Below are 57,671 nucleotides of genomic sequence, written 5' to 3'. Positions count from 1 at the left end.
GTTGCAATGGGCGGACCCAAAAACACCATGACCATCGGTGCTGACGGTGAAGTGATGCACAGCCTGCACGCGGATAAAAGCGGCACGGTAACCGTCAACCTTCTTAAGACCTCGCCGACAAACAAAAAGCTGTCGCTGGCGTACAACGCACAGAGTCAGTCCTCAGGTACCTGGGGAAACAACGTCATTGTGATCCGAAATAAGGTGAGCGGTGACATCATCACGGCGCGCAGCGTGGCATTCCAGAAACAGCCGGATAACGCCAACGCTAAGGCCGGCAATACGATGCCCTGGGTGTTTGACTGCGGCAAAATCGACCAGGTACTCGGAGAGTTTTAACAGATGGAATGCTCAATCAAAGGCCACGATTATCGCGTGGCAAAACTCAGTGTGTTTGATCAGTTGAAAGTGACGCGAAAACTGCTGCCGGTACTGGCGGGCATGATGGCAGATTTCGGGAGCATTCGCTCCCTTTTGCCTGCTGATGGCAAAATCGACAGCGCTAAGTTTGATGCGCTTAAGCCGGTGTTTGAAACCCTGCTACCGCGCATCGCTGATGTACTGTCTTCCCTGAGCGAAGAAGATACCAACGCGATTATCCATCCGTGTCTGTCTGTGGTTTCACGTAAGCACATGGACGGATGGACGCCGGTATTTAACAGCGGTCAGTTGATGTTCGATGACATCGACCTGCCGAACATGCTGCAGCTGGTGGCGCGGGTGGTCGCCGATTCACTGGGAAATTTTTTGCCCGTGAGCCCTACCAGCGCGACGCCGGACCAGCCTCAGGGCTAACCCTCAACAGCCTGCCTGACGGGCTGTCTTATCTCCTTGACCCGGTTGATGCCGGGTTAATCCCTTATTACGCGCTGAAGGATGGATCAGTCGATCTGTGCGATATCGCGCTGATGAATGACCATCTGGCCGTTAAGGCTGACAACCAGCGCCGTATTGAGAAATGGAGAGAAGATAATGAACGCTGAGACTATTAAAGATTTCCTCGTCTCGCTCGGCTTCGATATCGACGAGGCAGGTGCGGCTAAATTTGATTCAGTCCTTGCAGGTACGACCGCAAACGCCATCAAAACGGGACTGGCCGTCGAGGGGGCAGCGCTTTCTGTGGTGGCCTACACGGCGAAAATTGCCTCCGGTCTGGATAACCTCTACTGGGCGTCACAACGTACTGGTGCGACCGTTCAGGGTATTCAGTCGATTGGTTACGCTGTTTCTCAGATGGGCGGCAGCGTGGACGCAGCACGCGGCTCACTGGAAAGCCTCTCTCGGTTTGTACGTAACAATCCCGGTGCGGAAGGTTTTCTGAACCGTCTTGGCGTACAGACGAGAGACGCCAGCGGGAACATGCGCGATATGGCCGCCATTTTTACGGGTGTCGGCCAGAAGCTCAGCAGCATGCCGTATTACCGGGCTAACCAGTATGCGCAGATGCTGGGTATTGATGAAAATACTCTCATGGCGATGCGCCGTGGTGTGGGCGGTTTCTCCGGACAATACAGCGCGATGGCGAAGGCTATCGGTTTCAATGCTGATGAGGCGGCCAGAAGCTCCAACAAATTCATGACCTCCCTGCGCGAGTTCGGCGCGATGGCTGGCATGGCCCGCGACAAAATCGGCTCTAACCTTGCTGGTGGTCTGGCGGGTTCGCTGGATACCCTGCGCCGTCACATCCTGGATAACTTCCCGCGTATTGAGCAAACGCTGACGAAAGCCATAAAAGGCATTCTGGCGCTCGGGGATATTATCGGGCGGCTGTTCTTCCGGCTTATCGAAGGAACATCAGACCTTATCACCTGGTGGCAATCGCTGGACAAGCAGACGCGGGAGCTGATCTCGTTGTTTGGCGCGCTGACGATAGCGCTGCGCATTCTGAACAGTACGTTCTGGATGTCACCGATTGGCCTGATTACCGCGCTGGCGGCGGGTATTGCTCTGTTGTGGGAGGATTACAAGACCTGGAAGGAAGGCGGCCAGAGCCTGATTGACTGGGGGAAATGGAAACCGGAAGTCGACGCCGCGCTGAAGATGGTTCGTGACCTTAAAGCGACTGTTAACGACCTGGCGAAAGCGCTGGCGAAGCTGCTCAATATTGACCCCAAATCATGGTCCCTGAAGTGGGATTTCAGCAACTTCATCGACCAGATGGGCGAGTTCAGCAATATGTTGAACATGATCGCCGACTTGCTTAACGCCATCAAAGATGGTCGCTGGGCTGATGCCGCCAGCATCGGCAAACAGTTGCTTAATCAGGGGAGCGATAAGCCGTCAGCAATGCCGATGGTGACCGACAGCGCCAACGGTACCGCCGACTGGATTAAAGAGCACTGGGGCTTCGATCCTCGTAGCGTGGGCCGAACGGTGCGCGGCTGGTTTGGAGATGATGAACCAGAACAGCATGCACAGGCCGTTAAACGTGGTGAACGGAATAATAATCCCGGAAATCTGAATTTTGCAGGTCAGGCGGGAGCTTCACTGGAAAGCCCTGGCGGACGGTTTGCCAGATTCGAAACCTCCTTTGACGGTTTACGGGCGCTTTCGCGACAGTTGATGTTATATGCCGGACGAGGAATTAACAGTGTAGAGAAAATTATCTCTACATGGGCTCCCGCATCAGATAACAACAATACCGCTGCCTATATTCAGGCTGTTTCTCAGCGGCTGGGGGTAGATCCTCGCGTTGCCCTGAATATGAAAGATCCACAAACCATGTCTGCACTAATGAGCAGCATTATTCATCATGAAAATGGGCGAAACATCTATTCGAGGGAATTAATCGGGAAGGCTGCCGTCGCAGGAATTGGCGGTACTCAGGTTAGCCAGAAGAACACTTATCACATCTATGGTGGAGGTGATCCGCGTTCTGTCGGTACTGAGGTCGAGCGCCGGCAGCAGTCGGCAAACGCCCAGGTTATGCGCGGCAATCAAACGAAGGTGGGCTAATGGATATTCTCTCTACGCTCTTTCAGCAGCAGAGCCGGAAAATAGGAATGATTGTCCCCAGCGTGGTTGTTTCTGAGAAGCATACCGACACGCTGGAGATAACAGAGCACCCTGTCGAGGTCGGGGCCGCCATCGCTGACCATGCCTACAAAAAACCTTCTGAAGTTGTAATGGAGGTCGGTTTCGCAGGTGGCGGAGCGTTGCTGGATTTTGCCAGTAATCTGACGGCTACCAGCCTGCTCGGGCTGAGTCCCCAGCAGACGTATCAGGAGATACTCGACCTGCAGGCTAGCCGTATTCCTTTCGATGTGGTGACCGGCAAACGGCTGTACAGCAACATGCTGATCCGCGCGCTGGAAGTGACGACAGACAAGACAACCGAAAACGTCCTGTCTGCTGTCCTCACCCTGAGGGAGGTTCTTATCTCGCAGACGCAGCAAATCACCGTTGCGGATAAAACCAACATGAAGGACGGCGCCAGCACGTCGGCGGTACTCAATACTGGCACCAAAACTACTAAGCCGCCAAATACCTCGCTGCTGCAAAGCATATCGGGTAACGCGGCGTCATTACTGGGGCTCGGCTAATGGCAATTCAGGAAATCCCGCTGACAGCGGATAACCAGCAATTCAGCATCATCCTGGCGGGGACGACGTGGCGGATTAACATTATCTGGCGCGATCTGTACTGGATTATGGACCTGCAGAACGACAGAGGGGAGCCGGTAATCTCCGGTATTCCTCTCGTCACGGGTGCTGACCTGCTGGCGCAGTACGGCTATATGGGGCTCGGCTTTAAGCTGGTGGTGGTCTGTGACGACAGCACACAAGATTATCCGACGAAAACCGACCTGGGCGGCAGCAGTCATTTACTGGTATCAACGGAGTAAGCATGTCACAGAATTGGATGAGACATTTCGAGCTGCAGCTTGTGGACGAGAACGGGCAGGGTATTGAGCTCAGTGATTTTAAAGTGACCTTTACGATCGACTGGTTCAACATCAGCAGCGCGTCACGCGTGGGAACGTTCAAAATCTACAACCTGTCAGCTGATACGGTGAACCGCATCACCGGGCAGGAGTTTTCGAAAGTGCGGCTGATTGCCGGTTACGACGGTATCGCGCCAGAGGTATCGGCCAGCGACGTCGGGACCGTGCGGGAAGTCGATGCGGCGGATGTGGGCCAGATTGACGGTCGCAACTACGGGTTGATTTTCAGCGGCGAAATTCGCTACTCGGTCACAGGAAAAGACAGCCCCATTGATACCTACGTCCTGATTCAGGCAGCCGATACGGATCTGGCTTTTGCCACCAGCATAACCTCGCAGACTCTGGCAGCCGGTTACACGGTCGCAGATGTGAACCGTGCGCTGATGAAAGACTTTGAGGTCAAAGGCGCAACCGAAGGCCTGACGCCTGAAATGCCTCCGACTGTATTCCCTCGAGGCAGGGTGCTGTTCGGCATGACCCGGCATCTTATGGATTACGTGGCCGGACAATGTGGCGCCACATGGCAGTTCGTGGACGGTCAGCGCCAGATGGTGGCGAATAACGAATATATTCACGACGCGATTGTGCTCAACAGCGCCACCGGACTTATCGGCATGCCGCAGCAGACCATTGGCAACGGCGTAAACGTCCGCGCGCTGATTAATCCGAACATCCGGGTTAACGGGCTTATTCAACTGAATCAGGCTTCCGTGTACCGCACCGCGCTGTCGAACAACGATATCGCTATGGCTGGTGGGCAGATCACCGACCAGAACACGGACGGAAATATCACGCTCAGCGGCACCACGGCGCAGCCTGCCAGCATTGCAACGGATGGCGTTTATATTGTGCGCGGGATTATGTACACTGGCGATACAAGGGGCCAGGCGTGGTACATGGATATGATGTGCGAAGCGCGTGGCGCGCAGGATATGCCATCGAGCACCGCATTGCAGAGGGGACTATAGAAATGAAACGATGGATTTTTTCATTGCTGGCGTTAGCGTCTGTTGGCGTAAGTGCAAACACCATAACGATGCAATGTGGTAACTTTCGTATGGACGCGATCCCTGACTCATTATTTAAAATCAATGGCGAAACAGTAACGTCCCAAAAAGTTAAAATGTTGGGTAAAGACGGTACTGGCATGCAGATCCAAATGGGACTGATGCCTGCCAAAGATGGAAATAATTATGGATTCGAATATATCCATCGTCCGGGCAGCGAAACGCGTTTCCTGAATGTCCAACTGCTCCAGAACAGCATGGACGCGCCGAAAGTTATCGGATCTTTCCCGTGCAAGAAAGTTTCAGATTGAAAAATTGTGCGGATGAGTGATGAAAGTCAGGCTAGGTTGATGCAGTTGAAGAGGTAAGTTAGCATTAAGGAAAGGGAGATTTAATATATGGCGGCAACTTCACCTCAACTAATAACAGATCAGCTTTTTGAAAAATTATCGCCTTCGATTGAAAAAGGTGAAAACCTCATCGGCGAATTTGAACTATTTAGTATCATCCGTGATGCTAAGAAAATTCCAGTTGAGGATGAGTCATTGGCAATACAAGGGCTTGCTTGGATTGTTTTCGGTGATATGCCCAAAGGTTGTGACTTGTGCGAGGCAGCGATCTCTATAAACCCTTCTGAAGGTGCTTTATGGGGTAACTATGCAGTTGCAGTCGGACAAAAAGGTAATCATGCTTTGCAGCGAGATATACTAAAGCGTAGCGTCGTGATACGTAATCCATCATTACTGGTTTTTGATTTTATAGTCTCATCCTTTTGGGCCGATTATAGCGAGATGTCTCGTGTGAGAAATCTGTTCAAAAGCCTCGATTCTGTAGAATTAACAGAAAAGCAAGAAGGTGATTATATGAATGCGGAAACTATCTATAATACATTGGATAGATTTCCCGATGACGAGCGAAATAGTTTGTCCAGAATGGCTAATATTGCGATGGAAATAATGATAAGTCATAACCTAAAAGCCAAAAATTCTGGTCAGTATGTAGCGCCTGACGGTATGCTGTCTTTTAACTATGATGTATTTAATACCTCCGCTGATTTTATAGTTAAGTTGAATGACGAGCTTGCTACAAAAATAGTAGAGCATGGGCTTTACAACGCAAAATCAATAGTTCTTTTTACTCCAGGGGATTGAAATGTCTATAGATTCCATTGAGTTTATAAATGTCGCCCAGAAAAATCTTGAGCAAAATAAAAGCGAAATAGGATGTAGAACTGCTGTTAGTCGAGCTTACTATGGTATGTATCATTCATGTATAGAATTGACTGGCCCAGTACCAAAGCACCATCCTTTAAATGGAGTGTTGAAAGGTGGCTCTCATTCTCGACTTGCTCAGTATATGACCGAATGTGCAGAGTTGATTTCTCCAGAGAAACAGATGGAAGTGCGTAAGTTAGGTGTAAAACTTAAGATGTATCATAAATATCGTTGCGATGCAGATTATGAATTAAATAAATCCGTAACACAAAAATCTGCCGAAATAGTAATATCTGAATCCAGAAATTTAGTCAGTTGTGTAAATTCAGTAAAGTCCTCTGTCGTTTAATATCATTTCCAATAATTAGCAACCCGCCATCCGGCGGGTTTTTTGCTTTCTGGAGCCTACAAAATGGCAGTATCTGACCAGACCCGCAGCGGCGACCTTGCCGAAACATTCAAATCTGAGCGGGAAGCCACTAAAAACCAGATCCGCGTCGCTTTGCCTGGCATTATTCAGTCATTCGATCCTGATGCGGTGACGGCGACTGTGCAGCCTGCTATCCGTTACATTGAAATTGATAACGACGGGAACCGGGTTACCAGACCTTATCCGCTGCTGGTGGATGTGCCTGTGGTGTTCCCTACCGCTGGTGGCGTCACTTTAACGCTGCCAGTAAAAGCCGGCGATGAGTGCGAACTTAAGTTTCAGGACCGCTGTATTGATTTCTTCTGGCAAAACGGCGGAGTGCAGGAACCTGTCGACGACCGCATACATGACCTGTCCGACGCCACCTGCTCAGTGGGCCAAATATCTCAGCCCAACAAAATTAAGAATGTCAGCACCACGTCGGCGCAGCTTCGAAGTGTTGATGGAAGTACGTACATTGACCTTAATCCGGATACGCAGAAAATTAAAATTGTGGCGCCGGGGGGCGTGGAGGTGGTTACCCCTCTGGCCGACTTCTCGGAGAAAGTCACTATTCACGGGCTCCTGTCCTGGTTGGGCGGCATGGTGGGTTCTGTTGTCTCAGGCGTCGCATCCAAAATTACTGGCGCAGTCGAGTTTATCGGCACCGTCAAAGCTAACGGTAAATCCATCGATAATACGCACACCCACGGAGGGGTACAGCGTGGCAACGATGATACGGATGAGGTGAATTAATGCGATACAGACGTGAAGGTGCCGATGGTGATTACACCTTTGGCAGCGGCGATGACACCTGGCTGATTAACTCGCCTGAAGCCGTGGCGCAGGCTGTGAAAACGCGGTTCGCATTATGGTATGGGCAATGGTTTCTCGATACCACAGAGGGAACACCGTGGATTCAGTCTGTGCTCGGTAAACAGAAACCCGAAACCTACAACCTGGCGATCCGTAAGCGCATCCTCGAAACACGGGGCGTTAAATCCATTCTCTCTTTCAATACGACAGTGAACACAACGACGCGCCGCGTCCAGTTCTTCGCTGAAATCGACACTTTCTACGGAACAACGACAGTAACCAGCGAGGCATAAATGGCCCTCAATTTGGACACACTCGGCTTATCGGCAACGGTAACCGCTGAGGGGATCAGTGCGCCTGATTACCAGACGATACTCGATACCCTGACGAGCTATTTCCAGCAGATTTATGGTAGTGACGCTTATCTGGAGCCGGACAGCAAAGACGGCCAGATGGTGGCGCTGGTGGCGCTGGCTATTCACGATGCCAATAACACAGCTATTTCTGTCTATAACTGCTTTTCACCTGCTACCGGGTACGGTGCAGCGCTGACCAGTAACGTGAAAATTAACGGCATCGCGCGCAAAGGGGCGACGAACTCTACCGTGGATCTGGTTTTAACCGGTACCGCAGGGACAACCATCACTAACGGCACCGTGAAGGACACTAATAATGTGATCTGGCGTCTTCCTGTCTCGGTGACGATCGGTGTTGGTGGCACTGTGACGGTAACTGCAACCTGTTCAAACAGTGGAGCGGTAGCCGCGCTGACCGGGACCATCACCACCATTAATTCGCCGACTCGTGGCTGGACATCGGTAACAAACCCAGCAGCGGCCACAGTAGGTGCACCGGCAGAAACCGACGCAGAGCTGCGCATCAGGCAGGGGCAGAGCGTCGCGCTGCCGTCCATCACACCGTTTGAGGGTGTTGACGGTGCGATCGCCAACGTAGCTGGCGTGACACGTCACAAACTCTACGAGAACGACACTGGTGCAACTGATAGTAACGGGCTGCCCCCGCACTCTATTTCCGCGATTGTTGACGGTGGCGATGTGACAGAAATTGCCCAGACAATCCGGGGGAATAAGGGGCAGGGAACTGCGACTTACGGGACGACCTCTGTCACGGTACCGGACATTTACGGCAATCCTCACGTAATCAGCTTTTCGCGTTCTACTGATGTCCCAATTTACGGACATATCACGTTGAAAGCTTTTGCCGGTTACACGTCGCAAGTCGGTGTGCAGATTCAACAGGCCGTCGCGGATTACATCAACGGGCTGACGATCGGTGATTCTGTTCTGCTGAGCCGCATTTACTCCCCGGCTAACCTGGGCGTGGTCAGTGGTGGCAGTGCTCGTTATTACGACATTCAGGAACTGCTAATTGGCAAATCAGCCGGAACTGTAGCGGCGGCAAATATCAACATTGCATATAACGAGTCAGCATCCTGTAAGCCTGAAAACATTGTTCTAACGGTGACGTCATGAGCAAGTACACGGACTTAATCACCAACTATCACGCTACTAAGCCCAGGTTCTTTGATCACGTAGACCTGAGCACACGTCCATTGATTGATATCACTGCGGCCACCAGGGGACTGGTGAGCGCTTTTGATGTCGATACAGCCGTCGGTGTACAGCTCGATATTCTCGGTCTGTGGATCGGACGCAGTCGCATAGTCAGCCAGCCAATTAGCGGCGTTTATTTCAGCTGGGACACTGACGGGCTTGGATATGACCAGGGCATCTGGCAGGGGCCATATGATCCTGATTCTGGCTATACGACGCTGAGTGATGAGACGTACCGCATCATTCTGAAAGCGAAAATCGCTATCAACAACTGGGACGGCCGGAACGATTCTCTGCCTCCCATCCTTGACGCTGCGACTGCAGGCTCAGGCCTGAGGATGCAAATTGTAGACAACCAGGACATGACGATATCGGTCTGGGTATTCCCCGAGACTGATATTTCTAATGTGTCTCTTGAACTGATTGCCGCTATCAAACAGGGCTATCTCACCGTTAAAGCCGCCGGCGTATGGGCCGGTGATGTTGAAACGCCTTCGGTAGAAGCACCATCCGAGGGCTCTAAATTCTTTGGGTTTGATATGGATAACGAATACATCGGTGGGTTCGATGTTGGAGCATGGGGGACAATACTCTAATGGCAACAAACAACTTTAAACCGTTTGCGACAGCGGCAAATGCTAACGTGACGGCCCAGGCTGACTGGGAAGCGCTTCCGGCTCTACTCTCTGGTTTCATGGCAGGAAAAGCATCCAGTGCGCAGGTAAACAAAGCCATTCGACAGGCCAGCTTTATTGCGGCAGCACTGGCACAGTATACAGCCAACAAAAGTGGGCAGGACGTGCTTGATGATGGTGACCTGAACGGCTTTATCTCCAAAATGGGGACCGCTTTTGGGAAGGATTTCCAGGCGCTTGATGCCACGCTGACGGCATTGGCTGGGCTCGCAACCGGTGCAAATAAACTCCCGTATTTCACTGGAAATGATACAGCAGCACAGACTGATTTAACTTCTGTAGGCCGTGACATTATCGGGAAAAATACTATTGCAGACATTCTCACATACCTTGGTTTAGTAGATGCCACAACATCGCAGAAAGGACTGGTGCGCCTTAATGGAGGCGTAACGAATGATGACGATACATTAGCTGCCACTTCAGGGGCGGTAAAAATAGCTTATGACGCTGCAATGAACGCCTTCAATCTGGCTAAAACAAAGTACACCGCAGAAGGAGCAACAACAGCAATAGCCGGTCTTGTTCAGCTTGTTAATTCTATGGGGGGATCAAATTCTTTGGTCATGCCACAGGCCGCTGTAACCACTGCAATACAAACTTATCCCTCCCTCGGTAAAGGGCAGACACTACAGGATTTAAGAGGCTCGCGTGGGGTAGGTGTCACTTATACCAATTCAACAGGCTTTCCGATTGCGGTTTATGTCCGAATTACTGGCGGTACTTCAGCAAATTTATATGCCTATGTTGATGGTAAAGAGTTTGGTGGGGGTGGGGCAACCGCTTCCCAGACATCTATAGCAACAGCATTTTTCATTGTTCCCCATGGCGCCACTTACCGTGTGGACGCTGCCGGTGTTTCAACTGTTTTGCAGGCCTGGACGGAGTTGAGATAAAAATGAGAATGATGATGAAGTATTACAAAGACAAAGACAAAGATAATATTATATACGCTTATGATGCTTATGGTACACAGGACTCTTTCATCAAAGATGAGCTTGTTTTAATAACAAGAAATGAAGCTCTGATAATTGTAAAAATGAGATTAACTAAAGGAAAAATAATCGAGGAAGCTGAATCTGAAAAGTTATATTTAAGGCAGCGTGCAGAATCTGAAATAAACTGGAGACAGGATGCTGTTGATTTAGGTATCGCCACCAAAAAAGAAACAATAGAATTAGAACAATGGAGAAGTTATAGAGTGCAGTTGATGCGTATGGATTTATTAACTCCCGAATGGCCAGAAATACCATCGATATAGAGGGGCATTACTGCCAGTTTCGTTTTTTAATAAATAGCGCCGATGTGGCGCTATTTATATTTTTATTTTACTATGAGTGGGTTGTTTAATTTAGTAGAGATATAATTTTGTTAACTATTAATTTATCTATAATGTAAACTATAATTAGTGATGAAAAGAAAATTGCTGGCATGAAAATTAGTGTCTTAACAGCAACAAGATCAACAACAGTATCAATAGAAAAATACTTGGATATAATAACTAGGAGTATCATATGCATTAGATAAATGCCATAGGTGAATGGCGCAATCCAAGTAATTACTTTCGCTGATAACGAGTTATTACTGAATTCAATCCCTGTTATTACTATTGTAAGCATGCACGAAACAAAAAACATACTTAAACCCGTATCAAATGGTCTTGGATCAAGTCCGTATTTGTTTACACTAAGCCATGTGGCCAGAATTTGTATTATGAGGGATAATCCAAAAAGCTTTAATGCTATTTCTTTTCGGATTTTAACGCGTGCTAATAGCCCACCGATAATAAAATAACCTACCCAGACATCAATTCTTGGGAGTGGAATGATAGATTTATACCCGCTGAATATTTTAGGTATTTGATATTCATATAGTGGCCATGAGCAAATAAAAGCAATGAAAATAATTGCATGTATTGATTTGTTTTTAGGTATCGCGTCAGTTACTATTCTTAATGCTGGCAATACTAGGTATATGCCAAGAAGAACATAAACAAACCAAAGATGTGTTGCAATTGCTATTTGAGATTCAAATAGCAATTTAAAAAAACCTCTAACCCCTTCTTTATCAAAGCTTTCCGTATGGAAGTAGTAATAATTTATAAAGGCATAAATTAAAAAAGGTACAAGTAAAGTAACAAATCTTTTTCTATATTCACTGGTTAAATTATTGTTTTTTTTGTTCAATAAAAACCAACCGCTTAATATGAAAAATACAGGCAATCCGATAGCAACAATTGCTTTGAGTATCATCGATTGCAAGATTATATATGTGGGCTGGTTTGTTTCAACCATTAACGCATAATTGGGGGTTGAGTGTATACCGATAACAAACATGCAGCATATTATTCTTAGCAGGTCAGCAGAAATATTTCTCATTACAAGTTCCGTTTTATATGATTATAAAAAGCAATTAAATCATATCATTACTTAAATAATAATTAAAGCAAGGAGTACGCTTGAGTGTGAAAAATACGGCCAATGTTATTGAAGTATGAAGTAACAATGGGATTTATCGGAAGGAAGAACTCCGCCAACGCGGTATTAATTTCCGTAGTCTGACTGACAGCATAGATACCAGCATGCCTATGGGGCGGTTCTTCTTTCATGTAATGGGCGCACTGGCTGAAATGGAAAGGGAGCTTATTGTCGAACGCACCCGTGCAGGTTTAGAAGCTGCGCGCGCGGAAGGTCGCATTGGTGGCCGTAGACCAAAACTAACGGATGAGCAGTGGGCGCAGGCAGGGAGATTAATTGCTGCAGGGGAAACGCGTCAGCGCGTGGCAATAATTTACGATGTAGGAGTGTCAACACTATACCGAAAATTCCCTGTAGGCAGGGCTTAGACATGATGCAGGCCGCCGGTAAAGATTAATGCTGGCAGCCAGCACAACTTTAGAGCCCAACCTGGCGAACTGTCGGGAACTCAGACACCAGCCACATATCGGCCTCTTCAAACATATCCTCCAGCATGCGGTTCAGCTTTTCCCTATCGCTTTTGCTGGCATCGCTATTCAAGGCGTTCGCCTGCATCGGTTTCACCTTCACTTCGGCATCAGGGAAAATCTGGTGCACTCGCTTCGTCAACTCAGCCAGGATGATCTCTCTGGCCCCCGCCAACCCTTCAACATTACGCTTGTCATAAACCAGTTCAACGAACATAAAAGCCTCCGGAAAAACACTGTGATTGTATACAGTATTTTTACTGTAAAAATAAACAGTGTCAAGGCGAGCTGAGCGCGAAGAGGTGATGTATTTTTGTTACCCTTAGTTACAAATAGAAAAACCCCAGACCGTGAAATCTGGGGTTCTTTTAAAGTGCACGTGCATTTCACGTGCATATTTTTGTCTTTTCTCGGTCTGCCTGCTGTCTGGTCAGTGTCCGTAAGTGGCTGTTTTTATTGCCGCTGTCCGGTTGCAGTCCTATCAAAAGTGGTGGAGCTGGCGGGAGTTGAACCCGCGTCCGAAATTCCTACATCCTCGGCACTACATGCTTAGTCAGTCTTTACATTCGCCTGGCACCTGCGGACAGACACGCCACTACCAGACTAGCCTGATTAGTTTTAACGCTTCAACCCCAGGCAGGGCCTCCACGCGATCTCTTTTGGGTTTGACCTCTCTTTGATCCCCGTCTTAAGAGCGGAAGCTAGGGAGAGAGGGCTCAGAGCAGGTTATTAAGCTGCTAAAGCGTAGTTTTCGTCGTTTGCGACTATTTTTTTGCGGCTTTTTACGAGGCCAACCGCCCCTCGGCATGCACCTTGGGTTTCGCGAATCCCGTCGAATCCAGAATCAGCCCCAATGTGTTAGAGCAAGTATAACAGACTTGTGACACGCGTGACCAGCCCCCGCAACCCCTAATCCTCAAGGATTTAGCGCTCGCGCAGCGCTTCTTTTGCGCGATTAAACGGTTTGATTAAATAGTCGACGATGGTTTTTTCACCTGTTTTTATATCCACTGTGGCAATCATGCCCGGTACTATGGAGAAATGGCGTCCCAGTTTGTTCTGTAAGAAGTCCTGATGTGTGCGGATAAACACGCGGTAATAGAAGATTTCCGGTTTCACTTTGTCCTGAATGGTGTCCGGAGAGATGGTTTCGACTACGCCTTCCAGTCCGCCGTAAATGGCGTAGTCATAGGCGGTTATCTTTACCAGCGCCCGCTGGCCGGGATGGATGAAAGCGATATCACGCGGCGACAGGCGGGTTTCTATCAGCAGATGATCGTCCAGCGGCACAATCTCCATCATCTCGCCGTTGGGCGGGATTACGCCGCCGATGGTGGTGACCTGGATGTTTTTCACAATACCGCGCATCGGCGCGCGTACGGTCAGGCGGGTGACGGAATCCTCACGTCCTTTTAAAATCGCCGCCAGCATATCCACTTCGGCGTTGGCCTTTGACAGTGCTTCCCGCGCCTGCACGAAATATTGCGAGCGCAGATCGGTGATTTTTAATCCCAGATCGCTTTTTTGTCGTTGCAGGCGCAGCACTTCTACGTGGCTGGCAGCACCGCTTTTCTCCAGCCGTTGGGTGATGGCCAGTTCTTTATTTACTGAGATCAGTGCATCCTGAAGTTCTGCCATTGAATCCGCAAGCTGCGCGCGGCGGCTTTTATACAGGCGAGTTTCGGAGGCGATGAGATCCGGCCAGGCGCGCAGTGAATCGGGAAAGACCAGCGGCAGATCGTTAACTTCGGCATTAAGCCTTGCGCTGGAAGCCAGTGAGGCGCGATAACGGGCTGCACTCTCCCCAACGTTGGACTCAGAACGGGTGGGGTCGAGGCGGGCGACTATTTGATTGGCCTGCACTTTATCTCCCTCGCGTACCGTAAGCTCGGCGAGAATGCCGCCATCCAGCGACTGCAAGACTTGCTCTCGCGAGCTGGGGATCACTTTTCCGCTGCCGGTTGAGACTTCATCCAGCTTGCCGAAATATGCCCAGATACCCAGGACGGCAAACAGCAGCGTGCTGAGCAGAATAATACGGCTGGCCCCGGAAAAACGGTGCTCGCGGCGGATATCGAGGTCGTCCATGGCGGCATCATGCGGATTGGTTTTCATTTTTCCACTCCCGACCGTGAGTTGGGGCGGGTGCCCGGCTCGCATTTAATGCCTGCGCTTTCGGGGCATCCATAACCAGTTGGCCTTCTTTTAATACCACCACGCGTTCGACCAGCTCCAGAACCGGTACGCGATGAGTGGCGACAATCAATGTGCGGTTGCCCAGCCACTGGTTCAGGCGCTGAATAAACTCCCGCTCGGTATGTTCATCCAGCGAGGCGCTGGGTTCGTCGAGCAGCACGATATTGGGCGATCGCAGCAGCATTCTTGCCAGCAGGATCGACTGCCGTTGTCCACCGGACAAACCGTTGCCGCCCTCCATAATGGGATGCGCCAGCCCTTTGGCGAGCTGTTTAACGAAAGCTGCCGCGCCGCTGACCTCCAGCGCTTCGAAGATCTGCGAGTCGTTGGCATGCGGTGCGCCAAGGGTCAGGTTCTCGCGCAGGGTGCCGAAAAACAGCCGCGCGTTCTGGCTAAGAAAACCGATGTTGCGGCGTAAATCAGCCATATCGATCTGCGCCAGACTCAGGTTGTCGAGCCGGACATCGCCCTGGATAATCTCCACACCACCCGCCATGGCCTGCAGCAGGGTTGATTTCCCGGCACCGTTACGCCCGAGGATTGCCACGCGCTCGCCGGGCATGACCTCCAGGCGCGAGATGCGCAGCGGAACGCGCTGATCGTCGCTGTGGTAGCGAAAGTGTGCGTTCTCAAACAGATAATGGCCGTGAAAAATCTCCTGATGCACCCGGTCTTCGTCGTACTGCGTTTCGGTGGGAAGCTGCATGATGCTGTCTAACCCCATCTTCGCCGCCTTGACCTGTTGCCAGCGGGCCAGCACACCGCACAGATTAGCCATTGGGGCAATCATTCTGGAACCGAGCATCGAAGCGGCCACCACAGCCCCGGTGGTCATCGTGCCTTCAATGACCATCGGCGCGCCGAACATAATGATGGCGGCGTAGACCAGGCTTTGTACCGACATGCCCCAGCCAATCAGCCCCTGAGTCAGCCTGCGCGTGCGCAGCCCGGACTCTCCGGTAATGCGGATGTAGCTGTTCCACTGCTGTAAAAAGCGGTTTTCCGCCTGCATCAGCTTGATGTCTTCCAGCCCCTGAACGCTCTCGACCAGCACCGCGTTGCGCAGGGTAGATTCATGGGCAGCCTGGTTGGCGAGCACCGCCAGCTTTTTCTGTAACAGCAAACCGGGCAGGATCATCAGCAGGGCCGCGACGGGCGCTATCCATGCCAGCGGCGGGGCGATAAAAGCCAGCACCACGATAAACAAAAAGAAAAACGGCAGATCGACAATGGTCGACATGGTCGAGGAGGTGATCATCTCGCGAACCTGTTCCAGCTCGCGCAGTTGAGAAATGAAGCTCCCCGTCGAGCGGGGGACGGCGCTGTTACGCAGGCGCAATGCATGGCTGAACACGCGATCGGAAATGCGCATATCGGCGCGTTTGCCGAGCAGGTCCATTATGTGGGTACGCGCTTCGCGCAGCAAAAAGCCAAACAGCACCGCCACCAGAACGCCAGTGGAGAGAACATACAGCGTTGGATAAGACTGGGCGGGGATCACCCGGTCATAAACCTGCATGGAAAAGATAATCCCGGCGAGCGACAGAACGTTAATCAGAAAGGCGGCAATCATGACCGGCAGATAAGGACTAATGTCTTTTAACACCAGTTCGCGCATCCAGTCGGGCTTGAAGCGCGAAATATAGCGGTCTACCCGACTGTCCTTCAGCGCCGACAGCGGGCGCATCGCGGTAATACTCACGATCTCCGGCAGAAGCTCTGCGACCGTGAGCCGGTTACGCTGGCCCTCTTCGGCGATGATAAACACATCCAGTGCATCTTCGCCGTTGAAATGTTCTATCACCATTAGCTGGCCGTCGCGCAGTTCCGCCACCACCGGCAGACGCCACTGACCGAATACCTGCGTGGCGGTATTCAGCGCATGAAATGACAGTCCCGCCTGACGCGCCAGTTGCGACAGGGCCGTTGCCCGGCTTTTTCCCGCAAACCACGGGGCGTTGGCCTGGATTGCGCCGGGAGAACAGGCCACGCGATAGTGATTGGCAATATGCGTCATCGCCTGCGCCCACTGGCTAAGAGCGTGTTCGCTAATCGCATCTTTTGCATGTGAATCGAGGTCGCTCATAGCTTGATCTCCACCGATTGAATGCTGCGATTATTTAAGGCGAACGCCTGGCGAAGCGAGCCAGTGTTATAGAGGCAGTTCAGCTGGAGCTGGCGCAGCTGGTTTTGAGTCTGGAGTTCCGCAAAACGGGCCTGATACACCTCTTGCTCGGCGTTAAGCACGTCGAGCAGCGGGCGCGAACCGAGGTCCAGATACTGCTGTTGATAAAGCTCGCGCGTTTGTTCACTCAGTCGCTGCTGGCGGCGCAGAATCTGCAGGGCGGTGGCGAGGCTCATTGCCTGGCTGCGGGACTCCAGTAATTTTTGTCGTACTTCGAGTCGGGTGCGCTGGATGGAGTATTGTGCAGACTCTACCGCATGGCTGGCGGCGTTGCGCCTGGCGGTGAGTCCGCCCCCCTGATACAGCGGCATCTCAACTTTTACCCACGTGGAGTACTGGGTTTTGTCGAGCACCTCATGGCTGGGGTATTTGTCGTTGAGATAATGCTGAACCGACGGTTCCAAAGAGATGGTGGGCGTCATCTGCGCGTTGGCGTAATCGAGATTTGCCTGTGCCACATTCGCTTGCGCCCAGGCCGCCAGAACCGCGGGAACCAGTTTATCTTCCGGTTTGACCACATCGCAGCTGCTGTCCAGTTTGGCCGGGAATTCGTTGCTGATGCCGTTAAGTGAGTTCCAGCCGAGGTAACTCATCAATGTGGCCTTACTACTGTCGAGATTGGCCTGATACTGCGCCAGCTGAGAACGTGCAGACTCGATACGCGCATCGGTTTGCACCACGTCGGACAGCGAGGTTGCCCCTTCATCATTGCGTTGTCGGGTCAGTCGACCAATGTCGTTTAAGGCGGTGAGCTGTTCTTCGGCGGCATCCACCATTTGTTGCCACGTCTGCACCTGGACTATCGCGTTGGCGGTTGCGTGGGCGATGGTATCAATACTGAGTAACACATTCGCCTGCTGTTGTGCGGCTCCGGCGGTCTCGGCTCGGACCTGGCTTGCCACTTTGCCGAAGTCGTACAGCATTTGTGACACCGAAATAACCAGCGCCGGGCTAAAGCCGTGGTCGGTATAGGTATTGCTGTAACCGTTATTCATTCCGGCAGAAACCTGCGGGTAATATTTCGATTTCGCCACGTCGATCTGTTCGTTTTGCGAAAGCAGTTTGCCGATCGATTCACGAATAGAAGGATGCCAGCTCACGGCACGACTTACCGCGTCGTTGAGCATCAGGTTGCCGGGGGCGGCAGCGCTCAGCGGCAGATCGGCAACCGCGCCGTCCAGCGAGGGAAGCATCTGGCTGGTGGCCAGTCCTTCCGGCGTAATAATTTGCGGTTCATCTTCGGCATTCACCCGCAGGGTACAGAGCGTTAATGCCAGAAGTAATGCAACAGGCGCGACATTTCTCATAGTTTATCCCTTACAAAATACGGCAGCGACGACTGTTATTGCCCCGGACGTCATGGCATCCGGGGCTGTAGTTATGGCGCTTTAACGCATTGCGTTAACGTCAGGGCACGATGTGATTTTGTTGCACCAGCTCATCGAGCGTGGTGTGTACGTTCTCCAGCGTTATGAGATTGGTTGAGTGATATGTGTTGCCCGTACCGTCGCGGTCGATGGCAATCACCGTGTTGTTACCGCTGGTGGTTACGGTGAGGTAGCTGCCGAGCGTAGCGTTCTGCCCGTTCCAGCCCACCAGCAGGTCGCCGATATCGATTTTGTCACCCTGGGCCAGTGAGAAGTTGGTCCAGGTGTCGGTAGCACCATTGCTAATGTTGCCGCCGGTAGCGTCGTTGGCGTTGAGCAGGTGATAAATCAGCGTATCGCCGTAGGCGCTGCCAGTCAGGCGATCGGCATCGACGGTACTCACCACTTGCGGATTCATATTGATGGTCAGCGTAGCGGTATCGGTATGGCCATTCTGGTCGTTAAGGGTGTAGGTAAATGTCTCTTTGGTGACGATGGTGGAGAGCGAGACATCGCTGTTGAGGGCATAGGTGTAATGACCATCAATGCCAATGGTCAGTTTGCCGTACAACCCGTTAATGATGGCGCTGGTCGTGCTACTCAGCGGATCAAGTGTGACGGTACTGCCGCCCGTGCCGTTCACCGTCAGCAAGGTATGCACGCTGGCAATATGGTCTCCGTCATAAATATTGCCGGTGACGCTGTTCGCTGTGGAAGTCTCGAAGTTTTGCAGGTCGATTATCGTACCTTTCACGCTGGGGGTGATGGTGATATTCCCCAGCCCCAGCCCCCCGACGCTTCCGGTATAGTCGAGGCGATAGTTGCCGGGGTGCAGTACGATCCCGCTCAAGGCTATATCGATATTGCCACCAACCAGCAATCCGCCATTGAAAGAGTTACCGGCAATCTTGATGTTGTTGCTGTCATACAGCGCCCAGGTGACGGTCAGCCCGCCCAGCGTCAGACCTGACGCGACGTTAAAATGCAGTATGGCGTTTTGCACCGCCGTTCCCGTAGCGATTTCAATGACGCCAGTACCACTTTTTGAGGTGGGTGAAAGGAGTTGGGCACTCCAGCTGGCGTTCCCGACGCTGTCGTCGGTAAACGACCGGGAAGTATCCGCCTGGGTACTAACCGCCATCGTGCTGCTGACGTCATTTACTGCATCCAGCGCCTGTGGGGTCGGTTTGATATTCAGCGATGCACTGCCGGTATCGCCGTTTGGCGCTTTGACCTTATACACGAAACTGTCCGGCGTATTGATACCGTCTGCGCCCAGTCCGCTTCTCAGCGTGTAGGTGTAGTTCCCTTTCGCATCAATAGTCAGCGTGCCGTACTGCCCGTTAATGGTGGTTGTACCCGTTCCGTTTACGGTGACACCGTTAACTTCGGTGATAACGGTATTGGCCGGAGCCGAGTCGTTGACCAGCAGGTTTCCATTGGTTGTCGCACTCAGGCTGTCGACGGCGTAGGTGTGATCGGCCTGTATATTCAGGGTATAGCTGGTCAGCAGCGTCAGACCGCCGGAGGCGTTAAGCAGGAACAGATAGTCACCGCCAGGCAGGGTGATGGTGTAATCCGTTGAGCTACCTCCTAGCAGCGCCGTGACCCAGTTGGGCTTCACGCGGAACTGCTCATACTGCTGAATGGACTCGTTGAAGCGATAAACATAGAGGTCAAAACCGCCAACCGTGACGCCGAGAACGCTGGCCTTGACGGTCAGCGTGCGGGTTGCGCCATCATCCACATTAAATTTGATCGGATTGGTTAAACCATTAACCAGACTGACATCCAGCACATTACCCAGTCCGACGTTGGCGAGGGTGAAGCCGGTTTGCTGTGATGTGCCATGATCAACCGCGATGACCTGCGTCCCGTAAGTCAGCGCAGCCACATCGTCTGCCGCGGTTACCGTACTGGTGGTGGGAGCCTGACCGAGCGTTACCACCAGTTTTGCCGAGGAGTGATCGCTGCCATGCGTCAGCGTGTAGGTGAAACTTTCAGAACGGCCATACACCGAGATTGACGTATCGGTCAGGGTATAGGTGTAGCTACCGTTCTGATTGATATGCAGGATGCCGTATTTCCCCTGCACATCAATGCCGCCCGCCGGGATGTTCACGACGTTGCCGTTACCGTCGGTGATGGCGGTAACCAGCGTGCCGGAAGGGGCATTATCCTGCCCGTTGGCGGGATCGATATCGGTGATGATATTGCCAGACTCGGTAGTACCGCCGGTGATGGTTCCTGCGCTAGCTTTTACCACAGAGACATCAAGGCTGGTGTATGCTCCGGTCGCCAGCAGGTTGGTGTTGTAGCTGACCACGCGGTAATCACCACCAGTCAGTCCGCTGTAATTGAGCGTTACGCCTGAGGCGCCCAGAGTGAGGAGGCTGGCAAAGTCTGGTTTCCCGGTATCCACCACCGTCACCCAGGCATTCAGCGTGGTGTCAAAGCGCTGGATGACGACTTCAAGTGTGTTTAACAGCGACAGCACCACGCCGGTCGCTGCGGCATTGATTGTAATGGATCCGCTGCCGCCAGAAGCGATGCTGAAATTCACGCTTGCCGTATCGTTCCCCAGCACGTTGGCGACATTTCCCAGCGCATTGACCAACAGGAAACCATAATCGCTTTGATGCTCGGTGCTGACGGTGACATCGGTTTGTAGCGGCAGGCTGGTGACATTGTCTTCAGCCAGCAGCGGCAATACTGGTGCGAGAGCGTTTGTCGGCGATGAGGTATTTCCCGCCGCATCGGTCGCCGTGGCGGACAGCGACTGCCCTTCAATCTGGCGAACCGGCAGGTTGACGCTGTAGACACCGCTGCTGTTGGCGATTGCCGTCACGCTGGTGCCGCCGGGCAGAGAAATGGTGACCGTGCTTCCCGCTTCGGCGACGCCGCTGACGGTACCGCCATCGGCGCTGATCAGGAGCGTTGGCGCGGTCGGTGGCGTGGTGTCCACGATCACGCTGAACGAACCGGACAACCCACTTGCGCCGTTGGCGTTGGTTGCCGTGGCGGTAAACGCATGGTTACCTTCGCTGAGTGCACCGGATGGGGTAAAGCTCCAGATCCCGTTACCGTCTGCGGTCGTGAAGCCCATTAGCACGCCGTTGTTGTACAGATTGATGACGGCGTTAGCCTGCGCCGTTCCGCTGAGCGTTGGCAGGGTGTCATTGGTGGTTTTACCGGGAGCGACGGGTCCCATGATAGTGCCGACGTCATCGAGCACGCTGGCAATAACAGGCGCAGGTGGTACGCCGGTAAACGGTGCCAGCACGTTACCCGCCGTACCGATGTTGCCTGCGGCATCCTGTGCGCTGACCAGCAGAGTTTGTCCACTGATTTGCGGTGGGTTCAGAGTGAAGGTGAAATTACCGGAGGCGTTGGCGGTTGCTGTGCCGAGCACCGTTCCGCCGCTGGAGGTAATAATGACCGTGCTGTTTGGTTCGGCAACGCCGGTGAGCGCGGTGCCGTTGGCGTTTACCGCCAGCCCGGCTGGAATACCCGGGGCAATGGTATCGACCACGATCGCTGCCGCAGACGATATGCCACTGGTATTACCCGCACTGTCCGTTGCAGTGATGGTAAACGAGTGGGTACCTTGTGCCAACGCGGTAGTCGGGGTGTAGCTCCAGTTGCCGCTGCCGTCCGCCGTTACGCTGGTGACAAAGCTGCCGTTATCATAAATATCAACTCGCGCGTTGGCTTCCGTGATGCCGTTTAACGTTGGGCGCGCGTCGTTGGTCGGCTGATTGCTGCCAATCGGCCCGGTGTTTGGCCCGACATCATCAATAATACTGCTGATTGAAGGCTGCGTCGGCGCCGTGGTGTCAACCACCACGCTAAAGCCTGCCGTTGCGCCGCTGGTGTTGCCCGCCGCATCAGTGGCGGTGACTGTGAAGGTGTGCGATCCATTTGCCAGCGGTGTGGTTGGGGTAAACGACCAACTGTTATTGCTTTGCACCAGCGCGGTACCCAACAGGGTGCTTCCGTCATAGATGCTGATGGTGCTGCCTGCCTCGGCGGTGCCGTTCAGCGTTGGGCGCGCATCGTTGGTCAACTGTCCGTTGCTGAGCGCTGCATTGAACACGCCGCCTGCGATATCATCCACCACAGAGACCAGCAGCGGGACGGATGGTGCAATGGTGTCGACATTAATCGTAAACCCACCTGAGACAGGACTCACGTTCCCGGCGGCGTCGGTGGCGATGGCGGTAAACACATGCTGACCGTTGCCAAGTGTGGTGGTCAGATATTCCCACGTGCCGTCTATCGCCGCAGTCACCGTTGCCAGCAGCGCGCCATTATCGTAGATGGCTACCCGGGCACCGGCTTCCGCTGAGCCGCTGAGTACGGGACGGGTGTCGTTGGTAAAGGCTCCGTTCGATAGCGTTCCGGTTCCCGGCTGCACGTCATCAAACGCCTGGATAATCGTTGGCGCAAGCGGGGCGACGGTATCAACAACGATGTTAAATCCCGCAGACGTCGGGCTGACGTTTCCAGCCGCGTCGGTGGCTGTTACCGTCAGCGCGTGGTTACCGTTGCTAAGTGGGGTTCCCGGTGTGAAGGTCCAGGCGCCCGTACCATCCGCTGTGGTAAAGCCGATAAACGATCCGTTATCGTAAATTCTCACCGTGGAATTGGCTTCAGCCGTACCGCTAAGCGTCGGAAGTGGATCGTTCGTGGCCTGACCGTTGTTCAGATTACCGATCAGTGGGCCGACATCATCCGCAACCTGAGTAATCACTGGTGCTGTCGGTGCCAGAGTATCGACGGTGTAGGTAAAGCCACCAGAAGGCAGACTGGTATTGCCTGCGCTATCTGTAGCCGTGACGGTCAGAGTATGCTGGCCGTTACCCAATGCCGCGGAGGGCGTAAAACTCCAGCTTCCGCCTGCGCCGACGATGGTGGTGCCAATGGCCTGACCATCGCTCAGGACGGTAATCGTCGCGCCAACTTCACCGGTACCGCTGAGCGCCGGGCGACTTTCGTTGCTGATTTGCCCGTTGGAGATAGGCCCGGTTGTCGGCGCGGTATTGTCCTGCACCGAACTGATGACCGGTATTGACGGGGCAATAGAGTCCAGCTCAATAGTAAACGATGATGATACTCCGCCTGTGTTTCCCGCCTGATCTGTGGCAACGACGGTGAAATTATGTTGCCCCTGTCCCAGCGGAGCATCCGGAGTGAAGCTCCAGTTACCTGACTCGTCCACCTGAGTTGTACCTATTTCAGCGCCGTTATCACGGATCGTGATGATGGCGCCAATCTCGCCTTTGCCGTTCAGGGTAGGCTGCGCATCGTTTGTAAGCTGTCCGTTGGTCAGCGCGGTATTGCCGGGCTGATCGTCAATTACTGAGGTAATGCTCGGTGCGGCTGGCGCCAGCGTGTCGACGACGACCACAAATGGTGGCGTTGTCGGGCTAATGTTACCCGCGTTATCTGTAACGCTGGCAGTCAGCGAGTGGCTTCCTTCTCCGAGAGCAGGGGCAGGCGTAAAGCTCCAGTTGCCATTTTCGTCGCTGGTGGTTGTGCCGATTACCGTGCCATTATCGCGGATGGTAACAACCGAATCCGCCTCGGTAACGCCAGCAAGCGTTGGGGTATTATCATTGGTCAACTGCCCGGAGGTCAGGGGCTGGATCGTACCAACGTTGTCCGTGACCGTCACAATAGATGGCGCATTCGGTACCAGGGTATCGACAATGATCCGGAAATCACTGGATGGATCTCCCAGGTTGCCAGCGGCGTCCGTTGCGCGGGCGGTAAAGAGATGATCGCCTTCTCCCAGCGGTGCTGTCGGGGTAAAGCTCCAGAATCCGTTACTGTTTACGGTCGTTGTGGCATAAGCGACACCGTTATCGTAGAGGGTAATGGTTGCCCCGGGTTCGCCAGTTCCGTTGAGCGTCGGACGCGAATCATTTGTAATTTGCCCTTTATCCAACGAGCCAGTGCCGGGGGCAACATCGTCGATAATGCTGGTGATCGTTGGCGCTTGCGGTGCCGTCGTGTCGATGGTGATAGCGTAGTTGGGTGACTGACCGCTGGGTATGCCACCGACGGTTTGCGACACAGTGAAGTTATAGGTTGCACCGTTAGTTAGTGGGGCGGGTAACTGATAACTCCATGCGCCAGAAACAACGTCGGCTATTACCGATGGAACTTGCAAAACACCATTTACATAAATATTAACAGTCGCTCCTGCAGTGGCAGTCCCTTGCAGCAGTGGTAAGGTGTCATTGGTGGTTTTACCGTTGCCAATCACCCCCATGATGGGCGCGATGTCATCAACGATCTCAAGCGTTGGTGGATGAGGAACGCTGGAGGTAGCAGCGCTAAACGTTGTCGGGTCGCTTTGATTTCCGGCGGGATCCTGAGCGATGGCGTTGAGCGCCTGACCGGTTGTTTGCGCTGGCGAAATTGTGACAGCGAAGTTACCTGAATCGTCAGCGATCCCTTGGCCGAGGATCGAAGTACCGCTGCGAATGATGACGGTACTGCCTGGATCGGCAGAGCCGCTAACCAGCGTACCGTTCGGGTCTACGCTGGTAACCGTAGGCGTTGCAGGCGGCAGGGTATCGACAATCAACGTCAGCGGGTTATCTGCTGCCAGTGAGTTACCTGCGTCATCCACGGCGCCGAAAGTCAGTTTGTGAGTGATATTGGGCGTGAGGGGGACATCCACACTCCAACTGCCGTTAGCAGCAACGGTAGCTGTCGCAATGGCGATGGGATTGTTACCATCGAAAATCAAAACCGTACTGCCCGGTGTGCCGGTACCGCTAATGGTTGGCGTTGTATCGTCCGTGACGCTGCCGCTGGTTAGCGAACCGGTAAAGACGCCAACGTTATCCTGGATATCCGTGACCTGCGGCAACGTTAACTTCGTGTTGTTAACCGTAAACGAAATGCTGTTTGAATTGTCGCTGACGTTACCTGCGGGGTCTGTTGCGGTAGCGCTTAATGTGTAGCTCCCGTTTGCCAGCGCAGTCCCGGGGGTAATACTCCAGGTACCGCCTGCCACCGTTGCAGTACCGATCACCGTACCGCCGTTATACAGAGTGATGATGTCTCCATTGACACCTGTACCACGAATGGTTGGCGTGGTGTCATCGGTCACGGCGTTGGGTGCAAGGTCACCCATGATATCGCCGACGTTATCATTGGCGGCGATAATCACCGGCGGCGCAGACGGCGTCGTGTCGATGTTCAGTGTTATAGCTGTTGATGGCTGGCTGACGTTGCCTGCAGGATCGGTTGCGGTGAGGGTTACCTGGTAAGTACCTGGAGTAACCGGTGCTGGCGGAGTAAAGCTCCAGGTTCCGTCTGCACCTACTGTTGTCGTTCCCTGCAAAGGGGGAGTGCCGTTCAGATAAACGGTAATCAAATCCCCGACATTCCCCGTGCCGCTAAAGGTTGGCGTGGTATCGTTGGTGTTGCCGTTAGTGACCACACCTGTTATTGGGGCCACATCGTCGGTAATGATTGGCGCGGCTGGTTGTGCGGGAGGTGTGTTGTCTACCGTCAAGGTAAAGCTGGCCGATGGGATCCCCGTGTTGCCTGCAACGTCAGTCGCTGTAGCGGTGAACTTATGCGGCCCGTCGGCGAGTGAGGTTGGGGTAAATGTCCAGGTGCCGTCTGGCTGTACGGTGACGGTACCAATGGAACCGCCATTATCATAAATCGTAATCTTCGCGCCGGGCTCGCCGGTTCCGGAGAGTTCGGGATTCGAGCTCTTGGTACTGCTGCCGTTATTCAGCGTTTGTAGGTTTGTCCCAATCAGACCTTCTGCGGAGCTGATAACCGGGGCTGCTGGTGGAGTGGTATCAATCGTTAGCGTAAAGTTTCCGGCATTGCTGGCGTTGCCTGCAACGTCCGTGGCAATAGCGGATAAATTGTGTGTGCCTTCACTGAGCGGTTGGTCGAGTTGAATACTCCAGGTGCCTCCGGGCAAAACAGTCGTGCTTCCAATTGGCGTAGCTCCATCATAAAGAGTGATCTTAGAACCGTCTGTTCCGGTTCCTTTCAGCTCTGGCAAGGTATCGTTTGAACGGCTTCCGGTAGGCAGATCGATCGGTGCATTCCCAACGTCGTCGGTAGCAGCCAAAATGACAGGAGCGCCTGGCGGTTGGGTATCTACGGTAACGCTGACCACTGTGGGTGAGGTGATGACATTACCGGCGGCATCAGTTGCCGATACCGTAAACTGATGGGTGCGATCGCTGAGCACCTGATTCCCCGGAACGGTATAACTCCAGGTACCCGAGCTGTCGACAAGAATAACCGTCAATAACTGAATGCCATCGTACAGGTTTACCAGTGAACCTGGCTCACCGGTACCCGAGATGGTTGGCGTATTGTCGTTGGTGACCCAACTGTTATTTGCAACGCTGCCCGTAATGCTGCCAACGTCATCGTTAACCAACGTTATCACTGGAACAGTTGGCGCAATTGTATCGACAATTATTTTCCAGCTTGCCGCGCTGCTGGTGTTATTCGCGGCGTCTGTGGAGGTCACCGTGAAGATGTGAGCGCCCTCGCTTAGCGCCGAGACTGGCGTATAGTTCCAGTTACCGTTGATATCAGCGACAACGGTCGTCAGCAGGGTGCCGTTATCGTAAATTTTGACCTGAGAACCTGCTTCGGCGGTGCCTTCCAGCTTAGGTTTGCTATCGTTGGTGACATCGCCGTTATTGAGAGGGCCCTGATACATGGGCTGGTCATCCGTCACGGCGGTGATGATGGGTGTTCCGGGGGCGGTAATATCCGGAGCCACCGCGGAAGTTGGCTGACTCTCGTTATTGCTACTGTCCGTTGCGGTAACTTTTACCGTTTCGCCGTTCATTTTCGACGGCGTAATCGACACCGTGAAGTTGCCGCCGCTGTCTGCCTGGCCTGTGCCGATCTGATTACCATTGCTGTCTTTTACGGTGACGGTGCTTCCCGCTTCAGCATGTCCGCTTACAGAACCACCGTCCCCGGCGACGGTGACGCCGGTTGGCGCGTCAGGCGCCGTGGTATCCGGGGCGGTAATCGCGCTGTTGCCGCTGGTATTGCCAGCAGCATCCGTCGCGTTGGCGACAAGATGTTCTCCGTTGGTCTGCGGCGGAACCAGCGTGGCGGTGAATTCTCCGTTCGAGCCGGCGGTTACTGTTCCAATTATCGCGCCACCAGGATCCAGAATATGTACCGTACTGTTGGGTTCCGCCATGCCGGTAACCTGATCGCCTGTAGGATTAATCACCAGATTAGCTGGCGGCAGCGGGGCCGTGATGTCTGGCGCGAGCGCGGTTTCCGGTAGGCTTGGGTTCCCGGCAGGATCGGTGGCGATAGCGGTAATGGTTTCACCATTGGTCTGAGGCGGGTTAATGGTGATGGTAAATGAGCCATCCGTTCCGGCGACGCCGCTGCCGATCTGAAGACCGTTATTATTATTGATGGTCACGGTACTTCCTGGTTCGGCTGTACCGGTGACGACAGAGCCGTCGGCAGATACGTTCAGATCGTCCGGCGCTGACGGTGGCTGAGTATCGATAGTGATATTGAATGCCGCTGACGTTCCTCCCGTGCCCAGGTGGTTGGTTGCTGTGGTGGTGAAGGAGTATGAGTCGTCCTGCAAGTTGGTGTTGGAGGTCCAGGTCCAGTTGCCGCTGGAATCGGCAAGCACGCTTACAACAAGCGCGCCGTTGTTATAAATGTTAACCGTGCTGTTGGCGTCTGCGGTACCCGAGATCGTAGGCGTTGGGTCGTTGGTGGCCTGATTATTGTTCAATGGCCCAGTTGAGGGGGTAACATCATCCACAATGCTGATGATAACAGGCACGCCCGGGTAGCCAGAGTTGGTGGCATTGAAGGACGTGTCTGGCCCGACGTTGCCTGCCTGGTCCTGAATCTTCGCGATCAGCGCTTCACCGTGCGTCTGTGAAGGTGAAATCGCGATGACGAAATTGCCGGTGTGATCAACGGTAGTTGAACCCAAAACCTGATTATTACTACCGATGATAATGACCTGGCTTCCTACCTCAGCACTACCGGTTACCTCGGTGCCTTGCAAGTTTACGGAGGAAATGACCGCGCCTTCAGGCGGGGTAGTATCGACGGTGAATGTCGGTACACTCGTTTCCGCGCTCACGTTACCCGCATCGTCAGTTTGCGTCAGCGTCAGATTATGAACACCGTCGCTAAGCGGCGTGTCAGGTGTAAACGTCCAGTTACCATTGTCATCCACCTGAACCATGCCAATCAGAATGCCATTATCAGAAATGCTGATGTAAGAGCCCGCTTCACCAGAGCCTGTGAGTGTTGGCGTGGCATCGTCGGTTACACCGTTATTACCTATCAAGCCTTTAATGGAACCTGAATCGTCAGTTACTTCTGTGACCACAGGGGCGTCGGGGGCAAGCGTATCGACAATAATCTCCCAACTGTCCGACATGTCGCTGCTGCCCGTACCGTCTGATGCACTGACGGTAAACTTGTGGGTACCGTCTGCGAGTGGAGAGGATGGCGTAAACGACCAGTTGCCGTTGGCATCGATAGTGACCTGGCCTATTTCGACGCCGTTATCAAAAATATGCAATGTGGCATTTGCGGGGCCGGTGCCCTGAAGAGTGGGCGTATTGTCGTTGGTGGATTCCAGCTGATTAACAGGGCCAGTAATCAGCTCCTGGTTATCGATTACGCTGGTGATAACGGGTACGTCAGGCATGTTAGGGGTTGTTGTTGGCGGTGAACCACCATCCCCATTACCACCGTTGCCATTTCCGCCATTTCCGCCATTTCCTCCATTACCGTTGCCGGCATTATTATCACTCCCGCCGCCACCACCGCCGCCACCTCCACCACCCGCCGCGAGGCCAATTCCGCCTGCTACCGCGATCCCACCAAGAACCCACGGCCAGACGGCGCCGCCTTCATGGCTTCCCTCAGCAGTCATTAGCGGAGTGAGATCGTCCAGATGCTGGAAATGGAATGCCCCATCAGTATCCTGAACCCACCACAGCGCGCCATTACTGTCTTCCAGAACAAGCTGGTTTTGCGCATCACCTTTTCCGACATAGAAGTTCTTAATGGTGATGGTTTCACCTGAGCGGAGAGTGACAACCAGATCCTGATTCACGCGAGTCAGTTGACTTACCTCCTCACGTGACACCGACAGTTTCACGATAGAAGGCGAACTGAGCGTAACTTCAGAGGATTCAACATTTGTGGAAACGCCAGTTAATTTTGATACAACGGCGAGTAGACGCATATGTTCACTCCTGATGGCATGTCGGGAGTATTAATCCGCAACAGCGCGCTGGGAAAATGAGCAGACAGGGGCCCCGTTCACCATAAAGATGAATTTACACATGTAATTACATTGATTAGGTCATGCAGAGGTTCATTTACTTATCAAATACGTTCGGGCCCTGTTAGCTGAATAGTTCTTTCGTATTAGATGATATAGTCAGAAAGAATGTATTCTGCAACTTATCCATATTAAAAATATATTTGGCTAATTGAAAAGTATACTTTCCGGTGTGTATTTAATGATTTATTTTTAGTTAACTTATTGTATTTAAAGGTTTTGTATTTTAATTGAAATGAGGACTGATATAATAAACAACAGTAATAATAGTGTTATTAAATAAGTTTGAATATAGGTGACATGGTCTTGAAGTTTTATTTTATTAGACTATGTGGCGCTACGGTGATGCCAGGGGAGTTTATTTCATACCTGAACGATTCAGCACAAATAAACCATAAACCTGATGAATGTATTGAGTGGGTTTCAATAACTAAAAAATAAGAACCAGTCTCAGGATGAGAGACTGGTCACAGGAGAATAGCGTTTAGCGACCAGCATTTTTCATAATACGCGCTTTATCTAACTGCCATTCGCGTTCTTTCACATCGGAGCGCTTGTCGTGCTGTTTCTTACCTTTCGCGACGCCAATTTTCACTTTGCACCAGGCATTTTTCCAGTACAGTGAAAGCGCAACAACGGTATAACCGTCACGATTCATTCGACCATACAGGGAGTCGAGCTCACGTTGGTTTAACAACAGCTTACGGGTACGGGTGGGATCACATACCACATGCGTTGAGGCAACAGCCATTGGCGTGAAGTTGGCGCCAAACAGGAACGCTTCGCCGTCTTTAAGGATGACGTAGCTGTCGCCGATGTTAGCTTTACCCGCCCGCAGGGATTTGACTTCCCAACCTTGCAGAGCGAGTCCTGCTTCGAACTCTTCTTCAATAAAGTATTCGTGTCGTGCACGCTTGTTAAGCGCGATTGTGGCTGAGCCAGGTTTGTGTGCTTTTTTCTTCGTCATAATGCCGCTCAGTATAGGTAATCTGGAATCGAAAAACACCCCATTTCATCCAGCGGGGCGCAAGGCGCTATCTTAGCACGAGTTAGGCTATAGCGTTTTTTTTAGCGGGGGATAAATGGTATTATTTGTGTGATTGATATTGATGGAAATTGTTATGCCTCAGATTAGCCGGACCGCTTTAGTACCTTACAGTGCGGAACAGATGTATCAGCTAGTGAATGATGTTAAATCCTATCCCCAGTTTTTACCGGGATGCACCGGTAGCCGTGTGCTGGAGTCGACTCCGGGACAGATGACCGCAGCGGTGGATGTCTCGAAAGCAGGGATTAGCAAAACGTTCACCACGCGCAATCAATTGACCAGTAACCAGAGCATCCTGATGCATCTGGTCGACGGACCGTTCAAGAAACTCATTGGCGGATGGAAGTTTACGCCACTGAGTCATGAAGCGTGCCGCATTGAATTTCATCTCGATTTTGAGTTTACCAATAAGTTAATCGAGCTGGCATTTGGTCGTATCTTTAAAGAGCTGGCTTCGAACATGGTGCAGGCCTTCACGGTCCGCGCGAAAGAGGTTTACAGTGTCAGCGTCAGCTAAAATTGTCGTTGAAGTGGCGTATGCGCTACCCGAGAAACAGTATCTACAGCGTGTGACGCTGCAACAGGGCGCTACGGTGGAAGAGGCTATCCGCGCTTCCGGGCTGCTGGAATTACGTACCGATATCGATCTCAGCAAAAATAAAGTGGGCATTTACAGCCGTCCGGTAAAGCTTGCTGATGTTCTCCAGGACGGTGATAGGGTGGAAATTTACCGGCCACTGATTGCCGATCCGAAAGAGCTGCGCAGACAGCGAGCAGAGAAATCTGCTAAAAAATAGCAGACAATAAAAAAGGTGCTCATTGAGCACCTTTTTTTGATCTGTTAATCCTACTTGTTGTCGGTCAAAGCAGGTTTGTTATCAATGTTCGTCAAAATGCCGCTGCTGTTAAAGGTCAGCGTCAGTGTTTGCTGGGTTACGCCTTCATGACCAGGTTGCTGACGGAACACATAAAACCAGGTGTTAGTGCCAAAAGGATCGGACATCATTGGTGTACCCAGAGCATAAGCAACCTGCTGTTGCGTCATACCCGTGCGCACTTTGGCGACATCGGTAGGTGTCAGATAATTTCCCTGGTTGATGTCAGGGCGGTAAACCACTCGCTCCAGAGTGGAACAGCCTGCAGTCAACATCAGTAGTACTGCTGCAGCAGCAGTCAGCGTTTTACAGCGCATAGTGATTTGATTCCTTTTCGGGCCCGAGCAGTACGCGGCTCATATGTAATATGCCGATGATAATAGACCTTTCACCACTTTAAAACCTTTTGCTGTCGGGTCGGTCGGCGATTTTATGTTGAACTCAGACCTTAACAAGGTAAAAAAGTTTATGCCGCCAGCAGTTCTTTTGCATTTGCGAGGGTATTGCGCGTCACTTCGCTACCGCCAAGCAGGCGGGCTAATTCCTGCAGGCGAGCGCGTTTATCAAGCGGCTGCATGTGTGTTTCGGTCATCGCGCCATCCGTTTCTTTGCTGACGTAGAAGTGTTGATGACCACAGCCAGCAACCTGCGGCAAGTGAGTAACGCACATTACCTGAGTTGACTCGCCCAACTGACGCAGCATTTTTCCCACTACCGCAGCAGTCGGGCCGCTGATACCGACATCCACTTCATCGAAAATCAGCGCCGGTGTTTCCATTTTGCGTGCGGTAATAACCTGAATAGCCAGCGCAATGCGCGACAGTTCCCCACCTGAAGCCACTTTCGCAATCGGCTGCAACGGCTGGCCTGGGTTAGTGGTCACTTTAAACTCTACGCGATCGGCACCGTCTGCGCTCAAATGATGTTCCTCAAATTTCACATCAATGCAAAAGACACCGTGCGGCATTGAGAGAGTATGCATGCTCTCTGTAATCAGTTGTCCCAGCTCCTGAGCATAATGCTGGCGCTGTTTGTGCAGCATTTTTGCCGTTTCCAGAGCCTGCTGGTGGTGATTGTTCACCGCCAGGGTTAAGGTTTCGAGCGAGTCGGCCTGATCGTCTAACTGCTGTTGTTCATCCAGCAATGACTGATAGAACTGTGGCAGCGCTTCAGGGGCAACATGATGCTTGCGGGCCAATGAGATTTGTTTGGAAATACGCTGTTCAAGTTCGAACAAACGGTTAGGGTCCAAATCCAGACGATCGCAATAGTGGCGCAGCTCGTCGCTGGCTTCGCTGAGTTGGATCGTGGCCTCTTCCAGCATATCCAGGATACCGGAAAGTTTGCCGTCCATGCCTGCCAGTTCAGTGACCAGCTGCTTTGCAGTGTACAGCTGGCTTTGCAGGTTGATGTCTTCGCCATCCGCCAGGATAGCCAGCGCCTGTTGGCTGGTGGTGAGCAATTGCCCGCTGTTAGCCAGACGCTTGTACTCTTCATCAATTTGCTCAAATTCACCCGGCTGCGGGTTGAATTCGTTCAGTTCTTTTAACTGGTATTGCAACAGTTCCGCCCGGGCTGCTCGTTCCTGACTCTGTTGTTGATGATGCGCCAGGTCACGGCAGCTTTGGTGCCACAGCTGGTAGCGCGCAGCCATTTCCTGAGTCAGGGACGCTTCATTGGCGTAACCATCCAGCAGAGACTTTTGGTGTTCTGATTTTGTCAGGAGCTGATGCGCATGCTGACCGTGGATTTGAATAAGCAACTGGCCCAGCTCGCGCAGCTGTGACAACGGTACGGCAGTGCCGTTAATGAAGCCGCGTGAACGTCCATCGCTGCTGATAACACGACGCAGCAAACATTCACGGCCTTCCTCAAGCTGGTTTTCTTCCAGCCAGCGCAGAGCCGCGGGGGTGTCTTTTAAGGCGAATCGCGCGCAGAGGTCGGCTCGCGTGGCGCCTGCACGTACCATGTCGGCGTCTGCGCGTCCGCCCAGGCACAAACCGAGAGCATCAATGGCAATGGACTTACCCGCACCGGTTTCACCGGTAATAACGGTCATTCCGTTCTGGAAATCGATCTCAAGTTCACGAACGATAGCAAAATTGCTGATGGTCAGTTGTGCCAACATAGCTGTTTTCCTGTATGAAAAACCATAACTGTAATTACATACAGTATAAACTGGTTTTTTATACAGTAAAGAGGTTGGCGTTAAATTAAAATAATTTTTTTGACCAGCCTAGTTTAGTGCTTAATGTGTTGAAATAGCTGTAATCTTTTGGGTGTATCAGGTTCAGATGATAATCACAGCGGCGAATTAATACGTCTTCACCTTCCTGTATAGGCAGGGCGATCTGGCTGTCGCAACTGATTTCCAGATCGTTACGGCGATGAGAGAAGCGCAGGCGAATGGTGCTGCTACTGTTGATCACCAGCGGTCGTGCGGAAAGTGTATGCGGGAACATCGGGACCAGCGTAATAGCATCCAGCGAAGGCGTCAGGATCGGACCTCCGGCAGAGAGCGAGTAGGCGGTAGAGCCGGTCGGTGTGGAAATAATCAAGCCGTCCGAACGCTGGGAGAAGGCAAAAATTTCATCGATATAGACTTCAAATTCAATCATGTGCGCCACTTTTCCGGGGTGCAACACAACTTCATTGATCGCAGTGCTAATACGCTTCTGGCAATCCTGTTGGCACACCTGGGCTTCAAGTAAAAAGCGCTTTTCGCTGATGTAGTGGCCTTCCAGCACGTCAGCTAACTGTTGGTGGGCATTGTCTGGGTCAAGGTCGGTCAGGAAACCAAGATTACCGCGGTTAATGCCAATAACCTTGATATCATAACGTGCCAGGGTGCGTGCGGCGCCCAGCATATTGCCGTCGCCGCCGACTACCACGGCGAGGTCTGCCTGCTGGCCAATCTCTGCAAGCGTACCGGTTTTCACATTTTTCAGCTGCAGCTCGTGGGCGATTTGTTGCTCAACGATAACCTCATAACCTTTGGCGCACAGCCAACGGTAGAGCATTTCATGTGTGGTCAGTGCAGTGGGGTGACGTGGATGCCCCACAATGCCAATACACTTGAAATGTTTGTTCATTTTCTCGAGGTCCTTGTAACGAAGATTAGTGACAATGTGAGTACTTCCCTTGAATCCCTGAATCTGATCCCCATAATAAGCCAAGTTAGCGAGATGAATGCGAAAAAAACGCGGAGAAATTCATGAGTAGTAAAGAACAGAAAACGCCTGAGGGGCAAGCCCCGGAAGAAATTATCATGGATCAGCACGAAGAAGTTGAGGCGGTTGAACCAGACGCTTCTGCTGAGCAGGTGGATCCGCGCGATGAAAAAATTGCGAATCTGGAAGCTCAGCTTGCTGAAGCCGAAACGCGCGAGCGCGACAGCGTGTTGCGTATCAAAGCGGAAATGGAAAACCTGCGTCGTCGTACCGAACTGGACGTAGAAAAAGCGCATAAGTTTGCACTGGAAAAATTCGTCAACGAACTGCTGCCGGTGCTGGATAGCCTGGACCGTGCGCTGGAAGTTGCGGACAAAGACAATGACGCTATGGCGGCTATGGTCGAAGGTATTGAGCTGACTCGTAAGTCAATGCTGGATGTTGTGGCGAAGTTCGGCGTACAGGTAGTTGCGGATATCGACGTGCCGATGGACCCGAACGTGCACCAGGCGATTGCAATGGTAGAGTCTGACGACGTTGCTGCCGGTAATGTGCTGATGGTTATGCAGAAAGGCTATACCCTGAACGGACGTACCATCCGTGCGGCGATGGTCTCTGTGGCGAAAGCCAAAGGCTAATCAGCCTCAGACCGGGTAATGCTGATGCGCTACCCGGTCTGGATTACTCTCACTGGTCCGATACGCTTTCCCGCAGCGGTTTGACGGGCAACACCTGCACCTGTTTAATCATATTATCCTGCACGTCGAGAATATCGATATCGTACTGCCCAATACGCACACGTGTGCCAGCAACCGGGATCTCTTCCAGCGCTTCAAGAATAATACCGTTCACGGTACGAGCGTCATCTTCCGGCAGGTGCCAGTTAAACGCCTTATTGATTTCACGAACGTTGGCGCTACCGTCAATGATCACCGAACCGTCATTCTGCGGCGTGACTTCTTCGGCAAGCGTCGGTGACATTGAGGTCGTGAAGTCACCAACAATCTCTTCCAGAATATCCTCGACCGTAACCAGTCCTTGAATATCGCCATATTCATTAACGACCAGGCCCACTTTCTTCTTATTGCGCTGAAACTTAATGAGCTGGGTGCTGAGTGGTGTGCCTTCCGGAACGTAATAAATTTCGTCGGCGGCGCGTAACATGGTCTCTTTGGTGAACTCTTTTTTCTCGGCCATCAATCGCCAGGCTTCACGTACGCGCAGCATACTGATGGCATCGTCGAGCGAGTCGCGATACAGCACAATACGACCGTGCGGGGAGTGCGAAAGCTGACGCACGATTGATTTCCAGTCATCGTTAATATCAATGCCGATGATTTCATTACGCGGGATCATGATGTCATCGACGCTGACTTTTTCCAGGTCCAGCACTGACAACAGCATATCCTGGTTACGGCGTGAGATTTGCGAGCGCGATTCATTCACCAGCGTTCGCAGTTCATCTTTACTCAGCGAACCGCTCACTACGATATCCGTTTTGATGCCCATCATGCGCATCAGAAGCCGAGTAATGGTGTTGAGTAGCCATACTAACGGCATCATCAGAATCTGCAGCGGAGCCAGCAGGACGCTGCTCGGATAGGCAACTTTTTCCGGATATAGCGCGGCAATCGTCTTTGGCAGCACTTCGGCAAAAACCAGTACAACAAACGTCAGTACCCCGGTGGCAATGGCGACGCCAGCATCGCCATACAGGCGCATACCGACAATGGTGCCGAGTGCGGAGGCCAGAATATTCACCAGATTATTACCGATGAGCACCAGGCTTATCAGGCGATCCGGCTTGCGAAGTAACTTTTCAACGCGTTTTGCCTGGCGATTTCCCTGTTTGGCCCGATGGCGTAGGCGGTAGCGATTCAGGGTCATCATTCCGGTTTCAGAACCGGAAAAATAGGCGGAAATGACCACCATGATGAGGAGCGTGATAATGAGCGTGGTGGTGGAGATGTGTTCCACGTAGGGTTCCTTAAAGATTTAACTCACGAACTGCTGCAGGATACGGCTGCCGAAATAGGCCAGCGTCAGAATGCCAGCGCCTGCGACGTTAAACCATACGACGCGACGTCCGCGCCAACCTTCATGGTAATGCCCCCACAACAGAACGATATAGACAAACCATGCCACGATAGAGAGAACGGCTTTATCAATGTTCTCGGTACTGAACAGGTTATGCATGTAAAACAGGCCAGTGCACAGGGTGAGCGTCAGCAGAACCACGCCAATTTGGGTGATATGAAACATCTTCCGCTCAATACTCATCAGTGGTGGCATCTCATTGCTGAAGGCCAGTTTTTTGTTTTTCAGTTGGTAATCGATCCATGCCAACTGTAGCGCGTAGAGCGCGGCGATAATCAGCGTGGCGTAAGCGAACAGTGATAGCCCGATGTGAATCATCATGCCTGGCGTAGCTTCGAGATGGGTGATGAACTCGTTAGGCATAAATGTGGCGAAGGCCAGGTTTATCAGCGCAAAGGCGTAGACAATGGGCAGCAATAGCCAGCCACGATTGCGGGAAGCGACGATGGTCATTACCGTACAGATCATCAGGCTTACCAGCGAGCCGACGTTCAACAGACTCAGGTTTTGTCCGCTTTCACCGCCGGGTAGGATACGCGCTTCCAGGGCGATAGCATGGCTTACCAGCGCAACGACCGCAGAGAGAATAGCCATACGCCGCCAGCCGCTGTTTTTTTGCAGCAGAGCGGGAATAATCAGCGCGAGGCTGACTGAGTAGGCGACAAGGGCGAGCAGAGCAAAAACGGGCATATAGGTGTCGACAGTTGGCCAGTGATAAAGAAAAGCAGTATAGCGTTACGTGACCGCTGCTCCAACCGTTGCATAACAACAAAGGCGGCTTCATGTTATACTGCGACAAATTTCTGTTGATGTGTCGCTGTCGCGACCGACCGTTTCCACCCCAGGCGAGAGACAATGTTTGATAATTTAACCGATCGTTTGTCGCGCACGCTGCGCAATATCAGTGGCCGTGGACGCCTTACTGAAGACAACGTTAAAGAGACGCTGCGCGAAGTGCGCATGGCGCTGCTGGAGGCTGACGTAGCGCTGCCGGTAGTGCGTGAGTTTATCAATCGCGTAAAAGAGAAAGCGGTTGGTCATGAAGTTAACAAAAGCCTGACGCCGGGTCAGGAGTTCGTCAAGATTGTCCGTAACGAACTGGTTGCGGCAATGGGCGAAGAAAACCAGACCCTGAATCTGGCTGCACAGCCGCCAGCCGTGGTGCTGATGGCGGGCCTGCAGGGTGCGGGTAAAACGACCAGCGTCGGTAAGTTGGGTAAATTCCTGCGCGAGAAGCACAAGAAGAAAGTGCTGGTGGTCTCTGCGGACGTTTATCGCCCGGCGGCGATCAAACAGCTGGAAACGCTGGCCGAGCAGGTCGGTGTCGACTTCTTCCCGTCGGATGTCGGCCAGAAGCCGGTCGATATCGTTAACGCCGCGCTGAAAGAAGCCAAACTCAAATTCTACGACGTGCTGCTGGTGGATACCGCCGGTCGTCTGCACGTTGACGAAGCGATGATGGACGAAATCAAACAGGTCCACGCTTCTATCAAGCCGGTAGAAACGCTGTTTGTGGTCGACGCCATGACCGGTCAGGATGCCGCGAATACCGCAAAAGCCTTTAACGAAGCGCTGCCGTTAACCGGCGTAGTGCTGACAAAAGTTGATGGTGATGCCCGTGGCGGTGCGGCGCTCTCTATTCGTCATATTACCGGTAAGCCGATTAAATTCCTCGGCGTCGGCGAGAAAACCGAAGCACTGGAGCCGTTCCATCCGGACAGGATTGCTTCGCGCATTCTCGGCATGGGTGACGTGCTGTCGCTGATCGAAGATATCGAAAGCAAGGTTGACCGTGCGCAGGCAGAAAAATTAGCCAGCAAGCTGAAAAAAGGCGATGGCTTCGATCTCAACGATTTCCTTGAACAGCTCAACCAGATGAAAAACATGGGCGGTATGGCAAGCCTGATGGGCAAGCTGCCGGGCATGGGTCAGATACCTGACAATGTGAAATCGCAGATGGACGATAAAGTGCTGGTGCGTATGGAAGCCATCATCAACTCGATGACGATGAAAGAACGGGCTAAGCCGGAAATTATTAAAGGTTCCCGTAAACGCCGTATCGCTGCCGGTTGCGGTATGCAGGTACAGGACGTAAACCGCCTTCTGAAACAGTTCGACGACATGCAGCGCATGATGAAGAAAATGAAGAAGGGCGGAATGGCGAAGATGATGCGTGGTATGAAGGGGATGATGCCCCCAGGATTCCCAGGCCGCTAATCGGCCTGGCTTGTTTGCCATTTCGGCACCGGGGTGTGCTCGCCATCCTCACGTACTGCGTGTACGCTCCGGTGGCTGCGCGCACGCCGGCACCGAACTGACGGCACCGCCAGCGGCCTTTTATAGCAGAGTTATCAACTGCTGATTGCATTTTCCCCAGAAATCAGTAAAATTTTCGGGCTTTTAATATGACACCCGGGCTCCGTTCCTCGATGGGGCCTGGGTGTTTTATTCACACAAGAGGATGTTATGGTTACTATTCGTTTAGCTCGTCACGGCGCTAAAAAGCGTCCGTTCTACCAGGTTGTTGTTACCGACAGCCGTAATGCACGCAACGGTCGCTTCATCGAGCGCGTTGGCTTCTTTAACCCAATCGCTAGCGAAAAAGAAGAAGGCACTCGCCTGGATCTGGATCGCATCGCTCACTGGGTTGGCCAGGGCGCGACTATTTCTGATCGCGTAGCTACGCTGATCAAAGCAGCAAACAAAGCAGCTTAATCTGTCACGGTGGTCATGATGAGCAAGCAACTCGCCGCACAGGCTCCTGTGGAACCCATCGTTTTGGGGAAAATGGGGTCTTCTTACGGTATCCGTGGTTGGCTCAGAGTGTTTTCTTCCACTGAAGACGCCGAAAGCATTTTTGACTATCAGCCCTGGTTTATCCAGAAGGCGGGTCAGTGGCAGCAAGTACAGCTGGAAAGCTGGAAGCACCACAATCAGGATCTGATCATCAAGCTGAAAGGCGTTGACGATCGTGATTCGGCGAATCTACTGACTAATTGCGAAATTGTCGTGGATTCCTCGCAGTTGCCAGCGCTGGAAGATGGTTCCTACTACTGGAAAGACCTTATGGGCTGCCAGGTAGTGACTACTGAAGGCTACGATCTCGGTAAAGTCGTCGATATGATGGAAACCGGTTCGAATGACGTCATCGTCATCAAGGCAAACCTGAAAGATGCGTTTGGTATCAAGGAACGTCTTGTGCCGTTCCTCGATGGGCAGGTTATCAAGAAAGTCGATCTCGCTACTCGTACTATCGAAGTAGATTGGGATCCTGGTTTTTAAACCACCGGATAAACGGTAAAAGTCGGCGTTATGGGGATTGGCTTGTGTTTATAGGTATCGTTAGCCTGTTTCCAGAAATGTTCCGCGCAATTACCGATTACGGGGTAACTGGCCGGGCAGTAAAAAATGGCCTGCTGAACATCCAGAGTTGGAGTCCTCGTGACTTTACTCATGACCGGCACCGTACCGTGGACGATCGTCCTTACGGCGGCGGACCGGGGATGTTAATGATGGTGCAACCTTTACGGGACGCCATTCATGCAGCAAAAGCTGCGGCTGGTGAAGGCGCAAAGGTGATTTATCTGTCACCTCAGGGACGCAAGCTTGATCAAGCGGGCGTTAGCGAACTGGCCACGAATCAAAAGCTGATTCTGGTATGTGGTCGCTATGAAGGAATAGATGAGCGCGTGATTCAAACCGAAATTGACGAAGAATGGTCAATCGGCGATTACGTACTCAGCGGTGGTGAGTTACCAGCAATGACGCTGATCGACTCCGTGTCCCGGTTTATTCCGGGGGTACTGGGTCATGAAGCTTCGGCAATCGAAGATTCGTTTGCTGATGGGTTGCTGGATTGCCCGCACTATACCCGACCTGAAGTGTTAGAACAGATGGAAGTACCGGCGGTGTTACTGTCGGGGAACCACGCTGAGATACGTCGCTGGCGTTTGAAGCAGTCGCTGGGCCGGACCTGGCTTAGAAGACCTGAACTTCTGGAAAACCTGGCTCTGACTGAAGAGCAAGCAAGGTTGCTGGCGGAGTTCAAAAAGGAACACGCACAACAGCAACATAAACATGATGGGCAGGCGTAAGCCCCCAATATCAGTTTACCCAGGATAAGAGATTAAATTATGAGCAACATTATTAAGCAACTTGAACAAGAACAGATGAAGCAGGACGTACCTTCCTTCCGTCCGGGTGATACCGTGGAAGTGAAAGTATGGGTTGTTGAAGGTTCCAAAAAACGTCTGCAGGCATTCGAGGGCGTGGTTATCGCTATTCGTAACCGCGGTCTGCACTCTGCATTCACTGTTCGTAAAATTTCCAACGGCGAAGGCGTTGAGCGTGTCTTCCAGACTCACTCTCCGGTAGTTGACAGCATTGCTGTTAAACGTCGTGGTGCTGTTCGTAAAGCTAAACTGTACTACCTGCGTGAGCGCACTGGTAAGTCTGCTCGTATCAAAGAGCGTCTTAACTAAGATTCGCGCAAGCGACATCCTGTTAGAAAAGGGCTGGCCGAAAGGCTGGCCCTTTTTTTTATCCCGACGTTTACTCTTTTGTTCTTTATGGCAATGGAAGGACTGCGCGGTGCGCAGCCAGTTGGGGGACGATTATGGTGTCGTGATCACGACCGCCACGCGGCGGTTTTCAGCGCGACCTTTTGATGTCTGGTTGCTGGCAATGGGATATTTCTTCCCGAGTCCCTGAGTCGTCAGGTTGCTGCGGGGAATATTAGCGCCCTGCGCCCAGGCATCGGCAACGACATTAGCGCGTTTGAGTGACAGAGCTTCGTTATAGCTGTCTTCACCGTAGTTATCAGTATGACCATCCAGGCGAGCATGATTTAGCCCGGTAGCTGCCAGTTTGGATGCCATTTCCTTGATCTGTTTTTCACTTTCAGGACGGAGTTTATAGTCATTTTTGTCAAACAGGATGGTGTCAGACAGGCCGAGAGACCAGTCTCCTGATGCTTCAGTAAATCCGTATGATTTCATGGCTGCAATTTGCTCTGGGGTAAATTTTCCCTGAGGTGCCTGACAGCCAGCCAGAATCAGTAAAAGCAGAAGAAACGGGGATAATAAACGTTTTAGCATGTGTGTAATTCCTTATTTTTTAATAATGCGTTCAGAACGCAAATGTTTAGCCTGATACATATTTTGATCGGCAAGTTCTTGTAATTTTTCGGCAGAGGCATGTTCCCACGTCAGCGCAAACCCAATGCTGAGCGTCATGCTTGCCAGATGACCATTATGCAGGTCAAAAGGTCGGTTAAACTCTTGTGACAGTGCAGCGCAGATCCGCTGAACCTCATATTCAGAATGAACGCTGTACAGCACCATGGCGAACTCATCGCCGCCAAGTCTGTATGGGTAATGGCGACTCCCCCCAAACTCGGATAACCTTTTTGCGACTTCAATCAGGACCCGATCCCCCGCTGCGTGGCCCCAGGTATCATTAATAAATTTAAAATTGTCGCCATCAAGGAATAACAATGCCGAGCTGCTGTGGGCGGCATCATCATTCATTAGGGCATTTATGCTGCTGCGAAATGCGGCGCGATTTGCCAGACCCGTCAGAGGATCATGTAGTGCAGTACGCAAAAGCTGAGCGTTTTTTGCCTGCAGTTTAAGTTGCCACTCCTCCATCTCGTCCAGCAGACTATTAAAGTCCAGGGCAAAGAGATGAAACTCTTCAATGCGTTCCTCTGATACGCGCCGTGAAAAGTTACGGTTGGTACGAACATCATGTACCACCTCGGTAATGTTTTGCAGTGCATCCACAACGCCATTGTGTAAATAGCGAGTGAGCATTAATGCAATTCCGGATGCCAACAGAATGCACCCGGTAAGAACGGCCAACGACAAATAGATGAAATGACTGATAACGCTATCGCGCGCAGTCAATCGTACTTCACCGATGACGTTGCCATTATGCAAAATCGGCTGAGTGACCGGTTGTGGGAACAGCCAGTGGCTGATCATCCCGCTGATCTTTTCAGTGGTATCCTGCGCGTTATAGCGCCAGGTGGCGATCACCTTCTGGTTTTTATTACGAACTTCTGCAACGGAAAATTGCCCCTGCTGACCCAGTGCCGCCAGCGTTTCAGTTGCTGCAACACTATCAGAAAAGACTAATGCAGCTTCGAGCGTACGGGTCATGGTAGCGGCAGTCAGATCCAGATTCTTTTGCGCATACTGTCTTAATGCCAGCACGGAAGAAATGCTGAGCAGCAGCCAGATCAGCATCATGGTTACCAGAACGCTGATTATGCTGATACGCCGTAATGTTCGCTTAAACGTCGGGCGTGCTATGGGAGAATGGCCCTTATCCATGCTTATTATTCCGTGCAAGCATCAATACGTCTGGACTGACCCTTACGCCGCTGCGTGAAAGGGAATCCATATTTACGGAAAATCTCACATCTTCGTCTTTAATTATGAGGCAAAAGGCGCTGCCAATAACGCATTCAGGGTTCTGTTCAGCAATTAATAACAATGCCTTAGTCGGATATTTATTCTTTAATTCCACCTGATAAGTAGGGGATTCTTTTCCAAAATAAAAACCGTCACACTGCGAAACTAATATTTCTTGTTCCGTACGGATGATGACGGGAAGATAGGGTAATGCGCCTGCACTGGTATCTTTCAGGACACTGGAAAAACGCGATGAAGAGAAAATACACAGTTTTGGGGGCCCGGAAAGTGCAGGCCAGCGTGTATAACTGACGATGCCGGAAACCATAGCGCGTACCGATTTTGCTTCTTCCGTAACGCTTTGGGCATACAGCGGTAATCCGGTCAGGAGCAGTGCCAGTAGAAGTATGAGTCGGTAAGAATAGCTCATGAATAGTTACCTACCAGCGTTTGCTGTAAAACGTCGAAATACATTCAAGATTGTTTGCAACAAAATAACATTATTTTCCTAAGCCGTCATTATTCCTGGAATAATGCTATTGGTGATTTAAGTTAAATCTTAATGGTTTATAAAATATAAACCATTGTTTAATTTAACCTTATCGAGGCAGCACCCTCGTTTGCCCCTTGCTGCCAGGCGCTGTGTAACTGGTCAACATTTTCGACAGTATCGCAACTGGGCGGAAAAGTTTTCCCGGTCAGGCCTCTGGCATAAACAAAATCCTGCTGGCAGGTTTTACGTTGTCCCTCGGCGTAACCCTTAAGGTATTCCGTACGATCGACGTCGGGGTCATTGTAGTTGTCGGCAAGCGTTTCATTATCTTTAACGGCATAACCCGAAATGGCATCTTGTATCCCGGCGTCGTACCAGTCGGTACCAGTCCAGGTAGGGGCATGGGTGTAGGGGTCTATCTGACATCCGCTCAGAAGTAATAGAAACAAGATGCTGATGAGTTGCTTCATTGCCTGTGCTCCTTCGTTTTTTTAAGCATAGTGGATCTGAAAATTCGGTGATGTAAATTTAAATGTACATTTGCAAGGGCTGTTTTTGCCTTGAAATAACATCATGTAAATTAAAATTTACGGATTGTGGATTGAAATCTTTACCTGTTGTGATATCGTTATTTCCTCCTCGCTGAGGATCAACTATCGCAAACGAGCTAAACAGGATCACCATCATGCAAAAAGACGCGCTGAACAACGTACATATTACCGACGAACAGGTTCTGATGACTCCGGAGCAGCTGAAAGCTGAATTTCCGCTGAGCCATGAGCAAGAGGCGCAAATCGCCCAGTCGCGTAAAACCATCTCAGATATTATCTCCGGTCGCGATCCGCGCCTGCTGGTCGTATGTGGCCCATGCTCCATTCACGATCCTGAAATGGCTATTGAGTATGCTCGTCGATTTAAAGCCCTTGCCGCAGAGGTCAGCGATAGCCTCTACCTGGTGATGCGCGTCTATTTTGAAAAACCCCGTACCACTGTCGGCTGGAAAGGGTTAATTAACGATCCTCATATGGATGGCTCTTTTGATGTTGAAGCAGGTCTGAAAATTGCGCGTCAGCTGCTGCTTGAACTGGTAAATATGGGACTGCCGCTGGCAACTGAAGCGCTGGATCCAAATAGCCCGCAATACCTGGGCGATCTGTTTAGCTGGTCCGCAATCGGTGCCCGTACTACGGAATCGCAGACCCACCGTGAAATGGCTTCCGGTCTTTCGATGCCGGTTGGCTTTAAGAATGGTACCGACGGTAGCCTGGCGACCGCCATTAACGCCATGCGTGCGGCTGCGCAGTCGCACCGCTTTGTCGGTATTAACCAGGCCGGGCAGGTTGCACTGCTGCAAACACAGGGGAATCCGGACGGTCACGTGATCTTGCGCGGGGGTAAAGCGCCGAACTACAGCCCGGCAGATGTCGCCCAGTGCGAAAAAGAGATGGAGCAGGCGGGACTACGACCTTCTCTGATGGTAGATTGCAGTCATGGTAATTCCAATAAAGATTACCGCCGTCAGCCTGCCGTGGCTGAATCCGTGATTGCACAAATCAAAGATGGCAATCGCTCGATCATTGGCTTGATGATTGAAAGTAATATTCACGAAGGCAACCAGTCTTCCGAACAGCCGCGCAGCGAAATGAAATACGGCGTATCCGTAACTGACGCCTGCATTAGCTGGGAAATGACGGATGCGCTGCTGCGTGAAATTAGCCAGGATTTAAACGGCCAGCTGTCGGCGCGTGTAGCATAAGAGGTTGGTTATGGTTGCTGAATTGACCGCATTACGCGATCAAATTGATGAAGTCGACAAGGCGTTGCTGGATTTACTGGCACGCCGCCTGGAGCTGGTTGCCGAAGTAGGTGAAGTAAAAAGCCGCTTTGGGCTGCCGATCTACGTGCCGGAGCGGGAAGCCTCTATGCTGGCCTCTCGTCGCGCGGAAGCGGAAGCCCTTGGCGTGCCGCCGGACCTGATTGAAGATGTGCTACGCCGCGTTATGCGTGAGTCCTACTCCAGTGAGAACGACAAAGGGTTTAAAACGCTTTGTCCTTCTCTGCGGCCGGTGGTGATTGTCGGCGGCGGCGGTCAGATGGGGCGTCTGTTCGAAAAAATGCTCACCCTGTCAGGTTACCAGGTGCGGATCCTGGAACAGCAGGACTGGGATCGCGCGCCGGAGATCGTCTCTGATGCCGGCATGGTGATCGTCAGCGTGCCGATCCACGTCACCGAGCAGGTGATCGCCAAACTACCGCGTCTGCCGTCTGACTGCATCCTGGTGGATCTGGCTTCGGTGAAAAATGGTCCTTTACAGGCGATGCTGGCTGCACATGATGGCCCGGTGGTGGGGTTACACCCAATGTTTGGTCCGGATAGCGGCAGTCTGGCCAAGCAGGTCGTCGTTTGGTGTGACGGACGTCAGCCGGAAGCTTATCAGTGGTTTCTGGAACAGATTCAGGTATGGGGTGCGCGACTGCATCGGATCAGCGCCGTTGAACATGACCAGAACATGGCGTTTATTCAGGCACTGCGTCACTTTGCGACCTTTGCTTACGGTCTGCATTTAGCGGAAGAGAACGTTCAACTGGAGCAGCTGCTGGCGCTCTCTTCGCCGATTTACCGCCTTGAACTGGCGATGGTTGGCCGTCTGTTTGCCCAGGATCCGCAGCTCTATGCCGATATTATTATGTCGTCTGAGAGCAACCTTGCGCTGATTAAACGCTACTACCAACGTTTTGGCGAGGCGATCGGTTTGCTGGAGCAGGGAGATAAGCAAGCGTTTATTGACAGCTTCCGTAAGGTGGAGCACTGGTTTGGCGATTATGCGAAACGCTTCCAGAGTGAAAGCCGTACTTTGTTACGTCAGGCGAATGACAGCCGTCCTTAATTAAGATGCCGGATGGCGGCTTCGCCTTATCCGGCCTTCAAAAATCGTATGAACCGTAGGCCGGATAAGCGTAGCGCCATCCGGCATTGCCAAACGTTAGCTCGGATCGACTGGCACCACGTTCTCACTTGGATAGCATCCCAGTACTTTCATCGAACGCGTAATCTCACCCAGCTCTTTCAATGCTTTTTGCATCTGGGGCGATTCCAGGTTGGCCTGGATATCAAGATAAAACATCTCTTCCCACGGATTGCCGTGAATCGGGCGTGACTCCAGTTTAGTCATAATCAGATTATGGTTACGCAGCACCAGCAGCGCCTCAACCAGCGCACCGGCTTGTTGCCCCGTCGCCATCAACAGGGTTGTTTTTGCCGGAACCTGATCGGAAACATTGATTGCTTTGCGTGCCAACACCACGAAGCGGGTGATGTTTTGCGACTGGTTAGCCTCAATATGCTCGAGAACCTGCAATCCATACAGTACGCCTCCGGCTTCGCTCCCCAGGGCCGCCACGCGCGGTGAGTTAGCCTGCGCAACTTTTTCCATCGCCGCAGAGGTGCTTTCAGTGTACTCAATCTTCCAGTGCGGGTAGCGATTCAGGAACTTGCTGCACTGCTGGAACGGCTGCGGATGGCTATATACCGTTTCAATGGTCTCAAGATCCGTCGTGCCAGACACCAGTACACAGTGGTCTATCGTAATGGTCATCTCGCCAACGATAGACAGGCTGGTGTGCTGCAGCAGGTCGTAAACGTCGTTAATCCCACCTGAGCTGGTGTTTTCAATCGGTACCACAGCATAGTCAGCCTGTCCGGTTTCGACCTGATTAAAGATATCGGCAAATTTTGCGCAGCCGCTTTCAATAAATTGTTCAAAATGGCGAGCGGCGTACTGACGTGCGGCGAGATGGGAATATGACCCTTTTGGCCCAAGGAAGGCCACGCGCGCGGAGTGTGGGTTAATTTTGTTCAGGTGCTGCTGGAGCAGAGCCTGTTGAGTCAGGACGGAATCTTCGATTATGAGCTGGAACAGGCGAGTAATGTAGTGAGCATCAAGATGATGTGTTTTGCCAAGCTGAATGAGTCGGTCCAAAAGGTCACGTTCACGATCGATATCACGAACCGGACGATGCGAAAGCAGTTTGGCTTTACCAACTTCTACGGCCAGTCCACGTCGCTCAGCCAGCAGGGCCAGTAATTTTTCATCCAGCGTGCTGATCTTATCGCGCAGCGCCAGCAATGGGTTTTCCGATGTCATAGTGTTGCCTTTCTTGTTATCAATAAAAAAGGCCTCCCGTGTGGGGAGGCCTTATTGTTCGTCTTCGCATTCTTTATCACACGACGAAACGCCTCCCATTCAGGGGAAGGTAAAAAAGAATGCGAAGAAGAACGGGACAAGTTTCATGTAATTTTCCTTTGGCTACGTCAGTAAAGTACCCGTACTGTTTTCACCCTGTCAACAAAAAACGCGCCCGAAGGCGCGTTGGCGATACACTCAATGTAAGGGACTACTCTTCTTCTGCTTCGACGAAGTTGGCGTCTTTGACTGAAGTTGTTGCACGACGGGCTTCGCCTTTGTGCTGCACTTTATTGAGCTGCCGTTCCAGCTTGTTGATCAAATCGTTAATTGCGGTGTACATATCCTCGTGTTTTGCGCTGGCGACCAGATGTCCGTTCGGTGTATTGATGGTGGCATCAGCAATGAAACCCTGTGGCTCCTTAGACAGAATGATATGTGGATTAATCAGATGAGTTTGCCATTTTTCTAGTTTGGCGAGACGGTCTGCGACATGCTGGCGAATTGCCGGAGTAATTTCCATTTGTTTACTGGTAATGTTCATTGTCATAAATTTTACCTCTTGTCTTTCCCGTCTTGGTGATTCCAGCATACCGTTCCTAATGTCAAAATGTGTGATCTAAATCACATTATTTTGTCGCTTTTTGTCAAGAAAACCTTTTTGTGAGGCACCGCAGGAACAGGCGATTTTTTACTTGAGGAATACCTGAAAGCAGGCCATATTTGATGGGATGCGTTGGAGCTAAACCGCTTCAGTTGTGGCGTTAACGGATAAAAAAACGGCAGCCCTTGGGCTGCCGTTTTGCATTCTGAGGCAAATCAGGTATTGCTGTTGTTGGCGGCAATGATTTTCGCGACTTTTTCAGCCTGCGCATTCATCTGCATCTGGCGATAAGCGTTTTCCATCAACGGCAGGGCATTACGTGTTGCCTGGGTATCCGGGTAGTCGCGCAGCATGCCTTCCACACGGTTTACCACGGCAACCCATGCGCCGCGGGCAGTGTAGTATTCTGCAACGGAGTATTCATACTTCGCCAGGCGGTCTTTCAGGAACACCAGACGTTTGGTGGCGTCAGTGGTGTACTGGCTATTCGGATACCCACGCACCAGTTTGGAAAAGTCATTAAACGCAGCTCGGGCATGTTGCGGATCGCGATCGCTACGATCAACACCAAAGAATCCTTGCAGTGCGCTATCATCCAACGCCATATTGGTCAGGCCACGCATATACATGACATAATCAATGTTAGGGTGTGTCGGGTTAAGACGGATAAAACGATCGATGGCAGCCTGAGCAAGTGGCAGATCGGCGTTTTTGTAGTAGGCGTAGATGAGATCTAATTGCACCTGCTGAGAATACGGTCCAAATGGATAACGGTTATCCAACGCTTCCAATTGCGTTATTGCCTGTTTCCAGTTACCGTCCTGCAGCTTTTGCTGAGCAGTCGCGTAGATTTCATTTGGCGGATTATCGGGCACCTCTTCCTTTGAACCAGAGCAACCCGCCAAAAACAGGCTCAACGTGGCTGCTGCCACCAGATATTTCATGCGCGTCATGACGTTTTGACTTTCCTCAAAATGTAATACGGGAGATTCTCTGTTCCTGCTCCCGGTTAAGACCAGCTACAATAGCACACTATATTAAACGGCAAAGCCGTAAAACCCAACGTTAAACGAAGAAGCAGTTTATGGCACAACGAGTAGAACTCACCGCAACAGTCTCCGAAAATCAGCTCGGTCAACGCTTAGATCAGGCTTTGGCCGAATTGTTCCCTGATTATTCGCGATCGCGCATAAAAGAATGGATCCTCGACCAGCGCGTACTGGTAAATGACCAACTTTGCGATAAACCGAAAGAAAAAGTGCTGGGTGGAGAGCGTGTCTCCATCAATGCAGAAATTGATGAAGAGGTTCGTTTTGAACCTCAGGATATCCCACTGGATATCGTTTATGAAGATGACGACATTCTTGTCATCAACAAACCCCGTGACCTTGTAGTGCATCCGGGCGCCGGGAATCCCGATGGTACGGTATTGAATGCGTTACTGCATTACTACCCGCCAATCGCGGATGTTCCTCGTGCAGGTATCGTGCACCGTCTGGATAAAGACACGACCGGATTAATGGTGGTGGCAAAAACGGTTCCGGCGCAAACACGTTTAGTGGAGTCGTTGCAGCTGCGCGAAATTACCCGTGAGTACGAAGCCGTGGCAATTGGTCACATGACTGCTGGCGGAACCGTTGAGGAACCGATTAGCCGTCACCCGACCAAGCGTACGCACATGGCGGTACACCCAATGGGGAAACCGGCGGTAACGCACTATCGCATTATGGAACACTTCCGTGTGCACACGCGTCTGCGGTTGCGTCTGGAAACCGGACGTACGCACCAGATCCGCGTGCACATGGCACATATCACTCATCCGCTGGTGGGCGATCAGGTTTACGGCGGTCGTCCACGTCCACCGAAAGGCGCTTCTGACGAATTTATCTCCGTACTGCGTAAGTTCGACCGTCAAGCGCTGCACGCGACCATGCTGCGTTTGTATCACCCGATTTCCGGTATCGAAATGGAATGGCATGCGCCGATCCCACAAGATATGGTGCAGTTGATTGAAGTGATGCGCGCTGATTTCGAAGAACATAAGGATGATATTGCCTGGCTATGAGTAAGCTAATTGTCCCGCAGTGGCCGATACCGCAAGGTGTCGCGGCGTGTAGTTCTACCCGTATTGGCGGAGTCAGTATGCCGCCTTACGATTCGCTGAATCTGGGCGCCCATTGCGGCGATAACCCGGAGCATGTTGAAGAGAACCGCAAACGACTGTTTGCTGCGGGCAATCTGCCGTCAAAGCCAGTTTGGCTGGAGCAGGTCCACGGTAAGGATGTCCTGAAACTGACCGGCGAGCCTTACGCCTGCAAACGCGCAGATGCGTCGTACAGCAACACGCCGGGCACCGTGTGTGCGGTGATGACCGCTGATTGTTTGCCGGTGTTGTTTTGCAATCGTGCCGGAACGGAAGTTGCTGCGGCCCATGCGGGTTGGCGCGGATTATGCGCCGGCGTGCTGGAAGAGACGGTGGCGTGTTTTGCCGACAAACCTGAAAACATTATTGCCTGGCTAGGCCCGGCGATAGGTCCAAACGCGTTTGAAGTTGGACCAGAAGTCCGCGAGGCGTTCATGACGAAAGATCCGCAAGCGGACCTCGCATTTGTACCGCGTGGCGACAAGTATCTGGCGGATATCTACCAGCTTGCGCGCCAGCGTCTGTCCAGTGTCGGGGTAGAGAACATCCACGGTGGCGACCGTTGCACCTTCAGCGAAAGTGAGACGTTCTTCTCTTATCGTCGCGACAATACCACGGGTCGTATGGCAAGTTTTATTTGGCTGATATAACCTAAAGAATCAAGACGATCCGGTACGTGTAATTTTCTTTTCACATAATTCAGGTCATTCACCTTGAATAATTGAGGGATGACCTCATTTAATCTCCAGTAGCAATTTTGACCTGTTATGGGAGGAGTTATGCGTCTGGATCGTCTTACTAATAAATTCCAGCTTGCTCTTGCCGATGCCCAGTCACTCGCATTGGGGCACGACAATCAATTCATCGAACCACTTCATCTAATGAGCGCCTTGCTGAATCAGGAAGGGGGATCGGTACGTCCTTTATTAACGTCTGCTGGCATTAATGCTGGCCAGTTACGTACAGCCATTGACCAGGCGTTGAGCCGTTTGCCACAGGTAGAAGGTACCGGTGGCGATGTGCAGCCTTCTCAGGAACTGGTGCGTGTACTTAATCTTTGCGACAAGCTGGCGCAAAAACGTGGGGACAACTTTATTTCGTCAGAACTGTTCGTTCTGGCGGCGCTTGAGTCACGCGGTACGCTGACCGACTTATTAAAATCAGCAGGCGCGACGACCGCCAATATCACTCAGGCAATTGAACAAATGCGTGGAGGTGAAAGCGTGAATGACCAGGGAGCTGAAGACCAACGTCAGGCCTTGAAAAAATATACCGTCGATCTGACCGAACGTGCCGAACAGGGCAAACTCGATCCGGTCATCGGCCGTGATGAAGAAATTCGCCGTACCATTCAGGTGCTGCAACGTCGTACTAAAAATAACCCGGTGTTAATCGGTGAACCCGGTGTCGGTAAAACCGCCATCGTTGAAGGGCTGGCCCAACGCATCATCAATGGTGAAGTGCCGGAAGGCTTAAAAGGCCGTCGTGTACTGGCGCTGGATATGGGCGCGCTGGTTGCTGGGGCCAAATATCGTGGTGAGTTCGAAGAACGTTTAAAAGGTGTGCTGAACGATCTCTCGAAACAGGAAGGCAACGTCATTCTGTTTATCGACGAATTGCATACCATGGTTGGGGCGGGTAAAGCCGATGGCGCAATGGACGCCGGGAACATGCTGAAACCAGCACTGGCTCGCGGGGAACTGCACTGCGTAGGCGCAACAACGCTTGATGAGTATCGCCAGTACATCGAAAAAGATGCGGCGCTGGAACGTCGTTTCCAGAAAGTGTTTGTGGCTGAACCTTCAGTGGAAGACACCATCGCAATCTTGCGTGGCCTGAAAGAACGTTATGAACTGCACCATCATGTGCAGATTACTGACCCGGCGATTGTTGCGGCTGCTACGCTGTCTCATCGATATATTGCCGATCGTCAGTTGCCGGATAAAGCTATCGACCTTATTGACGAAGCGGCATCCAGCATTCGTATGCAGATTGACTCCAAGCCGGAGGAACTCGACAGACTCGACCGCCGTATTATCCAGCTCAAACTGGAACAGCAGGCATTAATGAAAGAGTCTGATGAGGCAAGTAAAAAACGTCTCGATATGCTCAACGAAGAGCTGGACGACAAAGAACGCCAGTATTCTGAGTTAGAGGAAGAGTGGAAAGCTGAAAAAGCTTCCCTCTCGGGAACGCAAACTATCAAGGCTGAGCTGGAGCAGGCAAAAATCGCCATCGAACAGGCGCGCCGCGTTGGCGACCTGGCGCGGATGTCTGAACTGCAGTACGGCAAAATTCCTGAACTGGAAAAACAACTGGAAGCAGCCACCCAGTCTGAAGGCAAAACCATGCGTCTGCTGCGTAATAAAGTTACGGATGCAGAAATTGCTGAGGTGCTGGCGCGCTGGACCGGGATCCCAGTTGCTCGCATGCTGGAAGGCGAACGAGAAAAACTGTTGCGTATGGAGCAGGAGCTGCACAGCCGCGTGATTGGTCAGAACGAAGCGGTGGAAGCCGTTTCTAATGCCATCCGTCGTAGCCGCGCGGGCTTGTCCGATCCGAATCGTCCGATTGGTTCATTCCTGTTCCTTGGTCCAACCGGTGTCGGTAAAACCGAACTGTGCAAAGCGCTGGCAAACTTTATGTTCGACAGTGACGATGCAATGGTGCGTATCGATATGTCCGAGTTTATGGAGAAACACTCGGTGTCTCGTCTGGTTGGGGCACCTCCGGGATATGTCGGTTATGAAGAGGGGGGTTACCTGACGGAAGCAGTACGTCGTCGTCCTTACTCTGTCATCTTGTTGGATGAAGTGGAGAAAGCACACCCGGATGTGTTCAACATTCTGCTGCAGGTGCTTGACGATGGTCGTTTGACTGACGGACAGGGGAGAACGGTCGACTTCCGTAATACGGTTGTCATCATGACCTCGAACCTGGGGTCCGATCTGATCCAGGAACGCTTCGGCGAGTTGGATTACGGTCACATGAAAGATATGGTGCTGGGCGTCGTGAGCCACAACTTCCGCCCGGAATTCATCAACCGTATAGATGAGGTTGTTGTATTCCATCCGCTGGGTGAGCAGCACATTGCTTCTATTGCTCAGATCCAGTTGCAGCGTCTGTACAAACGTCTGGAAGAGCGTGGCTATGAAATCCATATTTCTGACGAGGCGCTTAAACTGCTGAGCGCGAATGGTTACGATCCGGTGTATGGCGCGCGTCCATTGAAACGTGCTATCCAGCAGCAGATCGAAAACCCGCTGGCGCAGCAAATTCTGTCTGGTGAACTGATTCCGGGCAAAACGATTCGTCTGGAAGTGAATGACGATCGCATAGTGGCAGTGCAGTAAGTCACAAAACAACAATAAACGGGCCCTGTGGGGCTCGTTTTTGTTTAAAAACCAGGCAGAAATGGACGTGTTGATTGAAAAGTAATCGCTTGATAAGTTTTTTATATTTTTAACTTGTCAGCCTGAAATAACTCCCTATAATGCGCCTCCACTGACACGGAACAACGGATTACAAGCCGCCGGGTCAGCGGGGTTCCACTGAGAACTCCGGCGAAGAAAGCGAAATTAAATGCTTGACTTCGTAGCGGGGTGGCGTAATATGCACACCCCGCGCCGCTGAGAAAAAGCGAAGCGGTACTGCTCTTTAACAATTTATCAGACAATCTGTGTGGGCACTCGAAGATACGGATTCTTAACGTCGCAAGACGAAAAATGAATACCAAGTCTCAACGAGTGAACACGTAATTCATTACGAAGTTTAATTCATTGAGCATCAAACTTTTAAATTGAAGAGTTTGATCATGGCTCAGATTGAACGCTGGCGGCAGGCCTAACACATGCAAGTCGAACGGTAGCACAGAGGAGCTTGCTCCTTGGGTGACGAGTGGCGGACGGGTGAGTAATGTCTGGGAAACTGCCCGATGGAGGGGGATAACTACTGGAAACGGTAGCTAATACCGCATAACGTCGCAAGACCAAAGAGGGGGACCTTCGGGCCTCTTGCCATCGGATGTGCCCAGATGGGATTAGCTAGTAGGTGGGGTAACGGCTCACCTAGGCGACGATCCCTAGCTGGTCTGAGAGGATGACCAGCCACACTGGAACTGAGACACGGTCCAGACTCCTACGGGAGGCAGCAGTGGGGAATATTGCACAATGGGCGCAAGCCTGATGCAGCCATGCCGCGTGTATGAAGAAGGCCTTCGGGTTGTAAAGTACTTTCAGCGAGGAGGAAGGTGTTGTGGTTAATAACCACAGCAATTGACGTTACTCGCAGAAGAAGCACCGGCTAACTCCGTGCCAGCAGCCGCGGTAATACGGAGGGTGCAAGCGTTAATCGGAATTACTGGGCGTAAAGCGCACGCAGGCGGTCTGTCAAGTCGGATGTGAAATCCCCGGGCTCAACCTGGGAACTGCATCCGAAACTGGCAGGCTAGAGTCTTGTAGAGGGGGGTAGAATTCCAGGTGTAGCGGTGAAATGCGTAGAGATCTGGAGGAATACCGGTGGCGAAGGCGGCCCCCTGGACAAAGACTGACGCTCAGGTGCGAAAGCGTGGGGAGCAAACAGGATTAGATACCCTGGTAGTCCACGCCGTAAACGATGTCGACTTGGAGGTTGTGCCCTTGAGGCGTGGCTTCCGGAGCTAACGCGTTAAGTCGACCGCCTGGGGAGTACGGCCGCAAGGTTAAAACTCAAATGAATTGACGGGGGCCCGCACAAGCGGTGGAGCATGTGGTTTAATTCGATGCAACGCGAAGAACCTTACCTACTCTTGACATCCACGGAATTTAGCAGAGATGCTTTAGTGCCTTCGGGAACCGTGAGACAGGTGCTGCATGGCTGTCGTCAGCTCGTGTTGTGAAATGTTGGGTTAAGTCCCGCAACGAGCGCAACCCTTATCCTTTGTTGCCAGCGGTTAGGCCGGGAACTCAAAGGAGACTGCCAGTGATAAACTGGAGGAAGGTGGGGATGACGTCAAGTCATCATGGCCCTTACGAGTAGGGCTACACACGTGCTACAATGGCATATACAAAGAGAAGCGACCTCGCGAGAGCAAGCGGACCTCATAAAGTATGTCGTAGTCCGGATTGGAGTCTGCAACTCGACTCCATGAAGTCGGAATCGCTAGTAATCGTGGATCAGAATGCCACGGTGAATACGTTCCCGGGCCTTGTACACACCGCCCGTCACACCATGGGAGTGGGTTGCAAAAGAAGTAGGTAGCTTAACCTTCGGGAGGGCGCTTACCACTTTGTGATTCATGACTGGGGTGAAGTCGTAACAAGGTAACCGTAGGGGAACCTGCGGTTGGATCACCTCCTTACCTTAAAGAACCGACCTTTGTAGTGCTCACACAGATTGTCTGATGAAAAGTAAATAGCAAGGCGTCTTGCGATTGAGACTTCAGTGTCCCCTTCGTCTAGAGGCCCAGGACACCGCCCTTTCACGGCGGTAACAGGGGTTCGAATCCCCTAGGGGACGCCACTTGCTGGTATGTGTGAGTGAAAGTCGCCGACCGAAGTATCTCAAAACTGACTTACGAGTCACGTTTGAGATATTTGCTCTTTAAAAATCTGGATCAAGCTGAAAATTGAAACGACACACTGTTTCATTTCTCCGTAATAAGAAATGAAAAATGGTGTGTTCGAGTCTCTCAAATTTTTGCAAGTCGATGATGAATCGAAAGAAACATCTTCGGGTTGTGAGGTTAAGCGACTAAGCGTACACGGTGGATGCCCTGGCAGTCAGAGGCGATGAAGGACGTGCTAATCTGCGATAAGCGTCGGTAAGGTGATATGAACCGTTATAACCGGCGATTTCCGAATGGGGAAACCCAGTGTGATCCGTCACACTATCATTACGTGAATACATAGCGTAATGAAGCGAACCGGGGGAACTGAAACATCTAAGTACCCCGAGGAAAAGAAATCAACCGAGATTCCCCCAGTAGCGGCGAGCGAACGGGGAGCAGCCCAGAGTCTGAATCAGCATGTGTGTTAGTGGAAGCGTCTGGAAAGTCGCACGATACAGGGTGAAAGTCCCGTACACAAAAGTGCATGTGTTGTGAACTCGAAGAGTAGGGCGGGACACGTGGTATCCTGTCTGAATATGGGGGGACCATCCTCCAAGGCTAAATACTCCTGACTGACCGATAGTGAACCAGTACCGTGAGGGAAAGGCGAAAAGAACCCCGGCGAGGGGAGTGAAAAAGAACCTGAAACCGTGTACGTACAAGCAGTGGGAGCATCCTTCGGGGTGTGACTGCGTACCTTTTGTATAATGGGTCAGCGACTTATATTCTGTAGCAAGGTTAACCGAATAGGGGAGCCGAAGGGAAACCGAGTCTTAACTGGGCGTTAAGTTGCAGGGTATAGACCCGAAACCCGGTGATCTAGCCATGGGCAGGTTGAAGGTTGGGTAACACTAACTGGAGGACCGAACCGACTAATGTTGAAAAATTAGCGGATGACTTGTGGCTGGGGGTGAAAGGCCAATCAAACCGGGAGATAGCTGGTTCTCCCCGAAAGCTATTTAGGTAGCGCCTCGTGAATTCATCTTCGGGGGTAGAGCACTGTTTCGGCTAGGGGGTCATCCCGACTTACCAACCCGATGCAAACTGCGAATACCGAAGAATGTTATCACGGGAGACACACGGCGGGTGCTAACGTCCGTCGTGAAGAGGGAAACAACCCAGACCGCCAGCTAAGGTCCCAAAGTCATGGTTAAGTGGGAAACGATGTGGGAAGGCACAGACAGCCAGGATGTTGGCTTAGAAGCAGCCATCATTTAAAGAAAGCGTAATAGCTCACTGGTCGAGTCGGCCTGCGCGGAAGATGTAACGGGGCTAAACCATGCACCGAAGCTGCGGCAGCGACACTATGTGTTGTTGGGTAGGGGAGCGTTCTGTAAGCCGTTGAAGGTGT

At 51.9% G+C, this 57,671-nt stretch carries 49 protein-coding genes, 1 tRNA gene, 2 rRNA genes, 1 other RNA gene, 1 pseudogene and 1 other annotated feature (1 of these 55 running past the window's edge); of the genes and pseudogenes, 33 read left to right on the top strand and 21 right to left on the bottom strand.

Annotated features, from left to right (window positions below):
- The 16 genes from SK38_RS16450 to SK38_RS16385 all read left to right on the top strand — a co-directional run.
- A protein-coding gene (locus SK38_RS16450) for a DUF3277 family protein (protein WP_000257260.1) crosses the window boundary here: on the top strand, positions 1-339 show its 3' portion. The gene continues 102 nt to the left of window position 1, outside the view; only the last 339 of its 441 coding nucleotides appear in the window; its start codon lies off the left edge, out of view; its stop codon occupies positions 337-339.
- 3 nt (positions 340-342) lie between these two features.
- A complete protein-coding gene (locus SK38_RS16445; RefSeq protein ID WP_048236527.1) occupies positions 343-795 on the top strand; it encodes a phage tail assembly chaperone in 453 nt (150 codons plus the stop codon).
- Positions 796-818: 23 nt separating this feature from the next.
- The gene (locus SK38_RS25235) at positions 819-983 is read left to right on the top strand and encodes a DUF6889 family protein (RefSeq protein WP_023229521.1); all 165 of its coding nucleotides are present in this window, start codon (positions 819-821) and stop codon (positions 981-983) included.
- The gene (locus tag SK38_RS16440) at positions 973-2,955 is read left to right on the top strand and encodes a lytic transglycosylase (RefSeq protein WP_048236525.1); all 1,983 of its coding nucleotides are present in this window, start codon (positions 973-975) and stop codon (positions 2,953-2,955) included. Before SK38_RS25235 ends, SK38_RS16440 begins: the two co-directional genes overlap by 11 nt.
- Positions 2,955-3,542, top strand: a complete 588-nt coding sequence (locus SK38_RS16435) for a phage baseplate protein (protein WP_048236523.1) — start codon at positions 2,955-2,957, stop codon at positions 3,540-3,542. Before SK38_RS16440 ends, SK38_RS16435 begins: the two co-directional genes overlap by 1 nt.
- The gene (locus SK38_RS16430) at positions 3,542-3,844 is read left to right on the top strand and encodes a phage baseplate plug family protein (RefSeq protein ID WP_048236521.1); all 303 of its coding nucleotides are present in this window, start codon (positions 3,542-3,544) and stop codon (positions 3,842-3,844) included. Before SK38_RS16435 ends, SK38_RS16430 begins: the two co-directional genes overlap by 1 nt.
- Positions 3,845-3,846: 2 nt before the next feature.
- The gene (locus SK38_RS16425) at positions 3,847-4,911 is read left to right on the top strand and encodes a hypothetical protein (RefSeq protein ID WP_048236520.1); all 1,065 of its coding nucleotides are present in this window, start codon (positions 3,847-3,849) and stop codon (positions 4,909-4,911) included.
- A gap of 2 nt (positions 4,912-4,913) precedes the next feature.
- The gene (locus SK38_RS16420; protein ID WP_048236518.1) at positions 4,914-5,261 is read left to right on the top strand and encodes a hypothetical protein; all 348 of its coding nucleotides are present in this window, start codon (positions 4,914-4,916) and stop codon (positions 5,259-5,261) included.
- 87 nt (positions 5,262-5,348) lie between these two features.
- Positions 5,349-6,101 (top strand): hypothetical protein, encoded by a 753-nt coding sequence (locus SK38_RS16415; RefSeq protein WP_048236517.1) that lies wholly within the window; start codon positions 5,349-5,351, stop codon positions 6,099-6,101.
- 1 nt (position 6,102) lies between these two features.
- Positions 6,103-6,513 carry a HEPN domain-containing protein gene (locus tag SK38_RS25040; protein ID WP_156183270.1) on the top strand — a complete coding sequence of 137 codons (411 nt, stop codon included), beginning with the start codon at positions 6,103-6,105 and terminating at the stop codon, positions 6,511-6,513.
- A 63-nt stretch (positions 6,514-6,576) separates the two neighbouring features.
- Positions 6,577-7,329: a Gp138 family membrane-puncturing spike protein gene (locus SK38_RS16410; RefSeq protein WP_048236516.1), complete on the top strand. Its 753-nt coding sequence runs from the start codon at positions 6,577-6,579 to the stop codon at positions 7,327-7,329.
- A complete protein-coding gene (locus tag SK38_RS16405; protein ID WP_048236515.1) occupies positions 7,329-7,682 on the top strand; it encodes a contractile injection system sheath initiator in 354 nt (117 codons plus the stop codon). Before SK38_RS16410 ends, SK38_RS16405 begins: the two co-directional genes overlap by 1 nt.
- On the top strand, positions 7,683-8,882 hold the full coding sequence (locus tag SK38_RS16400) for a baseplate J/gp47 family protein (protein ID WP_048236514.1): 1,200 nt from the start codon (positions 7,683-7,685) through the stop codon (positions 8,880-8,882). It abuts the gene before it with no gap.
- Entirely contained in the window at positions 8,879-9,559 is a 681-nt protein-coding gene (locus SK38_RS16395; protein WP_048236513.1) for a baseplate wedge 1 family protein, read from the top strand. The genes SK38_RS16400 and SK38_RS16395 overlap by 4 nt, the downstream gene beginning before the upstream one ends.
- Positions 9,559-10,551: a tail fiber protein gene (locus SK38_RS25430; RefSeq protein WP_156183269.1), complete on the top strand. Its 993-nt coding sequence runs from the start codon at positions 9,559-9,561 to the stop codon at positions 10,549-10,551. Before SK38_RS16395 ends, SK38_RS25430 begins: the two co-directional genes overlap by 1 nt.
- Positions 10,552-10,553: 2 nt before the next feature.
- The gene (locus SK38_RS16385) at positions 10,554-10,916 is read left to right on the top strand and encodes a tail fiber assembly protein (RefSeq protein ID WP_231587326.1); all 363 of its coding nucleotides are present in this window, start codon (positions 10,554-10,556) and stop codon (positions 10,914-10,916) included.
- Positions 10,917-11,001: 85 nt separating this feature from the next.
- Here the strand turns inward: SK38_RS16385 and SK38_RS16380 are convergent, their stop codons facing one another.
- The gene (locus SK38_RS16380) at positions 11,002-12,033 is read right to left on the bottom strand and encodes an acyltransferase (protein ID WP_048236511.1); all 1,032 of its coding nucleotides are present in this window, start codon (positions 12,031-12,033) and stop codon (positions 11,002-11,004) included.
- Between the two features lie 143 nt (positions 12,034-12,176).
- Here SK38_RS16380 and SK38_RS16375 point away from each other — a divergent pair.
- Positions 12,177-12,500 (top strand): annotated as a pseudogene (locus SK38_RS16375) (recombinase family protein); the annotation flags it as partial.
- A gap of 49 nt (positions 12,501-12,549) precedes the next feature.
- On the opposite strand, the gene SK38_RS16370 reads toward SK38_RS16375, so the two are convergent.
- From SK38_RS16370 to smpB, 7 genes are all read right to left on the bottom strand, one after another.
- On the bottom strand, positions 12,550-12,816 hold the full coding sequence (locus SK38_RS16370) for a DinI family protein (protein ID WP_048236510.1): 267 nt from the start codon (positions 12,814-12,816) through the stop codon (positions 12,550-12,552).
- 271 nt (positions 12,817-13,087) lie between these two features.
- Positions 13,088-13,451: a transfer-messenger RNA gene (ssrA, locus tag SK38_RS24215) on the bottom strand.
- 72 nt (positions 13,452-13,523) lie between these two features.
- Positions 13,524-14,687, bottom strand: coding sequence for a beta-barrel domain-containing protein (locus SK38_RS16365; protein WP_156183273.1), 1,164 nt, complete (start codon positions 14,685-14,687; stop codon positions 13,524-13,526).
- Between the two features lie 7 nt (positions 14,688-14,694).
- Positions 14,695-16,881 (bottom strand): type I secretion system permease/ATPase, encoded by a 2,187-nt coding sequence (locus SK38_RS16360; RefSeq protein WP_048236507.1) that lies wholly within the window; start codon positions 16,879-16,881, stop codon positions 14,695-14,697.
- The gene (locus SK38_RS16355) at positions 16,878-18,287 is read right to left on the bottom strand and encodes a TolC family outer membrane protein (RefSeq protein WP_008785529.1); all 1,410 of its coding nucleotides are present in this window, start codon (positions 18,285-18,287) and stop codon (positions 16,878-16,880) included. Before SK38_RS16355 ends, SK38_RS16360 begins: the two co-directional genes overlap by 4 nt.
- A gap of 100 nt (positions 18,288-18,387) precedes the next feature.
- A complete protein-coding gene (locus SK38_RS16350; RefSeq protein ID WP_048236505.1) occupies positions 18,388-29,604 on the bottom strand; it encodes a BapA/Bap/LapF family large adhesin in 11,217 nt (3,738 codons plus the stop codon).
- A 583-nt stretch (positions 29,605-30,187) separates the two neighbouring features.
- Complete coding sequence (gene smpB / locus SK38_RS16345; RefSeq protein WP_003031211.1) at positions 30,188-30,670, bottom strand: SsrA-binding protein SmpB; 483 nt, start codon at positions 30,668-30,670, stop codon at positions 30,188-30,190.
- Between the two features lie 154 nt (positions 30,671-30,824).
- Between smpB and ratA the strand changes: the two genes are divergently transcribed.
- Both ratA and SK38_RS16335 read left to right on the top strand, forming a co-directional pair.
- Entirely contained in the window at positions 30,825-31,268 is a 444-nt protein-coding gene (gene ratA / locus SK38_RS16340) for a type II toxin-antitoxin system toxin RatA (RefSeq protein ID WP_003826396.1), read from the top strand.
- Entirely contained in the window at positions 31,252-31,548 is a 297-nt protein-coding gene (locus SK38_RS16335) for an RnfH family protein (protein WP_008785525.1), read from the top strand. Before ratA ends, SK38_RS16335 begins: the two co-directional genes overlap by 17 nt.
- Positions 31,549-31,598: 50 nt before the next feature.
- On the opposite strand, the gene bamE is transcribed toward SK38_RS16335, so the two are convergent.
- The 3 genes from bamE to nadK all read right to left on the bottom strand — a co-directional run bounded on the left by bamE (position 31,599) and on the right by nadK (position 34,718).
- Positions 31,599-31,943 carry an outer membrane protein assembly factor BamE gene (bamE, locus tag SK38_RS16330; RefSeq protein ID WP_008785524.1) on the bottom strand — a complete coding sequence of 115 codons (345 nt, stop codon included), beginning with the start codon at positions 31,941-31,943 and terminating at the stop codon, positions 31,599-31,601.
- A gap of 149 nt (positions 31,944-32,092) precedes the next feature.
- Positions 32,093-33,754: a DNA repair protein RecN gene (gene recN / locus SK38_RS16325; protein ID WP_008785523.1), complete on the bottom strand. Its 1,662-nt coding sequence runs from the start codon at positions 33,752-33,754 to the stop codon at positions 32,093-32,095.
- A gap of 85 nt (positions 33,755-33,839) precedes the next feature.
- Entirely contained in the window at positions 33,840-34,718 is an 879-nt protein-coding gene (nadK, locus tag SK38_RS16320; RefSeq protein ID WP_003826406.1) for an NAD(+) kinase, read from the bottom strand.
- Positions 34,719-34,840: 122 nt separating this feature from the next.
- Between nadK and grpE the strand changes: the two genes are divergently transcribed.
- Complete coding sequence (gene grpE / locus SK38_RS16315; RefSeq protein WP_003826408.1) at positions 34,841-35,434, top strand: nucleotide exchange factor GrpE; 594 nt, start codon at positions 34,841-34,843, stop codon at positions 35,432-35,434.
- Positions 35,435-35,483: 49 nt separating this feature from the next.
- Here the strand turns inward: grpE and SK38_RS16310 are convergent, their stop codons facing one another.
- Entirely contained in the window at positions 35,484-36,773 is a 1,290-nt protein-coding gene (locus SK38_RS16310; RefSeq protein WP_008785520.1) for an HlyC/CorC family transporter, read from the bottom strand.
- 18 nt (positions 36,774-36,791) lie between these two features.
- On the bottom strand, positions 36,792-37,583 hold the full coding sequence (locus tag SK38_RS16305; RefSeq protein ID WP_003031224.1) for a cytochrome C assembly family protein: 792 nt from the start codon (positions 37,581-37,583) through the stop codon (positions 36,792-36,794).
- Positions 37,584-37,748: 165 nt separating this feature from the next.
- Here SK38_RS16305 and ffh point away from each other — a divergent pair, with 165 nt between their 5' ends.
- From ffh to rplS, 5 genes are all read left to right on the top strand, one after another.
- Positions 37,749-39,110 (top strand): signal recognition particle protein, encoded by a 1,362-nt coding sequence (ffh, locus tag SK38_RS16300; protein WP_003031226.1) that lies wholly within the window; start codon positions 37,749-37,751, stop codon positions 39,108-39,110.
- 249 nt (positions 39,111-39,359) lie between these two features.
- The gene (rpsP, locus tag SK38_RS16295) at positions 39,360-39,608 is read left to right on the top strand and encodes a 30S ribosomal protein S16 (RefSeq protein WP_003031228.1); all 249 of its coding nucleotides are present in this window, start codon (positions 39,360-39,362) and stop codon (positions 39,606-39,608) included.
- A gap of 18 nt (positions 39,609-39,626) precedes the next feature.
- On the top strand, positions 39,627-40,175 hold the full coding sequence (rimM, locus tag SK38_RS16290) for a ribosome maturation factor RimM (protein WP_003031230.1): 549 nt from the start codon (positions 39,627-39,629) through the stop codon (positions 40,173-40,175).
- Positions 40,176-40,219: 44 nt separating this feature from the next.
- Entirely contained in the window at positions 40,220-40,987 is a 768-nt protein-coding gene (trmD, locus tag SK38_RS16285) for a tRNA (guanosine(37)-N1)-methyltransferase TrmD (protein WP_003031232.1), read from the top strand.
- A gap of 39 nt (positions 40,988-41,026) precedes the next feature.
- The gene (rplS, locus tag SK38_RS16280) at positions 41,027-41,374 is read left to right on the top strand and encodes a 50S ribosomal protein L19 (RefSeq protein WP_002914145.1); all 348 of its coding nucleotides are present in this window, start codon (positions 41,027-41,029) and stop codon (positions 41,372-41,374) included.
- A gap of 132 nt (positions 41,375-41,506) precedes the next feature.
- Here the strand turns inward: rplS and SK38_RS16275 are convergent, their stop codons facing one another.
- The 4 genes from SK38_RS16275 to SK38_RS16260 all read right to left on the bottom strand — a co-directional run bounded on the left by SK38_RS16275 (position 41,507) and on the right by SK38_RS16260 (position 44,272).
- Positions 41,507-41,989, bottom strand: a complete 483-nt coding sequence (locus tag SK38_RS16275) for an OmpA family protein (RefSeq protein ID WP_032944605.1) — start codon at positions 41,987-41,989, stop codon at positions 41,507-41,509.
- Between the two features lie 12 nt (positions 41,990-42,001).
- A complete protein-coding gene (gene dgcN, locus SK38_RS16270; protein ID WP_003826449.1) occupies positions 42,002-43,228 on the bottom strand; it encodes a diguanylate cyclase DgcN/YfiN in 1,227 nt (408 codons plus the stop codon).
- Positions 43,221-43,739 (bottom strand): regulatory sequestration protein YfiR, encoded by a 519-nt coding sequence (locus SK38_RS16265; protein ID WP_003826451.1) that lies wholly within the window; start codon positions 43,737-43,739, stop codon positions 43,221-43,223. The genes dgcN and SK38_RS16265 overlap by 8 nt, the downstream gene beginning before the upstream one ends.
- A gap of 158 nt (positions 43,740-43,897) precedes the next feature.
- Positions 43,898-44,272 (bottom strand): DUF2799 domain-containing protein, encoded by a 375-nt coding sequence (locus SK38_RS16260; RefSeq protein WP_008785516.1) that lies wholly within the window; start codon positions 44,270-44,272, stop codon positions 43,898-43,900.
- A 215-nt stretch (positions 44,273-44,487) separates the two neighbouring features.
- Between SK38_RS16260 and aroF the strand changes: the two genes are divergently transcribed.
- Both aroF and tyrA read left to right on the top strand, forming a co-directional pair.
- The gene (gene aroF, locus SK38_RS16255; RefSeq protein WP_008785515.1) at positions 44,488-45,558 is read left to right on the top strand and encodes a 3-deoxy-7-phosphoheptulonate synthase AroF; all 1,071 of its coding nucleotides are present in this window, start codon (positions 44,488-44,490) and stop codon (positions 45,556-45,558) included.
- 10 nt (positions 45,559-45,568) lie between these two features.
- The gene (gene tyrA / locus SK38_RS16250; protein ID WP_003826456.1) at positions 45,569-46,690 is read left to right on the top strand and encodes a bifunctional chorismate mutase/prephenate dehydrogenase; all 1,122 of its coding nucleotides are present in this window, start codon (positions 45,569-45,571) and stop codon (positions 46,688-46,690) included.
- A gap of 96 nt (positions 46,691-46,786) precedes the next feature.
- On the opposite strand, the gene pheA is transcribed toward tyrA, so the two are convergent.
- The 4 genes from pheA to bamD all read right to left on the bottom strand — a co-directional run bounded on the left by pheA (position 46,787) and on the right by bamD (position 49,543).
- Positions 46,787-47,947: a bifunctional chorismate mutase/prephenate dehydratase gene (gene pheA, locus SK38_RS16245; RefSeq protein ID WP_048236504.1), complete on the bottom strand. Its 1,161-nt coding sequence runs from the start codon at positions 47,945-47,947 to the stop codon at positions 46,787-46,789.
- Positions 47,948-47,969: 22 nt separating this feature from the next.
- Positions 47,970-48,095, bottom strand: a sequence feature (Phe leader region).
- Complete coding sequence (gene pheL / locus SK38_RS25030; protein ID WP_100250063.1) at positions 48,047-48,094, bottom strand: pheA operon leader peptide PheL; 48 nt, start codon at positions 48,092-48,094, stop codon at positions 48,047-48,049. Its footprint overlaps the feature before it by 48 nt.
- Before the next feature lie 102 nt (positions 48,096-48,197).
- On the bottom strand, positions 48,198-48,536 hold the full coding sequence (gene raiA, locus SK38_RS16240) for a ribosome-associated translation inhibitor RaiA (protein ID WP_003031244.1): 339 nt from the start codon (positions 48,534-48,536) through the stop codon (positions 48,198-48,200).
- Between the two features lie 269 nt (positions 48,537-48,805).
- Complete coding sequence (bamD, locus tag SK38_RS16235) at positions 48,806-49,543, bottom strand: outer membrane protein assembly factor BamD (protein WP_048236503.1); 738 nt, start codon at positions 49,541-49,543, stop codon at positions 48,806-48,808.
- Positions 49,544-49,674: 131 nt separating this feature from the next.
- Between bamD and rluD the strand changes: the two genes are divergently transcribed.
- The 6 genes from rluD to SK38_RS16205 form a co-directional block, all read left to right on the top strand.
- Positions 49,675-50,655, top strand: a complete 981-nt coding sequence (rluD, locus tag SK38_RS16230) for a 23S rRNA pseudouridine(1911/1915/1917) synthase RluD (RefSeq protein ID WP_003826464.1) — start codon at positions 49,675-49,677, stop codon at positions 50,653-50,655.
- A complete protein-coding gene (gene yfiH, locus SK38_RS16225; RefSeq protein WP_008785512.1) occupies positions 50,652-51,383 on the top strand; it encodes a purine nucleoside phosphorylase YfiH in 732 nt (243 codons plus the stop codon). Before rluD ends, yfiH begins: the two co-directional genes overlap by 4 nt.
- A gap of 129 nt (positions 51,384-51,512) precedes the next feature.
- Positions 51,513-54,086, top strand: coding sequence for an ATP-dependent chaperone ClpB (gene clpB, locus SK38_RS16220; RefSeq protein ID WP_020996274.1), 2,574 nt, complete (start codon positions 51,513-51,515; stop codon positions 54,084-54,086).
- A gap of 443 nt (positions 54,087-54,529) precedes the next feature.
- Positions 54,530-56,071 (top strand): 16S ribosomal RNA (locus tag SK38_RS16215).
- Between the two features lie 85 nt (positions 56,072-56,156).
- A tRNA-Glu gene (locus SK38_RS16210) sits at positions 56,157-56,232 on the top strand.
- Between the two features lie 221 nt (positions 56,233-56,453).
- Positions 56,454-57,671: ribosomal RNA gene (locus tag SK38_RS16205) — 23S ribosomal RNA — on the top strand; the annotation flags it as partial.

It is taken from the genome of Citrobacter sp. MGH110 (genome assembly GCF_001037515.1).
Classification (GTDB): domain Bacteria; phylum Pseudomonadota; class Gammaproteobacteria; order Enterobacterales; family Enterobacteriaceae; genus Citrobacter; species Citrobacter portucalensis.
This window is presented reverse-complemented; position numbering and strand designations above follow the sequence as displayed.

Coding starts and splice junctions, on each gene's coding strand:
- SK38_RS16445 (WP_048236527.1), top strand. CDS start 343: ATGGAATGCTCAATCAAAGGCCACGATTATCGCGTGGCAAAACTCAGT.
- SK38_RS16440 (WP_048236525.1), top strand. CDS start 973: ATGAACGCTGAGACTATTAAAGATTTCCTCGTCTCGCTCGGCTTCGAT.
- SK38_RS16435 (WP_048236523.1), top strand. CDS start 2,955: ATGGATATTCTCTCTACGCTCTTTCAGCAGCAGAGCCGGAAAATAGGA.
- SK38_RS16430 (WP_048236521.1), top strand. CDS start 3,542: ATGGCAATTCAGGAAATCCCGCTGACAGCGGATAACCAGCAATTCAGC.
- SK38_RS16425 (WP_048236520.1), top strand. CDS start 3,847: ATGTCACAGAATTGGATGAGACATTTCGAGCTGCAGCTTGTGGACGAG.
- SK38_RS16420 (WP_048236518.1), top strand. CDS start 4,914: ATGAAACGATGGATTTTTTCATTGCTGGCGTTAGCGTCTGTTGGCGTA.
- SK38_RS16415 (WP_048236517.1), top strand. CDS start 5,349: ATGGCGGCAACTTCACCTCAACTAATAACAGATCAGCTTTTTGAAAAA.
- SK38_RS25040 (WP_156183270.1), top strand. CDS start 6,103: ATGTCTATAGATTCCATTGAGTTTATAAATGTCGCCCAGAAAAATCTT.
- SK38_RS16410 (WP_048236516.1), top strand. CDS start 6,577: ATGGCAGTATCTGACCAGACCCGCAGCGGCGACCTTGCCGAAACATTC.
- SK38_RS16405 (WP_048236515.1), top strand. CDS start 7,329: ATGCGATACAGACGTGAAGGTGCCGATGGTGATTACACCTTTGGCAGC.
- SK38_RS16400 (WP_048236514.1), top strand. CDS start 7,683: ATGGCCCTCAATTTGGACACACTCGGCTTATCGGCAACGGTAACCGCT.
- SK38_RS16395 (WP_048236513.1), top strand. CDS start 8,879: ATGAGCAAGTACACGGACTTAATCACCAACTATCACGCTACTAAGCCC.
- SK38_RS25430 (WP_156183269.1), top strand. CDS start 9,559: ATGGCAACAAACAACTTTAAACCGTTTGCGACAGCGGCAAATGCTAAC.
- SK38_RS16385 (WP_231587326.1), top strand. CDS start 10,554: ATGAGAATGATGATGAAGTATTACAAAGACAAAGACAAAGATAATATT.
- SK38_RS16380 (WP_048236511.1), bottom strand. CDS start 12,033: ATGAGAAATATTTCTGCTGACCTGCTAAGAATAATATGCTGCATGTTT.
- SK38_RS16370 (WP_048236510.1), bottom strand. CDS start 12,816: ATGTTCGTTGAACTGGTTTATGACAAGCGTAATGTTGAAGGGTTGGCG.
- SK38_RS16365 (WP_156183273.1), bottom strand. CDS start 14,687: ATGGACGACCTCGATATCCGCCGCGAGCACCGTTTTTCCGGGGCCAGC.
- SK38_RS16360 (WP_048236507.1), bottom strand. CDS start 16,881: ATGAGCGACCTCGATTCACATGCAAAAGATGCGATTAGCGAACACGCT.
- SK38_RS16355 (WP_008785529.1), bottom strand. CDS start 18,287: ATGAGAAATGTCGCGCCTGTTGCATTACTTCTGGCATTAACGCTCTGT.
- SK38_RS16350 (WP_048236505.1), bottom strand. CDS start 29,604: ATGCGTCTACTCGCCGTTGTATCAAAATTAACTGGCGTTTCCACAAAT.
- smpB (WP_003031211.1), bottom strand. CDS start 30,670: ATGACGAAGAAAAAAGCACACAAACCTGGCTCAGCCACAATCGCGCTT.
- ratA (WP_003826396.1), top strand. CDS start 30,825: ATGCCTCAGATTAGCCGGACCGCTTTAGTACCTTACAGTGCGGAACAG.
- bamE (WP_008785524.1), bottom strand. CDS start 31,943: ATGCGCTGTAAAACGCTGACTGCTGCTGCAGCAGTACTACTGATGTTG.
- recN (WP_008785523.1), bottom strand. CDS start 33,754: ATGTTGGCACAACTGACCATCAGCAATTTTGCTATCGTTCGTGAACTT.
- nadK (WP_003826406.1), bottom strand. CDS start 34,718: ATGAACAAACATTTCAAGTGTATTGGCATTGTGGGGCATCCACGTCAC.
- grpE (WP_003826408.1), top strand. CDS start 34,841: ATGAGTAGTAAAGAACAGAAAACGCCTGAGGGGCAAGCCCCGGAAGAA.
- SK38_RS16305 (WP_003031224.1), bottom strand. CDS start 37,583: ATGCCCGTTTTTGCTCTGCTCGCCCTTGTCGCCTACTCAGTCAGCCTC.
- ffh (WP_003031226.1), top strand. CDS start 37,749: ATGTTTGATAATTTAACCGATCGTTTGTCGCGCACGCTGCGCAATATC.
- rpsP (WP_003031228.1), top strand. CDS start 39,360: ATGGTTACTATTCGTTTAGCTCGTCACGGCGCTAAAAAGCGTCCGTTC.
- rimM (WP_003031230.1), top strand. CDS start 39,627: ATGAGCAAGCAACTCGCCGCACAGGCTCCTGTGGAACCCATCGTTTTG.
- rplS (WP_002914145.1), top strand. CDS start 41,027: ATGAGCAACATTATTAAGCAACTTGAACAAGAACAGATGAAGCAGGAC.
- SK38_RS16275 (WP_032944605.1), bottom strand. CDS start 41,989: ATGCTAAAACGTTTATTATCCCCGTTTCTTCTGCTTTTACTGATTCTG.
- dgcN (WP_003826449.1), bottom strand. CDS start 43,228: ATGGATAAGGGCCATTCTCCCATAGCACGCCCGACGTTTAAGCGAACA.
- SK38_RS16265 (WP_003826451.1), bottom strand. CDS start 43,739: ATGAGCTATTCTTACCGACTCATACTTCTACTGGCACTGCTCCTGACC.
- SK38_RS16260 (WP_008785516.1), bottom strand. CDS start 44,272: ATGAAGCAACTCATCAGCATCTTGTTTCTATTACTTCTGAGCGGATGT.
- aroF (WP_008785515.1), top strand. CDS start 44,488: ATGCAAAAAGACGCGCTGAACAACGTACATATTACCGACGAACAGGTT.
- tyrA (WP_003826456.1), top strand. CDS start 45,569: ATGGTTGCTGAATTGACCGCATTACGCGATCAAATTGATGAAGTCGAC.
- pheA (WP_048236504.1), bottom strand. CDS start 47,947: ATGACATCGGAAAACCCATTGCTGGCGCTGCGCGATAAGATCAGCACG.
- raiA (WP_003031244.1), bottom strand. CDS start 48,536: ATGACAATGAACATTACCAGTAAACAAATGGAAATTACTCCGGCAATT.
- bamD (WP_048236503.1), bottom strand. CDS start 49,543: ATGACGCGCATGAAATATCTGGTGGCAGCAGCCACGTTGAGCCTGTTT.
- rluD (WP_003826464.1), top strand. CDS start 49,675: ATGGCACAACGAGTAGAACTCACCGCAACAGTCTCCGAAAATCAGCTC.
- yfiH (WP_008785512.1), top strand. CDS start 50,652: ATGAGTAAGCTAATTGTCCCGCAGTGGCCGATACCGCAAGGTGTCGCG.
- clpB (WP_020996274.1), top strand. CDS start 51,513: ATGCGTCTGGATCGTCTTACTAATAAATTCCAGCTTGCTCTTGCCGAT.